We start from the raw sequence: 57,671 nt of genomic DNA, 5'->3' as shown, positions 1-57,671 counted from the left end.
CTTCTTCTATTCTTTTACATTCCTCTTTAATTTCAGATGTAATAAAAATTTCTTCAAATAAATCAGTAAAATTCAATCTACTAATCTCATGTAAATGAATGTATGGCCCAGCATCAAGAATTGCTTGTTTAATCTTCTCCATATAAGCCCCATTTAATATCTTCCTTGATGGCTGATTCTAATCGCTGTGCCTTCATCTTTTTTACTATTTCTCTAATCGCATCTCTAATTAATTCAGAACGATTTGCATACCATCCTTCATCAATAATTTCATCCATTTCTTGTAATAATCGAGGCGTTATTTTTGTAGGTATAGCTTCCATGTTCTCACCAATAGTTATACTATGGTAATACTATTTAAAGTTTTTCCTATTATTCCTCATCTAAATAATAACTTTTATATACTAGTAATTACTTGTAATTATAGGTTAACCAATGGAACTTCAAATAAGTATTCATGCTCAAGAAAAAATGGAGATTGGGGGAATAACTGAAGAACAAATTAAACTGGCTATCAAACAAGGTTCAGTTTCACGGCAAACAGATGGGTTTTTAGTATCATACACTTATTTTAGTGTTGCTTATAAAAAAAAAGCTGATATATATCGTATTAAAACAGTATTTTTGAATAAATAAGGTGCTGATTATGGATAATAAAAAAAATGATGAGAAAAATAAATGCTGGGAATGCGATAATAAGATGGTTGAAAAACAAGTAGATTATATCCTCTACGGTGTTGCTATTGGAACATTTCCAGCTCTTGTTTGCGATCATTGCAATGAAACTTATTTTAGTGAAGAAACATCGAGAAAAATAACTGAAATAACTAAACAAAAGGGTTTATGGGGATTGCAGGCAAGAACAAAAGTAGGTCAAGCTGGCAATACCCTTGATATTCGATTGCCTAAGAAAATTATTGAATTTACTCATCTTTCTAAAGGGGCAGAAGTAACTATCACTCCAGAAAATAAAAATAAAATAGTAATTACTCTCTAAACTTTTATAAAGTAAGTAATATTAAAGCTGTTTATGTGGTGGCTTTATACTGTATTAGGGATAATAGCAGGAATTGTCTTATTATTACTCTTCTATTATTATCTCTGGTTTCTACGTAATCCAGTAAGAGAGATTCCTGCAGATCCGAAGGTTATTGTTAGTCCCACTGATGGAAAGATTATCAACATATTTGAATTTCATAATGAAAAGGTTAAGCTCAAAAAAGGTGTTGGCACCATAAAGACTTCCACTAAAGAAGTAGGCAAAGAAGGTTATATCATTCAGATCATGATGACACCTTTGGATGTTCATTATCAGCGATCACCTATTGAAGGAATTGTAAAAAATATCTCCTATCAAAAAGGCAAGTTTATGAATGCTGTTTCTACCCAAAGCCTTGATGTTTTGGAAAATGAAAAAAATGAAGTTCTTATTACTAACACAAAACAAAAAATAACCGTGAAAATGATTCAAGTGGCAGGATTTTTGGCAAGACGAATTCATTGTTTTGTTAAAAAAGACGAAAAAGTTCTTAAAGGCGAGCAGATTGGTGTCATTAAATTAGGCAGCCAAGTTATACTTATTGTGTCAAACATAAAGCTTGCTATAAAACTTGGAGATTATGTTTATGGTGGTTCAACTATTATAGGGAGATTTTAAATGAATATTATCAAAACCTTAAAACTTGCGGATTATGTTACTTTAGGTAATCTTATTTCAGGAAGTTTAAGTATTCTTTTCACGTTGAGCCATTATTTTACTTTAGCAGCATTGTTGCTTATAGCTTCAGCTTTATTTGATTTTCTAGATGGAAGAATTGCACGTCTTACTAAAACAGAGAATCTGTTAGGCAAATACTTAGATTCGCTATCTGATCTTGTTTCATTTGGTCTGGCGCCTGCAGTGTTAGGGTATGGCTTAGGATTGCAAACATGGTATGCGGTAGTGGTCCTTGTGGTGTTTGTGTCCTGCGGAGCATTGCGATTAGCAAGATTTATGATAACAGAATCAAAAGATTTTGAAGGTTTGCCTATTACGCATACTTTTTTATATGGTGTTTTGTATTTTTTAGTTCCTTTCAATAATTATATGGTTTTAGTTTACTTGTTTTCATCACTCTTAATGATAGCGACATTTAGATTTAAAAAACTATAAGGTGCAGTTATGGTTCAAGATATTTTTACCAATCAAATTATATGGGGGTTGTTGATTAGTTTTTCTCTCAGCCAATTTATTAAAATGATGTTGCAAAAAGATTTTTCTCTTGCAGCTTTTTTTAAGCCAGGGGGAATGCCAAGTTCGCATACAGCGCCAGCAGTTTCACTATGCTTATCTATATATCTCACTGAAGGTGTAACGACAGCGTTTGCCATTGCTCTTGCGTTTGCCGTCGTTATTATCCGTGATTCATTAGGAATTAGGTATGAAATTGGTGAACAGGGAAAACAGATAAATAAGCTCACTAAAGCAGTTTTGAAGAGAGATACTGTTAGGTTTAATGAAATTCAAGGTCATAAGCCACTGCAGATTTTTGCAGGCGCGCTTGTAGGTATTATCGTTTCAATTGTTTTGTACTTTATTTGGTAAATTCATGGATGAATGACAATGCAAGAAAAAATTATTAAAAGTTTTGATAGCACTAACATTTATTATAAATTAAAACAAGGAAAAACCGGGAAACCAGTATTATTATTTATCCATGGATTAAGCGGCAATCATACTGTTTGGAAAAGATCTTTAACTTATTTCAGCAAAAAGAATTATACTGTTCTTGCTGTTGATTTACATGGCCATGGTTATTCGTACAAATGCAGAAAGGCTCATCGTTATTCAATAAAGCATTTTGCTCGTGATCTTAAAGCGATTATTGACCACGAACACCTCAAGAATGTAGTACTTGTTGGGATTTCTTTAGGGGGCATGGTTATTTTAACGTATGAACAAATGTTTGGAAAAGGCACAGAAAAATTAGTGCTGATGGGAACTACTCCGCGCAATCCTTTGCGGTACAGTCCCTTTCCCTTTCTTCATTTCTTAACACCACTCTATGTTTTTTTTGCGTATATTGTTGCATATATCTCCAGTAAAATTCCTTCCAGAAAATGGCCTTATTTAGATTACTCTTTTTTCAAACATCACAATGCACTTACTATTGTGTATTATGATCTTAAAGTCAGCCCTCTTTATTCTTATTTTTGGAGCGTTATGAGTATGTTTTTTTATGATATGAAGGAGCATCTGCATAAGATTAAAAAACCAACTTTATTGCTTGTTGGCGGAAAGGATTTTGTTGTCACTAAAAAAGCAAGTTATGAATTAGCAACCTATTTACTTCACAGCAAAGTTCATGTTATACCGGAAGCTGATCATCTAATACCTTTACGCTATCCCGATGAAATGAATAAGATTATTGAAGTTTTTGTCAATGATAAAAAAAGGAAATTTCCTATTACTAAGGAATCATGTGAGTTTGATCAGCAAAGACATTGTTCACGGTAAAGTTTTTCTAGCTTTTCTAAGGTTTTATCAATGCTATGTTCTTTTGCGATTTTAATTGAATTTTTACCGAGTTCTTGAAGATTATCTTTTTGCAAGCATTTTATTATTGTCTCTGCACAGGCTTCAACATTATGTGGTTCAAATACATAACCATTATTTTTAATAAGTTCAGGAATGGCATATTTTTCTGCTCCAATAATAGGCAACCCGACAGACATTGCTTCAAGGATTGCAATGCCCTGTGTTTCCATAATTGAAGCAGTAACAAAAATATCGTAGTGCATAAGTTCATCATTCAGTTTATCGTTATCCATCCAGCTTTTAAAGAAAATATGTTTTCTCAAGTTTAATTCTTTAGTCATTTTTTCTAATCTTTTTATATCAGGTCCATCACCAATAATCGTCAATGTGATATTTGGGATTTTCTTTTTTATTAAAGCTACTGCTTTAATAAGAACATCAATATTTTTCTCATATGAAACTCTTCCTACATAGACAAGTTTGTTCTTGTTCGTGTACTCTTTTTTTGTTTTAAACCTTACTATTCCATTAGAAATAACGGTTATTGGTTTTATGATTCCTTTTTCTACAATAACTTTTTTAATGGTTTCTGTTGGTGTGATGATTATATCTGCTTTATTGTAGAGTTTTATGAGCAATTTCCATATCAATGATTCAAAAAATCGTTTGCTGAGTAAAACATACTGCAATTGTTCTGTAACTAAGGTATGAAAAGTTGCTATTTTTTTAATAGGTAATTTTTTAAAAAACATATAACTTCCAAGAGCTCCTGGAGTGTGGATATGTATAACTTCAGCGTTAAATTTATTCATCATTTTTTTTATTTTTCTTGGTTGTGGAATAACTATTCTCACTTCAGGGTAAGACGGCAAGCTCCATGAAGGCAACCTCATAACGGTTATATTTTCATGGAGCTTCATTTTTTTTGTTAATGAATTGTTATGGTGAGGGTATGAAGGGCAGATGATGAGGATATGATGTTTTTCAGCAAGCTCATTGTATTGCCGGTAGAGGGCTATAGTTGCACCATTTATTTCAGGGAGAAATGTGTCAGTAACAACAACGATGTTCATATTCCTACTTTTTTTAATAATGTTAATATATTTTGTGGTATGTAATAAGTCGTCTGGGGTTTTAGCGCCTACTTTTGTGAAGCTCTTCTTAAATACATTTTGGGGATTTTTCGGAGTTCCAGAGAGAAAAATCCAATTGAAACACACTTCAAAAGCTGAACTGGCGCTAAAACCATACAAGACTTATTACATACTTTTTGTGGAAATCTTTATAAAGTATTATTCCTTAAGTAAATTTATGCTTCAACTTGTACTTCAGTCATTGTTTATTTTTTTTCCAGCTGCTGTAGCTAATATGGTTCCAGTATTTGTTAAAGATATTCGATTCTTGCGAAAACCTATTGATTTTGGCTTAACTATTAAGGGGAAACCAATTTTTGGCGAAAACAAAACTTGGCGCGGAATATTTTTTGGTATTTTGGGTGCAATTGCAGCTATTTATATTGAATATTATCTTGTTTCTCCAGAGAGCTTAGGCATTACTGTTAATTTCAATCAGGATCACTTAGCTCTTGTTGGAGCACTGCTAGGAGCTGGTGCTTTAGGAGGAGATCTTATTAAGAGTTTTTTTAAACGAAGACAGAATATTCCCCCTGGAAAATCATGGTGGGTATTTGATCAAATTGATTGGATTTTGGGTGCAAGCATTGTGTTTTCTGTAATGGTACAAAGCATAGATTATGTGTTTATAGGATTTTCCATAGTTTTTTTTGGAATATTGCATCTTATAACCAATTATATTGGTTATAGTCTGAAAATAAAAGAAAACATGTTTTAATTAAAAATTATTTATTTCACTTTTTTATCTATTTCGTCAATATCTTCTTTTAAGCTTTGAAGTTTTTTATGAATATTCTCCATGCTTTTATCATGCTCTTTCTTTGGAACAAGTGCAAGAATTATTTTATCAACATTTGAACGGAGTTTTTTTACTTCAGTATCTGAGAATTGAACTGTATTCAGCATTTCTTTCACTGCATCAATCTTTTCATGCACTTTGTTATGTTCTTCAATATTTACAAAGCCCCTACTTATTTTTAACAGCTCTTCTTGATCTATTGTTTTTTCCATCTTTTCTTGAACTTTTGTTACTTTTTCATGCACACTATCAAGTTCTTTTCTTAGATTATTAACTTTATCATGAATATCATTAGCTGTTTTTTCCATTTGTCGTTTGAACAATTCATCTTTTTCTTTTGTTGTTGTTTCTTCAGGTTTTTCATAGAATTCTTTCTTCAATGTTTCTATATTATCAAGAATTTTATTAAATTCGTCAATTTCAATGAAGTTTTCACTTGCCTTTGCTAACTCTTCTTTATGAACAAGAACTTCTGCTCTTTTTGAAAGTGTTGTTACTTTATCATGCACGTCATCAAGTTCTTTCTGCATACCATTCACTTTATCGTGAAAATCACTGGTGGCTTTATCAACCTGTTTTTTTACATTATTTATTTCTTTTTCTCTATCCTGCATTAAGCTTTCTTTAAGGCTTTCTAATTGTTTTTCCACTGTTTCTTTGGTTAAAAATGCAGCCTTTACTTCATCGAGTTCGATTGTATTGCTCTCCACTTCTTTGAATTTATCTGCAGCTTTAATAAAATTCTTCTTCACTTTAATGGCATATTCTTCTAATTCATTTTCTAATGATGCAATATCATTTTTTGTAGCGCTCTCATTTTTTACTTTGTTAGTGATCTCTTTGAAATTTTCCTTTAATTCTTTTTTCAAGTTTTTTAATTGTTCTTTTAATTTTTTTAATTCATTATCTACGATCGTATGAACTTTATTTATTTCAGTTTTCACTTCATCATATCTTGTTGAGTCTACCTTTTTATCTAAACGAGAAATATCCTGTTTTACTGCTTTAAATGCATTTTTCAACTGCGCATCAAGAAGCACAATAGTTTGTTGCGATTTCATAACTCTTTAAACACCCCAACTCATTCTATTTTTTCTATGATTGTGGGGTAGTAATTTACTTTAAATACTTTATTATTCATTAAATAATTTCTATCGAGAATTAGTCACTGAGTGGTTTCAAACCTGGCAATATTTTTCCTGAAAATAATGCTAATGAAGCTCCGCCGCCTGTTGCTACAAAGGTCATCTTATCTTCAAGTTTCAGATCATGAATTATATCTCCTGTGTCTCCGCCTCCAATAATTTTTGTTGCCTTTAGTTGTGCAAGATAATTTGCTAGGTCTTCAGTTCCTTGCCTGAATTTTTTAATTTCATATATTCCCAATGGTCCGTTCCATAAAATTGTTTTTGCCTGTTTTATATACTGTTTGTAATGAGAAATAGTTACATGGCCAATATCAACTCCAATCATCGAACTTGGCATTTTATTATAGTGTACTTCCATAGTTTTAGCATATTTGTCAATCTTAGTTGCAGCTATAATATCAACTGGGAGCACTAATTTACCTTTTGCTTTTTTCATTATTTTTGTTGCTTCCTCAATTTCATCATATTCAACTAATGATTTTCCTGTGTTGATTTCTTTTGCAGCATAAAAGGTAAATATCATTGCTCCTCCCAGTAATATCTTTGATACTTTTGGCAAGAGATGTTCGATCAACGGTATTTTTGTTTTAAGTTTGGCGCCGCCAAGAATGAGAACAAATGGTTTCTGTGCTTTTTTCAATATTTTTTGAATAGTTTCTACTTCATGCTTTAGGCTAAATCCTGGATACGCAGGAAGGAATTTAGGAAGGCTTGTTATTGAAGCATGGCTGCGGTGGCAATCAGAAAATGCTTCATTAATATAGAGTTGCCCATAATGGCCAAGCAATTTTGCTAATCTATCCCTTTTTACTTCATCGTTGTCTTCCTCTTCAGGTAAAAAGCGGATGTTTTCAAGCATCAGTATTTCTTTTTGCTGCAATTTTCTTATCTCGGTTTCAGCGCCTACAATATAATTAAGTTTTTTCACTTTTGTTTTTGTCAACTCTTCAAGCCTTTTAGCTATAGGATCAAGGCGCAATGCTTCAACTACTTTTCCTTCAGGGCGATGAAGATGGGTTAAAATTATTATTTTACAATTGTTTTCAAGAAGAAAATTAATTGTCGGGAGCGCATCTTTAATTCGGCTATCATCCAGGATTTTTTTATGTTCTAAAGGCACATCAAATCCTGTTCTTAGAATAACTGTTTTATTTTTTACAACTTCAGGTGTTAATTGTTTGAGTTTCATGCTGCTTTTTTTGCTAAATCAATTATTCTATTTGAATATCCCCATTCATTATCATACCATGCAACTACTTTGACTAAATCACCATCTACTTCAGTGAGCAAAGAATCAAAAACACACGAATGAGGATTGTGGACAATATCAGATGAAACCAAGGGTTCTTCTGCATACTGTAAAATACCTTTTAATCTCTTCGCTTCTTTTTTGAACAATGCATTTATTTGGTTGACTGTTTTTTTCTTTTTAACTTCACAGGTAAAATAGGTTAACGAACCGTCTGGAACAGGAACTCTTATTGCTGAAGCATGAAGTTTTCCTTTCATTTCAGGCAATACTTCAGCAACTGCTTTAGCTGAGCCAGTGCTTGTCGGCACCATATTCAAAGCTGCTGCTCTTCCTCTTCGATAGTCATCATGGGTTCCATCATGGATGCGCTGGTCAGAGGTATAAGCATGAACCGTTACCATATAACCATGTTTAATTCCTAAATGTTTATTCAGCAGCATAACCATCGGCGCAAAACAATTTGTTGTGCAGGATGCATTGCTAATTATATTTTCTTTTTTATTGATAAGATGATCATTGACTCCTATTACATAGGTTTTGATATCAGAAGATTTTGGCGGGGCGCTTAAAATTACTTTTTTTGCTCCTGCTTTAATATGTTTTTCAACAGTTTCTTTGGTCAGGAATTTGCCGGTGCATTCAATCACTGAATCAATCTTTAGTTTACTCCATGGTAATTTTTCAGGATCGTTTTCATTTATTACTTTTATTTTCTTTTTTCCTACTTGTATGAAATCTTTCCCGTAATCTACCGGCAATTCGAATTTACCGTGAATTGAATCATATTTTAATAATAACGCGAGATCTTTAGTTTCTGCTCCAGGATTGTTGATCGCAACAAGATCGAGTTTTTTATCTGAAAGAGCAATTCTTGCAACCAACCTGCCAATCCTGCCAAATCCATTAATAGCTATTCTCATAGGTTTATGAATAAGATACACCTCTTTAGATTGCTTTTGTGTTTAGAAATATATAAAGGTTATGTTTATAAATTTCAATAGTTTTCTTCATCTATGATTAAACTGATTATTTTTGATTGTTCCTGCGCTGTATAACAGCGTGCTTATATTTGAAAAAGATCTTTCTGTACGAACATTTGTGAAAGATGTCAATCATCATGCTGGAAAGAAGAAGAGGATATTGGTTGAACTAAGAGCAACAGAGGAAGAGTTAGAAATTCTGCGGGAGACAACTTCAGTTACTGAACTTGTTTCTCGATTGGGAGCAGGATTGGTAGCAGAGATAACGAAAGCGATAGCAGAACTAGAGGGAGTAGAGTTAAGGAAACAATATACTATTAATGGCCAGGATTATCCAATTGCAGCAATTGTTGGAAGACAAGGAGGGCTGAGTGCTACTAATAGAAGTATTTTAGGGTCTGCTGGTAATCTATTAACTGAACAAGTTCCAGAAGAAACTATACAAAAAGCAGGCTATCCTATGGATGAAGTATATAGAGATTGGAATGCTCGCGTACGAGACACACAAATATATGGTAAACATCGTCAGCATGTTCTTGTCGTATTAAATGCACCACACTATGTATCACGATTACCAGCATATCACAGAAAAGTTCAATCATTTCAAGAAGAAAGATTACCAGAAATTCTTGGTGATTGTGGAGGAGAAGTTGGAGAATTTCGCAGCAATGCTGGTGTTGTAGGTTATCACTTACTGCTTTCTCAAGAAGGATTGGCAGCACTCAAAGCAGCAGCAGATCCACTTGTTAGACGTGTCTATGATGGTGAAGTACCACAAAGGGTAATTAATAGATGCAAAGATGATGGTTTAAAAATGGGTATGGAAATATTTAACGAAATGGCAAGCGAGGATAGATTATATCAAGTCCCAACTCTTCAAGAACGTGCAAAATTGGTGAAACAAGGGAAAGAGCTATCAGCTGCAATGAGAAGCGGTGGTTGTTTAGTAGATGTTTAGATTTTTTTTCTAAATTTTCTCTTAACAGAAGAGAATTTTCCTTCTGTAGCCCATCTCATCCCATATTCTTTTTCTTTAGCCCATTCTTCATAACCCATTTGCTTAAACTTTCTTACTTCTCTTGCCCTGCTAATTGAACCTCTTCTTGTTGAGAAGGCATCTGAAGCGTATGAAAAACATTTGTTTGGTGAAACTTTTCTTTCTCATTTACAATTAGTATCTGGAAGCAAGCCAGTTCGCATTGAGATCTTTGTTAAACAAAGCAATTTTCTCTCTATAAATATAATCTCGACTAAAGATCGGGATTATAAGACTTGCCTGTCGGCAAGGAACCTCGAAAATTGCCCGATAAATATTTCGAAAATGCTCACGAAATTGGCAGTAACCATAATTTTGCAAAGTTCTCTAAATATTATCTATGCAATACCTTTAACAATTCTTCTCCATATCTCATAATTTTGTTTGGACCAAGACCATAAATATCATACATCTCTTGCGTTGTTAAAGGCATTTTTTGGGCAAGTTCGATAATGGTTTTATTGCTGACTACCATGTATGCAGGAATGCTGTGTTGTTGCGCAATTTCCCAACGCCATTGTTTTAATCGTTCTTCTATTTGACTGGCATTTGTTTTTCTTATCCTGTTCTTAGCAGTATTTATTGAAATTGAAGGCATTTCACTATCTAATTTTAGGTTGGAAACTATTGTTTTATCAAGTTGTACTATCTTGAGCATTTCAGGAGTAATATAATAGGTTGGGTTTTTGCCGGTGTAGGTTAAAAACAAGTTTTGTTTTGCTCTGCTCATGGCAACATAAAATAATCTTCTTTCTTCTTCCTCTTTATCATATTCATCAACTTTGATCATGTCAATGACTGGATGGTCTGATGCTCTGCAGGGAAAATTTGCTGCTGTGCAACCTATAATCAATACCATCTCCGCTTCAAGTCCTTTTATTGCGTGGATTGTGGCAAGTGTTATTTGATGAGGTTCAGTATACACTCTTTTTCTTGTTTCATCAGTGCGGACAACATGAGCAATATCTTGTAATTTTAATAGATCAGAGAGATCTTTTAATTGCCTGTTTGTTCTTGCTAACACAAAAATTTCATTTCTTGGAAGAGTGGTATTTTTTATGTTATTGATTACAAACGAAAATTCAGCGTTTTCATCCTGGCATTTTAACATTTTTATTTCAGGATTTCTAGTATTTCCAGCTTGCGCAGATTCAAGATCTGCTAATCCCATCGGCGCAATAGCTTTATTGATAAGATCAACAATTGCTGGTGATGAACGATAGTTTTTAGTTAAAGTAATTATCTCTGCATTTGGATAAGCATCTTCAAAATTAAGAATAAATTTGATATCAGATCCTCGCCATCCATAAATAGATTGTCGCGGATCGCCAACAGAGAACAGATTAGGTGGATTAAGGTCATTGATCAGTTCAATTTGTGTTGTGTTGATATCTTGATATTCATCAATCATGATGTGATCAAATTTGGGGATTAATTCTTTGTGAAGGGTGAATAGTTTTAATGTGTCAAGCAACTGGTCAGTAAAATCCCGCAATCCGTATTTTTGCATGTAAGTGTCAATATAATTGCAGACGCCATACATCATGGCTGCAGCTTGTTCATGCTTTGCTTCATCTGTTTCAAATTCTTCATGTTTTAACTGCTTGTTTTTTGATTTAAAATAATCTCTCACAAAAAAACAGTCATGCATGAAAATATTTGCCAATTGCTCGCTTGATTTTCCACGTTGTTGGTTGCTAGTAAAATAAATTGCAATTGCTTTGTTTATATCTAAATGCAAATTATTAAGCGCTTGCATGATAATTTTTATTTTATCCCTGTACATAATAACTTCCATTGGTTTGTCATACAAATAATTATTATGTGTTCTTAACATTCGTTCACAAAATGAATTAAATGTTTCTATCTGCACATTGTTGCATTGCGGATTTTGGCTCAGTCTTTTTACCATTTCATCACGCGTTTTTCTCGTAAAAGTAATTGCGAGAATTTTCTGCGGTTGAACAGATTTATATTGTACTAGAAATTCAATTCTTTTTGTTAAAACTGATGTTTTTCCTGTTCCTGCTCCAGCAAGGCAGAGGATATGTTCTTTGTTAGAAATTATTGCTTTTTTTTGTTCGTCGTTATATTTACTTATGAAATCTCCCAGCGCAAGAAATAGTTCACGTTCTTTTTCTGTAATCACTGTTTTTATGTTTTTGAAATTATTTGAAAGCTTCTTTTTGTGCAGAGTAGGGTTTTGCAGTTCTTTTCTTCCTTTTTCAGTTAATCCTATTATTTTCCAGAATTTATTTGCTTGAAGCGATTGTATCTCCAGTAAGTTATTAAGAAGCAGTTTATCAATCATTAAACTAAGCTCATTATCCTCGTAGGCTAATGAGCCGAAGGTTTGTTTTTTGTTTAATTTGTTTCTTATAATGGATTCAGTCTTTGCTTTTCCCTGCAAGAATTCGATTAATAGTTTCTTTCCTACACCAAACGGAATCTCATCTACTGCCCTTAACACTTGGAGATAATCAAACTCTTTATCCTGCATAGAGAATTTCAAAAAGAGGGGTTTTAATAAATGTTACTAAATTGCGAACATTATTTCAAATTGCCATATTAAATATGGCTTCAGTATGTATGGCTGGGATTTTATTACTATAACAATATGCAAAAAATGGTCCATCACTTGTTAAAATTATCCTATTTTTATTTGAACTTAATGCTATTGCTGTATCAGTTATACCGAAATCCATTAGTAACTTTAGATTTTTTTCCTGTAGTATAGCGTTTTTTTGAATGATCTCTTCATCTGTTTTATTCAAAAATATTATTGAACATTTTATTAGTTCTTTAGCGTTTTTTTTTAATCTGATTTTTACTAAGTTTGAAACTTCTGCTAAAATATGTGGTGTTACCAGTTTTTTCCTGAATTGTTGGATATAAGTAATAAGGAGTCCAAATTGATCCTGGTTTATTTCTATTTTACTTAATTTTTCAGGATCATATAGCCCAACTAATATCTGAAGTAAAGGACCTGTATCTAATAGAATTTCTTCTTGTTTTTTAAGTTTGTCCATTTTCTTTTACAACTTCTATAATTTTTCCCATTTTATTAACAATAATATTATATTTTTCTTTTTTAGAAGAGTAGAAGTTTTCCAATAATTCACAATTAATCACAAATTGGTCGTTTTCTTCTTTAGCCTTTATAACATCAAAACCTAACCAATCGATAAGTTTTCTTGAGCCGACTTGTATGTTTGCTCCCTTTAGCTTTACGAAATATTCCTTAACAATTTCAATTGCTTTCTCAGTATCTATTTTTATTTCTTCCATAAAAATATGGATTGTTTACTTATATATAAAAGTATTTATGACGACGTATGAAAGTCGGAAGAATTGCGATTTTCTCGGAAGAATTTTGCTGTTTTAAACAAGTATAATGCAGAACATAAATAATTAATGAATTTGGATTGTTTTACTTATTAACTGCTTCCTTCATATATCGTTCTACCAATATATTCGGTGCCATCCCTTTTTTAGTGCAATAGCGCACAAAATTATCATAGGCTTCTTTTTCTACGATAAATTCTGCCTTTAACTTTGAAATACCTTTTGGTGTTGCTGCCATGATTATTTCCTCCGTAATTTCTTCTCTAATTTAGCAATATCAATAATAGTCTTAACAACAGAATCAGGGTTTAAAGAAATACTGTCAATCCCTTCTTTGACTAAGAATTCTGCAAATTCAGGATAGTTTGAAGGAGCTTGCCCGCAGATCCCAATGTATTTCTTTTTCTTTCTTGCAATCTGAATGACATTCTTAATTAATGTTTTAACGGCATCATTGCGTTCGTCATAGATATGGCTGACTAATTCTGAATCTCGATCTATTCCGAGAGTAAGCTGCGTTAAATCATTGCTGCCAATGGAAAAACCGTCAAATACTTTAAGAAATTCTTCGGCAAGTATGACATTTGAAGGTATTTCACACATTGCATAAATTTCTAGTTTGTTTTTGCCTTGGACTAAATCGTTTTTATGCATCTCGGCAAGCACTTTCTTGCCTTCATCTACAGTTCTGCAAAAAGGAATCATTACTTTGATGTTGCTTAATCCAAATTCCTCTCTTGCTTTTTTAATTGCTTTGCATTCTAAAGCAAAACCCTCTTTATAATTAGGATCATAATAACGCGAAGCTCCACGCCAACCTAGCATCGGATTTTCTTCTTTTGGCTCATAGGCTTTTCCGCCAATTAAATTAGCATATTCATTAGTTTTAAAATCACTCATTCGCACAATGACAGGATAGGGATGAAATGCTGCAGCAATAGTGGCAACACCTTCTGCGAGCCTGTCAACAAAATATTGCGCTTTATTTTTATAACCAGGCGTTAATTGATAAATTAACGCCTTTACTTTTTTATCTTTTAATTGATTGTACTGTAAAAGGGCGTTTGGATGAATTTTAATGGATTCATTAATAATAAATTCCATTCTTGCTAATCCAATCCCTTTATTGGGTAAAAAGCTGTACATAAATGCTTCTTCAGGATTGCCTAAATTCATCATAATATGTGTTTTTGTCTGAGGTATTTTTTTTAAATCAGTTCTTTTGATGCTAAACTTAAGAAGCCCTTTGTACACAATACCTTCTTCTCCCTGCGAACAATCAATCGTAATTGGTTTATTTTGTTTAATTACTCTAGTTGCTTCTTTTGTTCCAACAATGCAAGGAATCCCTAATTCTCGCGCAACAATAGCAGCGTGGCATGTTGCGCCGCCTTTATTTGTAACAATCGCAGAAGCAATCTTCATAATTGGCTGCCAATCTGGATCAGTCATTTCAGTAACTAAAACTTCGCCTTTGTTGAATTTATTAATATCTTTGACGTTGAGAATTACTCTTGCTAATCCTTTTCCAATCTTGCTCCCTATAGCTCTTCCTGAACAAAGAATTCCATTCTTTTCTTCAAGCTTATACTCTTCAAGAACGGTCATGTTTTTATTCGTATGGACGGTTTCAGGTCTTGCCTGCACAATAAATAGTTTATTGGTTATTCCATCTTTTGCCCACTCAATATCCATGGGCTTGTATTTCTTTGCTTTTTTTGAGTAATGCTCTTCAATAATCATTCCCCAATTTGCCAAAGTCATCACTTCTTCATCTTTCAGACAAAATTTTCTTCTTTCTTGTTCAGGTGTCGGGATATTTTTTGTAGTTTTGCCTTTTTCTCTCGTATAAATCATCTTTCTTGCTTTTTCACCTAAACTTCTCGAGATGATTTTCATCGTTGGCTTGAATACATACCACTCATCAGGGTTTACTGCGCCCTGTACAATATTTTCTCCCAGTCCGTAACTTGCTGTTACATAGACTACCTTATTAAAACCAGAATCAGTATCAATGGTGAACATAACTCCAGAAGCAGCTTTATCTGAACGCACCATTTTTTGAATGCCAATGCTTAAACCAATAGAAAAATGGTCAAAACCTTTGTCTATTCTGTAGGAAATTGCTCTGTTCGTAAACAAACTTGCAAAGCATTTTTTGCATGCTTCAAGAAGTTTATCATGAGCTTTAATGTTTAAGAATGTTTCCTGCTGACCTGCAAAGCTTGCATCAGGCAAGTCTTCAGCAGTTGCAGAACTTCGCACTGCAACATCAGTATCTGGACCATATTCTTTGCAAAGCTTATCATATCCTTTAGTGATTGCTTTTTTCAAATCAGCAGGCAGTTCAGCATTGATAATAGTGTCTCTTACTGCTTTGCCTCGTTTTTGCAGTTCAACAAGATTATTTTTGTTATTTTTATTTAACCCTCTTAAAATCCTTTTAATTTCGTTCTTAATCTTTGCTTTTTTTAGGAAATAATGATATCCATATGCAGTAATAGCAAATCCATTAGGAATATTGACTTTCTTTTTGGTCAATTTTCGATACATCTCACCTAATGAAGCGTTTTTACCGCCAACTAAGGGAACGTCTTCTATACCTAACTGTTTAAACCATAGAATAAAACTGGTTTTCTTTGCCATAATGAGTTTTCTGAGAATAGAGATTTATATGTGTTTTGCTTATCTGTGGTTCTGTAGAAAATGTGGAAAATATAATCAAACCTTATACTTCAACCATTAATCTTCGTACTTCAGGAGTGACTTGCCAGAGTTTGCAATTGCTTTTATTCCCAACAGTCATGAGGTGATGCTGTTTTTGGAGCAGTTTCAAACATCGTTTTGCATAGGCGTCTGAAACATCTAATTTCTTTGCTACCTCTTTCTCTGTTCGCGGCTTGTCTTTTAGATAACTTAAAATCTGCTGTTCGAAATCACTGAAATTCTTAGCAAATGCATCGGTTGTTTTCTTGTTTTTATTTATTTTTTGGTTATTTGAAGGTATATGAATATGATATGTTTTTAAGATTTCTTCAACAAGAATGTTATTAATCTTATACTCTGGATCTTTGGCAATAGGATTTTCTTTTCTAAACTTCTTATGATGATAGTCAAAAACTAAATCTGTATATTCTAGCACTCTTCGCGGGTTTTTTCCTGATGCGTCTATTATGACTTGGAATCCTTCATCAGAAAGGTGCTTCATGTAATTCCGTTTTGTTTTTTTATTGCTTAGTCTTTTAATTAACATTTCCTTTAATCCTTGCTCGTCAAGCTCTTCTAAATAGATCTTTCGATTGCCAACTCTTTCTTTAAACGAGTCAGCGCAATTCTTTAAGTGCTTGTTAATTTGCGCAATTACAATGCTTTTTATAGCTCCTCTTGGCTGATGCTCCCATTTTGTTTTAGCATTCATAATTAATTCAGGATCAGCTGCCTGAAATTCATCAATAATCAACACTTGCTTTTCTTTTGGATATTTTCTGAGAACTAATTTGTCTAAAAATGATCGCTTACTGGTTAATTCTTTTTCAAGATTAAAATTTTGCGGCAATTCATGCGCGTCTAGGTACATGAATGAATGATCTTTCAATTTTTTTTGTATTCGAAGAAGCAGGGATGTTTTTCCAGAGCCTGTTAATCCATTAATAAAACAGATTTCCCCCTTTCTAATATGATTAATCACTTGTTTTTCCTGATCCTGCAGTCCTATTAACTGAGGATTTGGCCGTATATCTAAAGGGTTTTTGCTGAAATCAAGCGCTTTGTACCATGTCATACTCTGTTTACATAGGAAGGTGTTTTTAAAGTTTATTATAATTTTTTGTTTTACAAAAAATTATGTGCTAAAGAAGTAATCCCGCAATCCCTTTTGCTTTCCTTTTTTGTCGTTGTCTTGTGGTAAAAGTGGCTGTACATTATCTTTTGTGTGTTCACCAAGTATAGGCACTCCGTACACGCCATCATACCCTGGAAGCACTTTAATTTCTCCCTTTCTATTCCTTAGTATAGCGTCTGCAATTTCTTTTGAGGTTGCTTCTAATAATGTTTCATGCGGAACATTAAAGAGAATGTCATTTTCAGAAGTTCCCATCTTCATTATTTTCCAATATTCACTCCAGACGGTCTTTGTCGTCATAGCTTTTTTCAAGATATTTCCTAAAATCTCGGATAATGGCAGAATAGTCTTAAACGGAAGAGCATTTTTCTTCACAAAACCTTGGGGGCGATCAGCTAATTCTTCAACACGAAAATCAACGCCAATAGTCAATGGTTCTTTGCATACAGGGCATATACGGTTATGCTTTTTACTCTGCTCAGGAGAAAATTTAATCCCGCATTTTCTATGACCATCCCAATGATATTTGCCGTAATTAGGATCAACTTCAATAGTTTCAACGATTCCTTGTTTGCCCTCAGGTTCCCGATTTCGCAGAGCATTGATAATTTCATTATAAGATAATTTATTTTCTTGAATATCAAAAACTGTGCATTCTCTTCCATAACGCCATGGCCAATAAGAATGAGAATCTGAAAATGAAACTAAATTAAATTTATCAAGTTGCGAAAGCCTCCAGTTCATTGCAGGGCTTGAAGATAAACCAGTTTCTAAAGCATGAATATGATTAACTTGATCTTTAAAACAATCTTTAATATTGTCCCATCCTGAATTGGAACCAAATAAGGAAAACCATGGTGTCCAGATATGAGCAGGGATAATTTCAATGTCATGCGAAATACTTCTCATATCTTCAACGAGTTGCGGGCAGGGAATTTTGAAAATTGGCCTGCCGTCATAATCAACTCTGCCTTTTGAAAGAAAATATGCTGTAATCTGATCCATCACTTCAAAATTAGGGCAGAGAATAAGGTTGTGGGTTTTTCTTCCTTGTCCTAAATCAGTGTAAATCAAGGAAACTTCTGTTTGGAGCAAAAACTTTTGACCTGTTTTAGTTTTGAAAATACCTGCTCCTTCAGTGTCTGAGAGTTTTTCCTTTAATTCTTTCGACCAGAGAGGGTGCGTAAAATCTCCTGTCCCAAGAATATCAGTGCCTTTAATTTTTGCCCATTTTTCCATGGTATCTATACTTAGATCACTCGAACAAGCTTGCGCATGGCGTGAATGATTGTGTAAATCAACAAATAATTTCATAATTTCAACTCATATTTTTTCAACCTAAAAATCCTCGTATTTGCGCAGCAGCTGAAATATTACTGAATAATTCATTCTGTTTATTATGCGCATAATCATTCATTACTTTTGCTGAAAGAGCAAGATGTTCCTCATTCGTTTTTACGTCAAAAACTGGCAATGCCTTCTCAATTTCTTTAGCGATGCTCGGATTAAGTTTTTGTATGTTGTCTCTATTTAAAAATTGCAATGCATCTTCGATGTCAGCTTTAAAATGAGGATAAAATGTTTCAATGTATTGATGTTCTTTTTCTGTTAGTGCTGATAATCCTAAAACTTCAGGAGGCAATCCCACTGAATACAGTGCTGCACAAAATTTTATTGCACGAGGTAGGGTAATCTCTCCTTCAGATCTTGAATAGCCAAATAATCCTATATGTAATTTTCTCTTTCTTCGATTTGGAACATGTTCGGCAATTCCGTTAATCAACGGCGCAAGTTCTCTAATATGTTGTTTATATTTTGCAGCGACTTTTGCTAAGATTGCTAATGCTTTATCTTCTTCAACATACATAGGAGGTTTTTTCTTTCCATTGTTTAATAGTTCAATAGCGTCTTTTACCTTGTTTGTTGGGTTATCATATTTGAATGATGATTGGATCGTAAACGTTTGTACTGAAGGATATCCTTTCATCAGCTGCAGAACCGTATCAGGTTTTAAATTTCCTCTAAACGGTGCAGAACCGCATCCAATAATAGGATAAATCTCTGTTGAAATTTTTTGCTCTAATGCAAAAAGCTTTTGGAATGCAATCTTGTTTAAAATTACTGCTCCCAAAGAACTATAATTAATTGCAGGATCGCTGCGCGCCAGCCAAACTCTTTTGTATTCTTCCTTTGTCGCCGCAAGGTGTTCTTCGACAATTTTGTCAACCATAAGCATACTGTTCATATCTTCGACTAATGGCGTTACTTTAACTGTTTCAGGTTTAAAGTTTCCAATCCAATCAGCAAGTTTAATTCCTTTTGCAATTGTTTGATTTTGCAAGCCTGCAACAAATTTTTTATAATATTCGTGAACCAAAATAGTATCTTTAGCATTTGTTACCATCGGCACATACACTTCAGAAACTGGAATAGTTCCATCATGATAAAATTCCTGCGCAGTATCGAAATAACGAGGAATAGATTGCAGAATCTCAACCACTAATTTTGCTTCTGCTTTTTCAATTCCAGCGTTAGGGATTCTAAATGATATAATTTTCTCTTTTCCAATCTTGTTTTGCTTGAAATAATCTCCATACTCACTTACTAATCGCTTAATAATAAAATTATCCGCTTCTTTGCCTTCGTAATCAAACAGTTGTTCATGGCAATCCAAATGGGAGAACACCTGGTATGCTTCTTTAATCTCATCATTGTAATCAAGAACATGATTTGCGGCAAAAGAAGGAATAAGTATGTTGTCTGGATGCTGTGTAGACATTGTTCTTGGAATCCACATAATTCTTGACAAAAGCTCTGTGTTTATATTTTTTTGTGTCCTATTTCTTATCATCAGATCGGTTGTGTAGAAAATCTCGGCTAATGCCTCAGTTTTGGTGCCGTGATTATCCCGTTTGTGTGCAACAAGGAAAAAATTCCCACTGGAACTTCCTTTTTTCCCACGTACTAATTTGAAAGATAATCACCAGCATGGCACCAAAAACTACATTTTCTACACAGCAATGAGATCGCAAGCTTTATAAATAGCATATTTATTCTCAATATCATGGTTAAACAACATTTTAAAGTCTTGAAAAAATGCAGTTTTGTAACTGGAAGAAATAGAAAATCCAGACCAAAAACATTTGCAACTGAAGAAGGAGCAAAAAAATGGGCAGAAACTCAAGGTATTAAGCAATATACTTTAGAGAATCTTCGCAGCCCTGATTCTTCTGCAAAAAAAATTCGAGTTAATTTGTCTCAATAAATAATAATTATCTTTCTTGTCTCATTAAAAGTACGTAATAAGTCCTCTTTTGGTTTTATTAAAAATCACTATTTTTAATCCCTGAGATCCTTCGGATTCAGGTACCTCAATAATATAAATCAAGGAGTCATAATTTGGCTTGCGTCTGGGATTATAAGACTTGCCTATCGGCAAGGAACCCCGAAAAATCCCCAATAAATATATCGAGGAGCTTCACAAAAGTAGGCGCTAAAACCCCAGACTTATTACATACCATTAAAAGTAACATTTATATAATCGTCTATGTTTGCGATTGAGTAGAGGTGATATCTTGGTTGCCTGCAATTGCGGCATTGAGCCTAAAAAGGGTGATCATTTTTGCAGATCTTGCGGAGATGAGCTTGAAGCTTCTGATTGTTTCTTATGCGAATGCGGCGCAGAAGTGATGCTTCAAGATAGTTTTTGTCACGCTTGTGGATCTGGGTTCGATGGCATCGAAGATATAACTCAGGATCAAGAAGATGATTCTCAACAAAGCTGTAATACTTGCGGTAACAAACCTGATCAAGATGATCATGGTTTACAAAATGAAAACCAAACCAATCATACCTTACGATGAACACACTTACGGTAAAAGATTTTAATCTTCAACACACTCTTGAATCAGGGCAAATATTTCGTTTTCATCAAGAAAACGGTTTTTATTATGTTAATGCTAAACATAAACTCTTTAAAATAAAACAAGAAGGAAACAAATTATACTATGATGGCACCAGCCAAAAATTTATTTCTCAATTTTTTAACCTTGATCTTGACTTGCATCCTATTTTTAAAAAATTTGCTCCCGATAAACATCTTCATCGCGCAGTTACCAATTATAATGGCTTGAAGCTTATTCAGCAAGATCCTTGGGAGTGCTTAATCTCTTTTTTATGCTCCTCAAATGCAAATATTCCTAAGATTAAGCTCAATCTTGATCTTCTCTCACGATATTTTGGAGAAAAAATATTTCTTGACCATATTAGATCACATACTTTTCCAACGTGCGGGAGCATGACTAACCTTGATAAAATAAAGTCTTCAAAAACAGGATACCGCGCAGAATTTATTCATCAAGCAAATCTTATTGTAACTGAATCATTTTTAGAGCAGCTTAAAACAATGCCCTACGACCAGGCAAAAGTCCAGCTTCTTAAGCTTAATGGTGTTGGGCCGAAAGTTGCCGACTGTGTGTTACTTTTTTCCCTTGGATTTACCCAGGCATTTCCTGTAGATACCTGGATAACTAAAGCTATGAAAGAGCTTTATTTTTCAGATCAAAAACAGGTTTCCCCGCAGGAAATTGCTGATTTTGCCCAGGAAAAGTGGGGCAATCATGCTGGTTATGCGCAGCAATATCTTTTCCATTATTGGAGAATGAAGGGAAAGAATGGCGTATAATCAGAGAAAAAATGATTCAAGAAAAAACGATTAAGCTTGTCCTTTCAAGTATGCGTAAAGAATATCCTTTACACATGAAACCAGTTGTTACTGAAATTTCACTTGCAGGAAACCCCTTTAAAGTTCTTATTTCTACGATTCTTAGTTTGCGTACAAAAGATTCTGTTACCTTGCAAGCTTCTTTGTGTCTTTTCAAAGCAGCAGATACTCCTCAAAAGATGCTTGGCTTATCATCCAAGGAAATTGAAAAACTTATTTATCCTGTTGGTTTTTATCCCACTAAAGCAAAACATATTTTGGAAATCTGCAGAATCCTCATTGAAACTTACCATGGCAAGGTTCCTGAAGATTTTGAAAAAGTATTGGCGTTGCCAGGCGTTGGAAGAAAAACTGCGACCTTAACTATGCTTCTTGGTTTTGGTCATGACCACTATATTTGTGTTGATAGCCATGTTCATATTATTAGCAATCGTTTAGGGTGGGTAAAAACTAAAACTCCTGAAGAAACTGAACAAGCCTTATATAAAGTTCTTCCCCAGAAATACTGGAAAGAAATCAATGAAATGATGGTCAGCTATGGACAAAATGTCTGTTTAAGTGTTTCTCCACTCTGCAGCAAATGCGGCATTAATGATTATTGCCCTAAAATTGGTGTGAAATATTCACGATAGGTTTAAAAAGTGATAATTATTCTTTAGAGGCATGATGAAATTTGATCCTGTAGGTTACTTTTTAATTAGAGTAGAGAAAGAAACCAATATGATAGGGGTAGCTTTTTGTAAGTATCAGAATAAAAAGTCATGGTATCCAAATATTATTGAAGATGAAATCCATACTAATAATGTAGAAGATGTTTTAACATGGGTTAAAAAACATCATTATGTTTCTCAAGAAGATCATCTTGAATACATAAAGCGTGAATTTGCACGCGCATTACATTGTTTGAAAAATGATGAAGAATTTATTCAAGACTAATTTATTCATCTGGTTGTGATTATTCCTTCAGTGTTTCTAGATATCGTTCAGCATCTAATGCTGCCATACAACCAGTGCCAGCCGCAGTTACTGCTTGTTTATATACATGATCCTGCACATCACCGCAAGCAAAAACACCCTTAATATTTGTTTGTGTTGATTTTCCTTTGGTTAGAATGAAGCCTTTTTCATCTACCTCAATAATACCTTTAAACAAATCAGTGTTTGGTTTATGGCCAATAGCAACAAATAAGCCATCACATTGGTATTCCGTAATTTTCCTTGTTTTAAGGTTCTGAATTTTTACTCCGGTTACTTTTCCTTTTTTGACGTCAAGCACATCAACAACAGTGCTGTCCCAGATAACTGTTATTTTTTTATTGTTTAAAACACGATCCTGCATGATCTTAGAAGCCCTGAACTCATCTCTTCGGTGAACAATAGCAATAGATGATGCGAATTTTGCCAACGTTAATGATTCTTCCATAGCAGAATCTCCACCGCCAACAACCACTACTTTTTTATCTTTAAAAAAATATGCGTCACACGTTGCGCAGCCAGAAACCCCTCTGCCCTGTAATAGTTTTTCATTTTCTAATCTAAGCCATAACGCAGACGCACCTGTTGCAATAATAACTGCTTTTGCCTCATAAACATTTGTATCAACCCATACTTTTTTTGTTGTTCCGGACAGGTCTACTTTGGTTACATTCTTTGTCAGATATTTCGTTCCAAAGCGCTCTGCTTGATCTCGAAATAATTTCATCATTTCTGGGCCGAGAATCCCTTTCGGAAATCCAGGATAGTTTTCTACATCAGAGGTTAGCATTAATTGCCCGCCTGCTTGACTGGCTTTGCCTTCAATACAAAGAACACTTAAATTTGCTCTGCTAGCGTATAATCCTGCAGTTAATCCAGCTGGTCCTGAACCAATGATAATAATATCATATCTATTCTCATTATTTCCCCTGCTTTTTTCAATGTTTTTTTGTGTTTTCATAGTTGTTGTTATCTGAAGTTTTCAATAATTTATAAAGATTACCTTTAAATCTGAGTGTTGTTTTCTTTAAATTATGTATGTTATCAAAGAGAAACCTGAAGACTTCATAGTAACTGAAATCATGGAACTTTCTTTTCATGAACAAGGAATATATACTTATTATTCCCTTAAAAAAAGAGATTATACAACTCTTGACGCTGTTCGAAAAATTGCCGAGCATTTTCAGATTAATCCTAAATTTATCAACGTTGCTGGAAATAAAGATAAACAAGGGATTACTACACAGCACTTATCTATTAAACATGGTCCTCATAAAGATCTTCATCTCCCAGATATTGAGGTGACCTATCTTGGTAAAGGCAATGAACGTCTTAATCTTGGTACTTCACAAGGAAATAAATTTGAAATTATGGTGAGAAATGCTGCTCAAGTTCCTCGTCAGCTTTGCTCCGTTATTAATTACTTTGATAATCAGCGTTTTGGCAAACAAAAAGATAATCACCTTATTGGTCAGCTTCTTGTTGAACGGAAGTTTGCAGAAGTATGCGGGCGTTTAGGATTACCTGTCACTCAAAATAATTATATTAGCGCCTTGCGTATGCTTCCTAAACAACAGCTTCGTCTATATCTTCATGCTTATCAAGGATATCTTTGGAATGAAGAAGTGCGTGAATATATCAGTTTAACTCCGCATTATGATGTGGCGTATGTTCTTGGCCAGTTTTCTTTTCCTCTCGAGAAAATTCCCCCAAGAAGTTTTTCCCTCTATGGGTTTGCCAATGGCCATAGGGAATTTCTTTTTAGGGAATTTCCAGAACTAAGCCAAGAAGGAGATGAACGACAACTTATTATTGATGTCAAAGATTTTTCCTCCCAACAACTGGATCCTTCAACATATAAACTTATGTTTACTTTGCCTAAAGGATGTTATGCTACGGTTGTCATCAAGAGTTTGTTTGGATAAAACAGATACATTTAAATATCTTTTTTTAATACTCTGTTTATACTCAATCTTGTACTTTCAAAGGGGTGAAATAGTGGAATGCGAAATGTGTGGAAAACAAGGAAAACTCTTTGTTACTTCTCTTGAAGGAACGTACATGAATCTTTGCGCAACGTGCACTAAGTTTGGCAAGACATTAAAGCCGTTTCAAAAACTATCTGAACAAACCAAAAATCAATCTCCTCTTGTTTCTCGACCTCAATTTCCTCAAGAAGAACATGTTGAGGTTATTGTTGAGAATTATGCGCAGCTTATTAAAGAAAAGCGGGAAAAACTCGGTTTAAAGCAGGAAGATTTAGCTAAGAAACTGGCAGAACGTGTTTCTCTTATACAAAAACTTGAGTCTGGAACATTTGAGCCGTCATTGGCATTATCTCGAAAATTAGAAAAATATCTGGAAATGAAGCTTGTCGAACAACATACTGAAAGCCATGGCATTCAAAAAAGATCTTCGTCATCGGTGTTAACTATTGGCGATATGCTTAATCTCAAGAAGAAATAGTTCTTAATAATACCTTTTCACCGGAGCTTTTTATCAACGCCTTGTTTTAATTTCATGCTCGAAATTAACCATACAAAGCATCATAATGGCTACTAACCATACTACCCATAAATAAATCTGAAATAACACTCTATTCCCACTTTGTTTTACTGTTGCTAAAGCACTTGATGAAGAAGTAACTGTCTTTGACACTGTTTCTCCGCTTGCAACAACGAACCCCGTTAATGAAGGCAGCATTTTTACCATAATCACTAAACCACTTACTACTAGAATTATCATGGTCATATGTTTTGTTAATTGCCTATGAAAATGTTTGTGTTTCGCATGTTTTTCTACTAAATGCTCCAGTGATACCTCTTTTCTCATATGCTTTCTTTTTGATTTAAACTATATAAATCTATCGGCGGATAGGGCTTCGGTGAAAATGTATTGCGTAGCAATATACCATCAAAGAAAGTCAAATGTTATTCAACACTTTCTTTGATTAGTATAGTTTTTGGTGCCATGCTGGTGATTATCCTTCAAATTAATACATGGGAAAAAAGGGAATTCCAATAGGAATTTTTTCCTTCTTATAAATAAGTGAGATAATCACGGCACCAAAACCGAGGCTATGCCGAGATTTTCACCGAAGCCAGCGGATAGTACGTATTAAGTCTTCTTCGGGTTTAGCGCCAGTTCAGCTTCAAAAGGTATTTAACCTTGGATTTTTCTCTCTGGCACTCAGAAAAATCCCCAATGTAAGCATGGAAGAGCTTCACAAAATAGGCGCTAAACCACCAGACTTAATAGGTACGGCGGATAGCTTTATTCTATTTTTCTTTACAGATCAGTTACAAAAAATATATAAATGGGTATTGCCCTAAAAAAACTGTGTTTAGGGTTATTGCTATGAAGGAAAAAAAAAGGTTAATCATTGTTCTGTTATTATTAGTTTTCTTCTTGCTTCCTTATGTGAATGCTAAAATTAATTACGTTATTCCTCAATCAGGAACTCATAAAAATGTTAAAAGTTGGCTTACTTTCGAGGATGCTCAAAAACCACCTCCTGATGCTACAGGCACTCCTGTTTATACCCTCACGAATGATAAAATAAAAAAGATCCCAACCATGGTCACATTTGTTGGGAAAGAAGCTTTTTCTACTCAACTAACTCCTTTAGACTTTGAAGGCTTGTCAAGAGCATCTGAAGTTTCTCATCAATACTATACTTCTCATGATATTGCATTTTTACCAGAAAAAAATCAGCGTCTTGTAGTTCTTAATCCAGATATTCAAGATGAATTCTACTTAAAATATACACCTCACTCAGGAAAAAATGCTCTTGCAGCTTTGCCAAAATGGCCGTATACGAGTAAATATGTTCCTCTAGTTATGGGTTTTAAAACTCCTAAAAAAAGAGTCGGTTTTTATATAGGAAATGGGAATGAATATGGCACTGATAATGTTGCCTATATTCGGGCTTATGACCAAGACGGTAAGCAAATAGGAGTTACTCTGTTTAGGGAGCATTTTCCTAATGCCATTCAGACTTTTATTGGTATAGAATCACGCGGTGTTGGTATTTCACGATTATCTCTTGATTATGGCAGAACAAATCTTCCTGAACTTATTGATGATATTATAACTGAAGATTATGTTCCTGAAGTAGTTCCTCGCTCAGATCTCTATATTAAAAGTGTTAGGTATTCTTCTAATACTATTGTTGCTGTTGTTTGTAATGGAGGTGATATAAAAACATCTAATTTTCTTGTCGCTTTTTCAGTTTATGATGTAACCTCATTATCGCGATTTGAAGGAGTACTTCATCCTACACAATGTATCGAAATACCTTCCAAATCATATAGTCAAACATTTCAATTTGCTCATGAATTATATCCTGTTTACGCATATGTTGATCCAAAGGATTTGATCATAGAAACAAATGAAAAGAATAATCAATTTATTCGTAATAAAGGCAAAGAATTAGCGCCTGTAATTAATAAATCAACAAAAACATCAACTACGGGGCAGTCTACAATACCATCTGTTCCTGAAGAGTTACCAGGACCTCAAAATCCTTCTTCAACAGACCTGGAAATAGAATCAGTTATTGAAGATTCATTACCTTCACTGCCGGTAAAAAAAGAACTTTATGGTTATTGTGCTGAAGATGCTGAATGTATTACTGAAAAATGCGTTAAAAATAAATGTGTTCAACAAGGAGCTTTGTTTAAGCTTCTTAAAAGACTGCAATTCTTGTTTAAATAATTTATTCGTACGTATTAAGTCTTCTTATGGGTTTAGCGCCGTGAGTATTTAGCATAGTTATGAGAAAGAAAAAATTCATATTGGAATTTTCTTTTTTCTCGATGTGATTATCCTTAGAATACTCACTAGCATGGCGCTAAACCCCCAGACTTAATACGTACATTTATTCAACACATGCTTTTATTAATCCATAAAACAATGGCTGGGGAGAGAATTGGCGCGAAGTGAATTCTGGATGATATTGTGTTCCAATAAAGAATTTATGCGATGGCAATTCAAATATTTGCATAATATTCGTATGCGGAGCTTTGCCGCTAAATACAATTCCTTGTTTCTCAAACATTTCTATATAATCAGGATTGCATTCAAAACGATGCCTAAACCTTTCTCTAATTGTTGTTTGATTATTATATAATCTAGAAGCCATGGTATGTGGTTTAACTTCAATATCTCTCCCACCCAACCGCATATTTCCCCCAAGTCCTTCTATTTTGTATTGTTCAGGCAATAAACAAATAACAGGGTTTTTTGCATCTGGCTTGAGTTCAGTGGTATGAACATCTTCCAGTTTCAAAACATTTCTTGCAAATTCAATTAATGCCATTTGAAGTCCATAACAAATTCCTAAAAAAGGAATATTATTTTTTCTTGCATATTCAATGCATTTAATTTTTCCTTCTACTCCTCGCTTTCCAAATCCGCCTGGCACAATAATACCGTTAATATCTTTTAATGCTTTTTCTACTCCTAATTTTCCTGTTTCAATATCAGTTGCTTCAATCCATTCAATATTTATTTTGGTGTTTAAACTTGCCCCTGCATGCTCTAATGCTTTTACAATTGAAGCATACGCATCTCTCATATTAGTATACTTCCCTGTGATGCCGATTGCTATCTCTTTTTTCGGATTTTGAATCCCATCAACATATCTTTGGATTTTTTCTAACTCTTCAAGCTCTTTTTTTGGATCAATATCTACATCTATTTGTAAAATACGCATAACTTCCTTGTCGATATTTGTTTCTCTTAACATCAATGGTATTTGGTAGACCGTAGGAACATCATGCAAGCTTACTACTCTGCTTACAGGGACATTTGAATAAATACTAATCTTCTCCTTTATTTTTTCGGATATTTTCTTATGAGCGCGGCATCCTATAATATCTGGCTGAATGCCCATAGAAAGCAATGCACGCAGTCCAAGCTGAGCTGCTTTTGATTTTTGTTCGCCAAGAAATACCGGCTCAATAATGTAGGTTAATGCAGCAAAACAAACATTTTCTTTGCCTTCTTCGTATGCCAGCTCCCGCATCGCTTCAATATAAACCATGTTTTCAATATCACCGGCAGTTCCTCCAATCTCTACTACCACTACATCAGCGTTATTTGATACTGCGAGGTTTCTTAACAAGTTTTTTATCTCGCCAGTTACATGAGGGAGGAATTGGACATCCCTTCCAAGATATTTTCCTTTTCTTTCCCGCTCAAGAATCTTTCCTAAAATCTGGCCGTTTGTTGCAAAATTATCTTTAGTTAAATTTAAGTTTAATATTCGTTCATACGTACCAAGATCCATGTCTGTTTCCATACCATCATCAAGCACATATACTTCACCATGTCTAAATGGATTTAAGGTTCCTGAATCAACATTCAAATATCCTTCTAATTTAATTGGTGCAACTTTTAATCCTTTAATCTGCAATAATCTTGCAAGCGATGATGAGAAAATACCTTTTCCCAAACCTGACATAACGGTGCCGAAAACAATAAGATATTTTGTTGTTCCTACTTTGTATTTCGGCGGAATTGGTGTATAAAACTCATGCTCATCAGAAAGATTTGAGATGCTATCGAGCAAGTCTTGCGAAGAATATTTTTTACTTGTTTTATTCTCTTGCGGCATACCTTAAAGTACTATAAGTAATATTTAAAGATGATTATTTATTGTACGTAATAAGTCTGGGGTTTTAGCGCCTCCTTTTGTGAAGCTCTTCTTAAATACATTTTGGGGATTTTTCGGAGTTCCAGAGAGAAAAATCCAATGTTAAATTACAGGTGAAGCTGAACCGGCGCTAAAACCATAGAAGACTTATTACGTACTATTTATTAGGCTTTGTCCCGAATCTCGGCTTACGCCTCGGTTTTGGTGCCGTGATTATCTCACATATTTATAACAAGGAAAAAATTCCTATTGTAATTTCCTTTTTTCCCACTTATTACTTGGAAAGATAATCACAAGCATGGCACCAAAAACTGCATTCGGGACAGAGAGCCTATTTATTATCTACTCACTATTTTCCTAACCCTTGAATAATATATTTTACTCCCCATGATAAGGTAATCAAGCCAAGAATAGTTGATGTTACTTGAATCATAGTTTTACCAAGAATACGCTGCATTCTTTGCGCTCATGATCTTTCATATTCTTTGTTGCAACAGTAAATAATATGAAACTAGCAAAAGGATCAAAAATGACAAAAAAGAGAATTATTAATTGGTAAAGTGGATCAATCATTTATTTCGGCCTCATTATCCCCCAAAATATTGTAGTATTCCTTCCACTACATTTGCACCATCAAAGAATCCTATTGGAATCATGTTGAAAAAAAATAAAAACATATTGATTTTCTTTGTCAGTGTTAGTATCATAAATGTTTTTGTAGAATATTTTTCTTTTCTTTTTAATAATATCCATGCTCCAATCCATAATACTAAATTTAAACCAGGGCCTGCAAAGGCAATCATGGCATTTTGCAGTGGCATTGAAGCTGCAGTATGACTTACATAACCAGGAACAAAGAAAATAAGTCCTGTATTTAATAACTTCAATAAAATACCTATTCCTAACCATCCATATGCAGCATGGAATGTAGCTTGCAATCCATAACCTAACGCAACAAATTTGTGCGCGAGCTCGTGGAAAATAATTGCTGGCGCAGTAACTAAAATTGCTAATTTTAGATTTTCAATTCTACTCGGGCGATGAATTAAAGGATCATAAGGTTGATCTTTATGGGGCAATGGTTGGATAACAAAAATGTCTTTGAAAATAAATCCAACACCCAGGGTCATTATGACTAAATCAAGTATCTCTCTTCCCGTTAAAATTGCCATGATCTCTTCTTCGGGTTTAGCGCCGGTTCAGCTTCAAAAGTAATTTAACATTGGATTTTTCTCTCTGGAACTCCGAAAAATCCCCAATGCACTGAATCTTAGAGCTTCACAAAAGTAGGCGCTAAACCACCAGACTTAATACGTACGTTTTTTGGTTGCATAAAATTTAAATAGATGATCTATAATTAAACTCATCATTCACATACTTGTAGTAAATGATATTACCATAAAAAATATTACCATAAAAAAATAAAAAGGGTGGATTTGATGGCTAAACATAGTAGATATTTCTTAGTATATGGTTTATTATTTTCATTGTTAATGATTCTTATGAGTGGAGTTGTTTTTGCTCAACCAAAATCATGCAAAGATACTGATGCCGGAGCTTTTGACTTTGATCATAAAGGTACAGTAACAGGAATGAATGGGCAGTCTTTTACTGATTATTGTGGTGATGGGAATACAAGAACTAAATTATTTCAAGGTGCTTATGTCGTTGAACATTATTGCAATAATATAGGGAAAGTAGTTAGTTCTATGAAAAGATGTGATCATATGTGTAAAGGAGGTGCATGCATCACTCCACCTGGCAAGAAAAGTTCTCAAAAAACTGGTTCCATGATAACAGGGTATGTTGTTGGGGATAATCCTATGACCAATCCTACTACCTTAGTTTGTATTGATTCTGACAATGGAGCAGATCCCTATGTTTATGGGACTCTTACTTATAAAAATCCTAAAACAGGCCAAGTTTTAACTAAATCAGATTCTTGTGCGATCCAAAGTCTAGGTATAATATCAAAGAAAGAGAGTTGTTCTGGTGAAAAATGTATTGTCGAAGACTCAACCTGTTCTGTTATATCTCCAGATAACATTGTTATAGATAATAAAGAAATACCTTGTCCGCAAGGCTGTTCAAAGGGGGTGTGTGCTAAACCAGAACAAGGTCCTGCTAGTGAAAAATCAGATTATGGTGAACCACAAGGAGAAGTTAGTTGTACAGATTCTGATGGAGGGATTTTTTTAACTAAAAAAGGGAAGGGAAAAGGATTTAATTATAACAAAGTTGTTGAATTGGAAGATTCTTGTGAAGGTAATGAAGTTAAGGAAGTTTATTGTGATAAACTTCCTCAACCAAAGAATATTATTGTTGATGGTGTTTATACAACAGTTACTACTCAACTTACTACTAGTATAAAAAAATGTGCAGGTGCAGAGAACGGGAAACTCATCGATGGCATGGTTTGTTATCAAGGTGCTTGTGTTGATCCTGCAAGTATTTCGAATAAACCAGCAGTTCAACCAGCAAAACAAGGGGATAATGGAAAAGCAATTGGCAAAACTGCAAAGAAACAATGCGCTGAAAATCGAGATTGTCCTCAAGGTCAAGTTTGCAGTGAAAACAAGGTGTGTGTAGGTAAAGGAACAACTAAAGCTCCTGGGCAGGAAGATAAATCAAAATCAAGTTCAACAACAGAAGCAGAACCTGAAACATCAACTACAACTGTCGTAGGAAGTGGAGCTAGTGGTCAAGCAGGAAAATCTTCTCCAGGTAGTTCATCTAAAACTCCTCCCAAAGCATCTTCAGGAGCTTCTACAACTCTTAAATTAGATCCTCAACTTATTAAGCAATATAAATATAATTCTAAAAACCTTGATATCACTAAACTTGTTTTGCCTAAATTAGTGGCAAATCAGCAAAAAGATACCTATGTTACTGAATGTGTTGCTAAAAACAAAAAACAGCAATTACCAGTAACAGAGTCTTATCTTACGTTATTTTGCAGTTGCTTGTATGATCATCAAACTGATGTATCAGCTTGTTTGCCTTATCTTTTTGGCATGAATCCTCAGGGAGAATCTGCTGTTGAAGAAAAGCCTTTGGATAAAGAGAAATCTTCAGATAATTACGTTGTCTGTGTTGACAGCGATGGAGGTAAAAATACCTTGGTTGAAGGAACAACAAAAGGTATGGATTTATGGAATAAAGATAAATTTATCATAGGAGTAGATTCTTGTAATCCTGCTGAAGATCAAATCGTTGAATATGTTTGTGAGAAAGATAAGATAGATGGAAAAGAATATGCCGCTCATTATTGGGTGGAATGTCCGGAAGGAACAACTTTAAATTGTAACAAACATGTTTGTGTAAAACCATCATCAACACCAACAACACCAGAAAAGACTCCCGACACTACTGGTAAAAAAAGTCCTGTTGGTAAAACCTCAAAGAAACAATGTACTGAAGATCGAGATTGTCCTCAAGGTCAAGTTTGCAGTCAAAACAAGGTGTGTGTAGGTAAAGGAACAACTAAAGCTCCTGGTAAACAAGATCTACCAAGCACTGAGAAGACAGGTGATAAAACAGGGGATAAAGCAGGGACAGGAGATAAAGAATCTTCAACTTCTTTAACAAGTTGTCAAGATTCAGATAATTCACAACCACAAACTTATGGCACTGATCCAAGCTTCTTTGTCAAAGGTACTGTTACCTCTAATCAAGGAACTAAAGAAGATTATTGTCAAACACTTTCTTCAGGAAAAACCTATCTTTTTGAAGGATGGTGTAAAAACAATAAATATGATTATTCACAAGTAAATTGTGCAAACTTTGGTAATGATTATATATGTGATACTAAAGCTGGTGCTTGTGTAAAAGCGCCAACCTGTACAGATTCTGATGTAGCAGCAAAGAATGACGATAATCAACCATTATTTGCTCATACTTATTTTAATATAAAACAAAAAGGAACAGCTTATGGTTTATATACTGATCCTAAAACCAAAGTTCAAAGTATAACATCTAAAGAAGATTATTGTGAAGGTACATCACTCGTAGAGTTTGCCTGTAATGTTAAAGAAAATAAGATTGAATGGGATGGATCGAAATGCCCAGAAGAAACTGTTTGTGATAATGGAGCATGTGTAAGTGTAGTGTCTTCTACAACAGAAGATACTAGTGGTGATACAGAAACAACACAACCACAGGGAGTTCCAACACCAGAAGATCAGTTAGAAAAAGATTTAGAAAAGTTCAATGAACCAAAAACTAAGCCATTACCTGAAGATACTTCTTTGGGAACAGTTGGAAAAGATGGTACAAGAAAAACGCCTGAATCAACACCAGGTAAAAAAGAATATATCAAAGAATGTATGGCTAAAAATAGTCTCAAAGTTCCTGCTGGCTTATTAAGGAACTTCTGTTCTTGTATGTTTGATAACAATGGAAATATTGAGTTATGCAAACGAGAATTGGGGTTGAAGGGTGATAAAGAAACTACAAAAAAAGATCAACCTTCAAAAATGAAGCCAGCCTATGATGAAACTAAGAAGGAACCAGCATCACCAGCAGTTCCCCCAACAGCTAGTCGAGATCTAACCGTTAAGAAGCCAATCGCACCAAATATTCCCGTTGCACCAGTACCTAGTGTTGGAGAAACAGAGTCAAAAACAGCAAAAAAGCCAACCATGAGATTAGGTTCAGAAGATGGCAAGAAAAAACCACAGCCAGGAAAGCCAACTGGTAAACCTTGTAGTAATGATGCTGATTGTGGTGTTGGACAAACTTGTAATGCAGCAGTGGGACAGTGTGTAACAGCTTCGCCTGCTATAGGTGGTGGAGAAGAAACAACAGAAAAAGATACAGGGGCAACAGATCACGGTAAACAACCAAAACTATTGCCTGCATTTGATGTAAACAAACTTCCTCCAGCAGTTCGAAAGAATTTGGAGAATCACCGTAATAAATGGTTTAAACAAGGGACTACCTCCAGAAATAAATCTGATCAGAATGCTGAAAATGCGTGTGTCGATCGATTAAAGAAAAATAAAAAGCTTGTCATGCAATTTAATGACAAGCAAATTCAGCGCGCCTGTGATTGCTTGGCAAAAGGCAAATCTGTATCAGATTGCCTTGGAAAATTAACTGATAAAAAAATACAGCCTCCTCAAGTCAAGGAAGAAGCAGAAAAAGAGCTTGCTGAAGCAGAAAAACAAATTGATCAGCAGGAGCAGCAAGCTGAAAATAGTTTTGTCAATGGTTGCGTAGCAGGTGTTAAAGGCATTAAAGAATTTGCTGATTTCACTGAAGCAAGCATCGATAAGTATTGTGCTTGTCTCTTTCATCAAGGCAAAGAGTGTTTGAGTATGCTTGAAAAATATGCAACTGAATAAATTATTATTCTCTTTTTTTATTTTATATTAATTATTCCGTGCTTGAAAAGAGGTGTTTTGCATGCAGGAGAAAATAGTTAGTTATGCTGTTCTTGGATTATTTGTTATTAGTGTTGTTGCGTTGCTTCGGACTACTGATTTTGGTCATAGTATTATAGGTATTACTGGTAATAGTGTTGATACGGGAAGTCAATCAGGGAGTGGTTCTGATTCAACTAATGAAATAAAAGTAATCGAAGAAAAATACAAATCTTTAATAGCACAAGCAAAAGAACTTAAGCAAAAAGTTCTTGATGCTCAACAGGGAAAAAATAGAAAAGCCTATGTAAACGCAAAAAAACAATTAGATATCATAGAAAAAGAACTTCTTGCTACTAAAAAAGCCTATGAAAAAGCAAAGCAAAAACAGACTGTTAATACAACAGTTGTTCCAAGTGATCAATTTACTAATCAATGCACTGAAGGCGGAGACCATGGATGCGTCTTTGTTTTTAACAAAGATGGTAACGCAGAAACATGGCAAATACCTTTTTTACATAATGGTGTGTTTTATTTAGCAAATGGCTATTTGAAAGTATTAGTTCTTAAACCAGCACCAAACTCCTGTGAGGTTGCTATTTGCCAAAAAGAAGATTGTTCAGATGCTTATACGGGCGGGCAGCCGGGAGTTGGTGAATTAAAAAAGCAGAAACTTAATCTTGGGAGTTCATTAGCTATTGCTGACGGAAGCTTATCATTAAAAAATATTAAACAATGTATTTATGGAAGCCATACTTGCACTGATGGCACTGTTTTTAAATGGGGAGATCAAGGTTATAGCAATCACGTATGCCCTTCTTTTAATCCAGTCGTTGCTTGTCTTCAGAAGAAAAGTTGTTCTGATCCAAGTGAGGATATTTTAAAATTAGGCACTGATGTTGTTTCTCAACTTATCACTCAGGACCATCTTTGTTATGCTTCCTGTGGTGTTGAACTTAATTGCCACGTTAAAATAATGGATGCTTGTTTTAAGGAATATCAGCAACATGCTCAAAAAATCACTGAACAAGAATACAAAGCTTGTACTAAAAAAGCAGCAGCTCAGTGTCCTGTATCTACTGATTTAGTCAATGATCCAACGGTCTTTAAAGGCAGTAAAGGTTATTGTAAAGATGCCGATGGCCCAATTGATGAAAGTAAATATCCCACACCAACAGTCATGGGTGATTATAATAATTATAAACAGTGGTATGGATATTTTAATCCTTATGTTAACAATCCTGTTTATGAATTTGATTTTAAAACTGGATTATGGGTTCAAAATATTGAAAAATGTGTTGATGAAGATACTGTTAGTGAACGATGGTGTGTAAAATCAAGTGGAATGTCAACATATGATGCAATTAATTGTCCTGAAGGAATGATGTGCAATAATGGAGCATGCATCTTCAAACAGCAATTACCTGTTCCTGCTCCCACGAAAGAAGACTCCTGCACTACCACTTATGAATGTAAGTTGGTCAATCCAGAAGGTTATTCTTTTATAAAACTAAGTGCTTCAAACCCAAAAGGTGAAATGACCTGGATGGGTGGTTATAACAGCATGGACTTTGAATTTGTTAGCGCAACTCAAAAATCTTGTGTTATTAGATATAAATATTGTAAAAATCCTTTAAATCAACCATCAACATGTGATGCATGGGCGCAAGCAACAGTAAAACCAGGGGCATCTTTACCAAAGTCTGTAAAACTAACTTTCATTACAGAAAGCGGTAAAGTGTGTGAACAGCCAAAAACAGACAAAGGAACTACAAGTCAAGGTGAACAACTTGTCGATGATTATAAATTTAGCGACCTGAAGGAACCTGTTAATGGCTTTTGTCCAAGCTTTACTGTACCAGCATGTATGTTTAAATCAGATGCTTATGGCTTATTTTTCGTAGAAGAAGGTGAACTTTACAAACGAGTAGATCCTGAAGGCGATGTCAACTATGAATTTAAAGTAGTTGTGGATGATATCAAGAATCTTGGTCAGGTTAACAAAGAAGTTTGTCAAGTAAAACTCTCCTTGCTTACAGAATACAATAAAGAAAAAGTCTATGAAGATGTCATCAGTGAAGATATGATGCAATCAGGGCCAACATTCTTGAAGCATTTAGTGTACTTGACTCCTTCACAATACAAAAAAGAACCTCATGTTGTCAAGAAAGCAGATGTTGAATTGGAAGGTATAACATGCAAACCAGCTAAGCCAAATGTTTGCAAAGCTGTATTATACGGCTGCAGTGATGATCAAGTCTCTGTCAAACTTGAACAAGATATTGTTAATGGAGAATGCAAAACAGTAAATACCAAGCAGGTTAAAAAGTGCACTAATGGCTGCAATGCAGATGGAACTTGCTTGTAAACGGCTCTGGTGAAAATCTTTCAGGTTTTAGCGCCGGTTCAGCTTAAACGTATTACTTCGATTGGATTTTTCTCTCTGGCACTCCGAAAAATCCCCAAAGTGAACTTAAGAAGAGCTTCACAATATAGGCGCTAAAACTACATTTTCACCAGATCCCTTGTAAAAGTAAACCATATAAACTCTTCTTTTTTCTTTATTTATTATGATTGAAAAAATACCAGGAACAGATGCTATTGTTTTCAAAGATGGTTTTATCAAACGTTATCAGCAGTTAACAGACTTTACTACCTTTAAAAAATATTCACTTTCGTTTTTACGCCGCTCTATTCGTGTTAATACTCTTAAAATTTCTGTCAATGACTTGAAGAAAAGATTACAGAATACGTGGGAACTTGAACCAATACCGTGGTGTAAGGAAGGTTTCTGGATAGATCATAAAGGAGAAGATGAAGCGTATAGGCGTGATGTTGGAAATCTTCTCGAACATCAATTTGGCATGGTTTATATTCAAGAAGCAGCTTCAATGATACCGCCTCTTGTTCTTGATCCACAGCCAGGTGAATTGGTCTTAGATATGTGCGCAGCTCCTGGAAGCAAAGCAACGCAAATTGCGCAATATATGCGCAATCAAGGTGTTCTTATTGCCAATGATTTTAAAGGTGATCGCCTTAGGCCGTTAGGACTGAATATGCAGCGATGCGGAATAAGCAATGCTGTTGTCACTATGATGCGCGGGCATTTTTTTAAAGATTTTCAATTTGATAAAATTCTTGTTGATGCTCCTTGCTCAGGCACTGGCACTATACGGAAGTCATTGAAAACATTATTGATGTGGAATCCTCATATGGTTAAACGGTTAGCAAGCCAGCAAAAGCAATTACTTGAAACTGCTTTCCAAAATTTAAAAGTTGGTGGAACTCTTGTTTATAGCACCTGCACTCTTGAACCTGAAGAAGATGAAGGTGTTGTTTCCTATCTTCTTGAAAAGTATCCTTCTGCTCATCTTGAAGAAATAAAACTTCCTTTACAAAGAAGCAAACCAATTATCGAATTTGAAGGAAAGAAATTTCATCCCCCTGTTGAACATTGTTTGCGTCTTTGGCCACAAGATAATGATACTGAAGGTTTTTTTGTGGCGCCAGTTCGCATTGAGATCTTTGTTAAACAAAGCAATTTTCTCTCTATAAATATAATCTCGACTAAAGATCGGGATTATAAGACTTGCCTGTCGGCAAGGAACCTCGAAAATTGCCCGATAAATATTTCGAAAATGCTCACCTAGTAGGCAGTAACCATAATTTTGCAAAGTTCTCTAAAGAAAGAGGCAGTTGTAATAAATTAATAACTAATGATAAAATGTTAAATCTGAATTATAATCATCATCGATCCTGTCCATTAAATCGCGCATTATAATGTCCTCTTTTATCAAATAATCTATCTCTTGGAATTGGAGTCTTCTCTGGTAAACATAAATACTCGCCTGCTTTTATTCTATTCTCATCTGGAATATGTGGATTTAATGCTATAATGTTTTTACGTGGAATTCCATATTGTTTCATAATACGCCATAATGTATCCCTGGGTTGAATCTCATACTTAACTCCATCGCAAGCTTGAGTGTATATTATCCTTTCAGTAGCTCTTGTTTCAGTATAATGCCGATGTGCTAGCCACACTCCTCCAGCTAAAATTACACCGCTAACCATTAGTTCAATAGGTCTTACCATATTTTTCACCGTTACTTCATTTATATAATCACTATTTCATGTACCTTCTTTTCAGTATATGGATCATCATGGCTACTATCACTGACTGTTACTTTGTATTCATCGCATTCTTTGTTGGGGTCATATTCATCCCATGTTAATTTATTTGGCTTAAAATCTTTGTCTTCACATTGAATATCAACTTTATTACAGCCATCTTCATCGCAGGTTTCTGTTACTTTTTTACAACGTAAATATCCTACTTCTTTGCAGTATGATTCTATTCTAAATTGTTCCTCATATTGATTTCCTTCTTCTCTTCTTAGGTTTTCCTTATCCCACACTTTACTCAGTGTTTTATACTTATCTTCTTCTTCCTGATTCTTCTTTTTCTGCTGTGCTATTTTGTATTGATCAGGAATATTATTTTTAATCACTACTTGCTCCATTGCATAACCTTGATTGTTATGTTGAATCGTAACCGTTTGCATTTCAGCTCCTTGGTACATTTGATATTGAATATTGTTTTCATCTTCCTCATTATTATTATTATTAAGATTACAGCTAACTAACAATAACATTCCAACGGTCATTATTAATGCTAAAAATAGTTTTGATTGTTTCATTTTACTTGTCCTCTTGTTTCGTACTCCCTTTGTGCATCATTAATCTTATTATTAACATTTGCACGACAAGTCTCTTCTGATAGTGCGCTACCTAAATCTACTCTATCAAAGTAAAACTGCCAGCTAGCCTTTGGAACTTGCATTTTTCCACTGGTATATTTGTGTCCTGTAATAACTCTTCTATATTTTCCATCCTCACCTTTTACTCTTTCTGTTTCAGATGCTTTTGTAAATTTAACACGGCTAAACTTCCCATTAAAATTGAATTCATAACTATCTGGCTCATCTCTTTGACCTTTTTCAACGAGATAGAGTCGTGTGTTACTATAACATAATTCATCTTCTGCATCAGCAAGTCGTTGTCCTGCATAATGATTGTGGGCAATAATTCCAGCTATCAGAGCGGCGACTGCACCAGCTCCTAGATAAAGCGCAATTCTTGTTTCTTTTTTTGGTTTTTTTGCAACGGTAGAATGTTCTTTAGTGTCTTGCTCTCGTGAAACTTGGCCTACAATTCCAAGCACAGGGTTTACAAATGGCATTCTTCCATGTATTTCAAGCTCTGATTCTTTTGCAGCAGTACTTGCTTCTCTACAAATTTCATCAAGAATTTCTGGAGTATCTGTTACATCTCCTAATACTTCGATTCTATAATTCTGAGGACCATATCTTATGGTAACTGTTTTTTTCTTTTCAGTATTATCACATATGCCTGCTGTTAGTTGACCAGACCCATAGATGAAATCTAATTCTTTATCACTAAACATTTGACAGTCATTTCCATCTTTTCTTTTTAGATTGTTTAAATGATTTATAAGCGTGCTTCCATATCTTTTCTGTTCTTCTCGGTAACTGTCAAATCCTGCTAAAATCATATTGCTAACAAGTGCATCTAATTGAGTTTTTACAGCTGCTTTTTCTTTTTTATATTTAACATCTAATCTCTCTTGAATTGCATCTATTCTTTGTTGTAAATTATTGTTTACTGAATATCCTCGTTCGACTAATACATTTTTCATAGCTCTTAATCGATCAGCAGCAATACTGACATCAGTTACTCTTGCAGCAATACTGACATCAGTTACTCTTTTGGTTGCATTGTAGTCAATCGTTGCTCCAGTTTCGTCTCTTTGTATACAATTTCCACTGTATTCTTGTGCTTGAACAAAGCCAAGCACTTTTTCTAAGCTTCTTTCTATTACTGGATCATGAGCGTTATGAAATTCAAATACTAATTCTCCGCCTAATAATAATGATGCAGTTATTAAACCGGTTCTAATTTGTTGTAAGCTCATATCTTCAGTAACTACGTTAAGAAGATATTGTCTTGTAGCTTCTGCACAGGCCTCTTTGATATTATCAAAAGAAACAAGTTGAAGTTTTTGTTCATCTTTATTTGCCTCTGTGTTTGCAGCTCTCGTAGCTGTATTAAATTGATGTGCTAAGTGCAAATATGTTGGATCAGAACGTCTTATATCTACAAGAAAGCTTCTTAAATGAGCAGTTATATCTAAATCATCAGTGCGGTTTATAATCCTAGTTCTAAATTCTGCATTGTGCTTACCCCTAATATCATTAATGTATGCAGTTGCAATAGAGTCAGTAATATCTTTACTTGCAGTAGCTAAACCTTCTTCATTAACAGTATGGTGTTCAGGATCGTATTTGCTCGCAAAATCAGCATAAAATGCTATTTTTTCCCTAATATCAGAAGAATTTCTGGCGCGCATTAATAATCCTATTAAATCACCTAATTCTATATGACTATCATCACTCATTATGATATAACCCCCAACATAGAACTATGATAAATACCTTATATATAAACTTTTCTTTATTTAATCACTTGTTAGTGGTTAAATATATTATTTTCTATAACGAAAATATATTGGGTGATAGAAACATTTTTATATAACAATACACATACATGCATGCATGAGCACGAAAACTATTACATTATCGCAAGATGCCTATGATTTACTGGCACGGAGAAAAGAAGGAAAAGAAAGTTTTAGTGATGTGGTGAGAAAGCTTGCTAAACCGAAATCGTTGCTCGAATTTGCTGGGATTCTTAATCATCAAGAAGCAGAAAAAATGCGAAGTATTATTAATGAAGGTAGAAAACAATCCCAAGAACGCGCTGAACGTTTACAAGAGAGATTTCAACAATGATTTTAGATACTGATTTTGTGATTGATCTGCTTGAAAATAAAGTAGAAGCAGAGAAAAAAATGAGTGAATTAGAACAGAGATCAATACCTATTTCAATCACTTCTATAGCAGTCTTTGAACTTGTGCGTGGTCTTAGTTCTTTTAATGCTGAAATAATGCAAAAGGGATATTTATTTATTGATGCTGTTAATGTTTATATTCTTGATTCAACAGCTGCAAAAATAGCAGGAAAAATTGCACAGCAACTTGACCAAAAAGGTGTGCCTATTAATCCACAAGATTCTATGATTGCAGGTATTGCTCTTAAATATAATGAAGCTGTTTTAACAGGAAACATAAAACACTTTTCAAGAATAGAAAATCTTGTTGTTGAGACTTATTAATTATATCAACATATCTTCTACACGGCCCTGCTTCTTTGGGTATTATATAATTGTTCCACTAAACTTAAAGAACTTGCATTCTTTTCATTTCTATCTTCTCTTAATCTTACAAACCTTGGAAAACGTAACGCATAACCACTGGCATAATTGGTTGATTTTTGAATTTCTTCAAAACTGACTTCCATGATGATTCTTGGTTTTAAGATAACTTCTTTTCCCTGTTCTTCTTTGATTAAAGGCTTTAATAATTCAGTCATATAATTATATGATGTTCCTTCTTCATCCAATTCTTTTAATCCAGTGCTTATTTTTCCTATTTCGAACAAATCACCATTGTCATCCCTGCATGCCAAGGTAAATGATGTCAGCCATCCTGCGCGTTTTCCTTCACCATATTCAGCTTTAACAATAACAAGGTCAAGACTTTCCATTACTGGCTTTACTTTAACTCCAAAGCCAACTCGCGAGCCAGGCTTGTAATGCGCAACAAGGTTTTTTGCCATCACTCCTTCATTGCCTGCTTCAAGCGCTTCTTTGTAAAAGTCTGTTGCTTTCTGCAAGTTATCAGTGACCATAGCTTCGGAAAGCTTAATTTTTCCTTTTTTTGGTGTTATTATTTTTTCCAATGCTTTTCTTCGCTCCTCAAATGGTTTTTCGATCATTGAATTTCCATTGAGATATATTATATCAAATATGTTTACTTCGACGGGAAATTTTTTTGCAATTTCTTCAATATCATATTTTCTTTTTATTCTTTGAGAAACATTTTGAAACGGCAAATATCGTTTGGTTTTTGCATCAAAACCAACACATTCAGCTTCTAAAATTGCTGTTTTTACGCTGATATGTTGCTTAACTGCCCCAATAACATCAGGAAACTGTGCTGTAACATCTTCAAAATTCCGCGTGTAAAGAATAATGTTGTTTTTTTCAAGGATTTCTATCTGGAGTCTAAAACCATCATATTTGTATTCTAAAATTGCAGGCTTGCCGACCATCTCGAACGCTTCTTCTAGGTCTTTAGCTTTTTGGTATAGCATTACTTTTATTGGCTTGCCCAATTCAATGTCAGTTTCCTCCAATCCCTTTAATCCTTTTTTTCGGATAATAATTATCGTTTTTGCCCAATCGTTGTTGACGTTATAAGCTTCTTCAACCGTTTTAACAAAGTAATTATAGATTTCTCGTGCTAATTCTTTGGTTTGTGCTTCTATTGCTTTTACGTTATGAATGTTTAATGTTTGCACATCTTCGAGGGCTGTTATTATTTTTTCTGCTTTCAAAGTTTTATTAAAATAATACTTGTTTCCTTCACCGGTTAATTCTAAATTATTAATCTGCGGCATTTCACTCCACACAATTGCATCCCTGATACTGCCTGCGCCAACGCCAACTCTCAAATCTTCGAGTATTGTTCTTACAATGTATTTAGCTTCTAAAGGAGCAGCGCTCGTCAATAATTCTGCAATCATCTGCACTTTTTTTTCAACCGTCTCTGGTCCTTCAAGTTCTGCTAATTTTTGCAGGTTAGCAAATACTTTTTCAACACTTAAATGATGGGAAACTAATGTAGCTTGTTTTTTCTTTGTGGTGAAATTCTCTGCAACTTTGCCTAAATCTCCTGTTTTTTTCCATTCCTGCTCTATGTTATGAGCTTCAATTCCTGTTGCAACATTAATTGCCTTGATAACCAATCGTCCAGCAACGCCAATCTTTTTTTCAGCTTCGTATTTGGGATATAATCTGCCTTCCAATAATAGCATAATCATCGGAAGATCTTCGTTGGCTGTTTTTTCAATTAATTCGGCAACATAGCTTGTTTTTTCCAGACGTTTTGAGGTTGCTTCGAGTTTATTGTAGATTTCACCGAGTTGTTTGTACTGCATACTAGTTGCACAAGTTTTATCAAATATAAATATTGTTATGAAAAGTATGTGGAAAGCTTAGAGGAACACTCTAAGCTTTCCACATACTTTGCATCGTAAAGTATATAAGGTAGTTTCTTCAGGATTGTAATCATGGAAACTACTGACTGTATTTATACACGGCGTTCTATTCGAAAATATTTAGATGTTCCTGTTGAATGGGAGTTAGTCGGAAGAGTGGTTGAAGCAGGGACTAAAGCGCCGACTTCGGGGAATATTCAAGAATTTCGATTTATTGTAATGACTGACCCGACCAAGCGCAAACAGTTGGCACAAGCATGTTTACAACAGTATTGGATGGAAAAAGCGCCAGTGCATATTATTGCCTGCGCTGAACTCAAACGTCCAAAGCAGTTTTATGGCATCAGGGGAGAACGATTGTATACTATTCAAAATGTTGCAGCAGCCTGCCAAAATATGCTTTTAGCTAGTCATCATTATGGTTTAGGAGCTTGCTGGGTTGGAGCTTTCGATGAAGCTGCAGTGAAGCGTATAGCTAATATTCCTGACTATGCAAGGCCGCATGCTATTCTTACGTTAGGATATCCTGATGAAGTTGTTCCTGAACCGCAAAAGTATAAATTAGAACATATGCTTTATCTTCAACGATATGGTAATAGAATTAAGAATATTAATGTTGTATTATTACAGTTTTCACCGGTTCTAGCATCTGGAGTTAAAGGAGTAAAGGATTATATTGATAAATCTGCAACTTCTGTATTTGATAAGATCAAACACCATGCTGAGAAATTACATAAGAAACTGAAAGGAGAGAAATAAATATTTCTATTTAAATAGATACTTTTCCTCTTTTTGTTAATTTACTACAAAGGTATACAAATATGTATACTGTAATATATATATCCAATTTTAGAATTATTTATAAATAAGTTTAAACATGAAGAAGAACATAAAAATTGAGTTTTCTTTGGCGAGAAACTCAAACACGATTAAAACGAAAATGTTTAATGATATGTTTTTGGCGAAACAAATCATTTATCGTATTTTGGCAATAACGATTTCTGAATGAGATTACTGTATGAACTACTATATAAAGTTTTTGGTAGTGTAAACTATACTTAGGAGTTCTGCAAAATGCTCATAATAAACATACATAAAAAACTAAAAAGACTAAAGGGGTGTGCAGTATGGATTTTTTTGTAAAAAACGCATTGGACAACGGTAGTAAACTTACCAACAGTGCAGGATTTGAAGTTGGGCAAGCAAATATTAAAGTTATTGGCTGCGGTGGAGCGGGTAATAACATGGTTAACTGGCTTTATCAAAAAGGCATTAAGGGCGCGGAAATTTTTGCTTGCAATACTGATAAACAACATTTGGATATTACTAATGCTGATAAAAAATTCTTAATTGGAAAAGATGTAACGCGAGGCTTAGGCTGTGGAGGATATCCACAAAAAGGTGCTGAAGCTGCGCAGGAATCTATTCAGGATATTAAAGAAGCTGTTAAAGGAGCAGACATGGTATTTGTTTGCGCAGGTATGGGTGGAGGAACAGGAACAGGTTCAGCTCCTATTGTTGCGCAAGCAGCTCGTGATGTAGGCTCCATTGTCATCGGAACAGTAACTATGCCTTTTAAAATTGAAAGAGCTCGTGTTGATAAAGCAGAATTTGGTTTACAGCAATTACGGCAAGTAGCTGATACTGTTATTGTCATTGACAACAACAGGCTGGTTCAAATTGCAGGTAATTTACCTATTCAACAAGCATTTGCTGTTGCTAATGAATTAATCTCAACGATGATTAAAGGCATTGTAGAAACTATTGCAATTCCTTCATTAGTTAACTTAGACTATGCAGACGTTAAAACTATTATGACTAATGGCGGTGTAGCAGCAATTGGCGTAGGCGCATCAGATACTAATAACCGTGTGGAAGAAGCTGTTAAAGGAGCTTTGAGCAACCCGTTATTAGATATTAGTTATGAAGGAGCAACAGGAGCTTTAATCCACGTTCATGGCGGACCTGACTTAACCTTAGAAGAGATCAATCGCGTAGGTGAGTTAGTTACTGAGAGTATGGATGACGATGCAAACTGTATATGGGGAGCACGTGTCAGCGACGACATGAAAGGCAAGCTAACTGTTATGACCATTATTACTGGTGTTCAAAGCCCATGGATCCTAGGCAAAGTGGATTCCAAACGCAAAGAACATAGCAGGGAAATGAAGGAATTAAATGATGAATTAGGCATTGAAATTATTAGATAATTTCAATTTTTTTATTTTTTATGCTCATACCCTATTTAGTCTTTGTGTGGTAGAGAAAGGTTCTTGCCTTCATCTTTTCACCCCCAACGCAATCGATGAAGGCATTTTTTCTTTTTATTTTATTCTATATGTTTTACTTATTTCATTGAGTATGTTATCATGGCATACGTTGTTCGAAGCAATAATTCCTCTGAATAATGGTGTTTCATTGTTGAAAATTAATGGCTTTCCTTCTATATCTGTTACTAAACCCCCTGCTTCCTGAACAATAATGGTGCCAGCACAGACATCCCATTCATTAATTTGCAAATGGTCGCGGATATATGCATCATATTCACCTTTTGCAACAAGACACATCTTATAACACGTGCTTCCTCGAAATTCAAATGTTCTAAAGGGAGAATGTTTCACTACCTCCTTAATAAATTGCTGAGCTGTTGCTTTTGAAGCAGTTACCCGTAAATTTTTAATCTCTGTTTCTTTTGTCACTGATAATTTTCTTGTTTTACCATTCTCTTCAAGATATGCTCCTTGTTTTTTTTCAGCAAAATATAATTCATCACCTATGGGTTTATAGATTACTCCGAGTACAGGAAAGACATTTTCTACTAAACCAATACTAATACTGAATTCTGTTCTATTTTTAAGAAAATGATGGGTACCGTCTAATGGGTCAATAATCCAGACACGGCTTTTTTGAAGCCGTTTTTTATTATCAATTGTTTCTTCAGTAAGAATCCCATCTTCTGGAAAATGTTTTTTTATTTGTTCGGTAATATAATTATTTGCTTCGATGTCTGCTTGTGTTAAAAAGGTATTATTTTCTTTTACTTGTGTATTCATTTCTTTACTGCTTTTGCCATAATACTTCATAACTATGTTGCCAGCATCTTTAGCGAGCTTTTTTGCGAATTCAAGTTCGTTCATTTGATCAATGTTTCTTGTGTTTATTATAAATATAGCCTCGGTTTTGGCATCAGTTCGGCTTTTGATGTATTTATTTTATTGGATTTTTCTCTCTGGCACTCCGAAAAATCCTCACTTATGAAATTAAAGAGCCTCACAAAAAGATGCCAAAAACTACATTTTCACCAGAGCCGCAATTAGTCTTAATGTTTATAAACAGTAGTTTCTTAACTATGTCCATGGAACGCGGAATTTCAGATACTAATATTCTTAAATGTTTTTGAAGATTTAATCTATTAAAGAGCCAAGCTTTATAAAAAGACAGCTGTTCTTTCACTACTATGGCATTACATCTTATTGGCATTGGTTTAGGAACTGAGAAAGATATCACGGTAAAAGGTCTTGAGCTTGTTAAAAAAGCAGATATAGTTTACTTAGAGTGTTATACTTCTCTTTTGCCGTGCAGTGTTGATGATTTAGAAGCCTTTTATGGTAAACAGATTATACTTGTAACCAGAGATGATGTTGAAGCTGATCAGAATAAGATTATTGAACAAGCAAAAACTAAGAATGTTGCCCTGCTTGTTATTGGTGATGCATTAAGCGCAACAACTCATATAGATCTTTTGCTTCGCATTCAAGAACAGCAGATTCCTTTTTCTGTTGTTCATAATGTTTCTATAATGACTGCTGTCGGTGTTGTTGGATTGCAATTGTATAAATATGGCAAAACTACTTCCATTACTTTTCCTGAGAAAAATTTTATGCCTGAAACTTGTTATGATGTGGTGAAGATGAACAAGAATATTGGATTGCATACCTTATTATTGCTTGATCTGCATCCTTCAGAAAACAAGTTTATGACTGTTAACCAAGGATTGCAGTATTTGTTGGCTATTGAACAAAAACGAAAAGAAGATGTTATTTCTGAAGAGAGTTTAGTTATTGGCTGTGCAAGAATTGGCAGTGATAATTTAATTAAAGTTGGTACAATAAAAGAATTGTTAGTGTTTGATTTTGACAAAGCACCGCATTGTATTATTATTCCTAGTAATTTGCATTTTATGGAAGAGGAAGCATTGAAGAAATTATGGAGATGGAAGGGATGATCAATGGGTTTGGATGATATTCTTGTTCCACAAGTTACTGATATTTCTGCAGAACAAGGCAGCCCTGATTATATCACTGGTCTAGATCAACAGTTAGTGCGATTGTTTGAATTAAAAAGAGCGATTGGTTTTAAAATTGAACATGTTTTTCAAGATGGGTTTCAAGCTGCATTGGCGTTAATACGTGATTCACCAGGCATTACTTGTGTTGGAACTGTTAGTGGGCATATTGTTGATTCAGTTACTGGAGCAACTTATCAAGTATCTCAATATCCTGTTGTTCACGTTGATTCGAGTTCTGCAAAAAGAAGATTGCAAGTTCAACTTGGTTGGATAACTGCACCTCGTCGTGTTGAAGCGCAGCGTTTACAAGAAAAAATCAATGAAATAGATCGTTCAGGAGAATTCCATGTTCAAACACTTCAAAGTTATACAACTATTGAGCGTGTACATGGAACACCTCGTCATAGGCATTGTTTTATTTATTATGTTGGTGGTGATGGTGAAATCTATCTTGGATCTTTGGATTTATTATGTGGTTTAACAAGAACTCCTGCTAAAACAGATTTCACCCTAGAAACTTTAGAATTAAAACTTAAAGAACCAGCTCCGAAAAATATTTCAGTTATCGTTGTAAAAAATCCTTCTAAATTTTTATTGCCTGAATTATATCTTGCTTATGAGCATTTACGAGCTTTTGAAGAAGCGTATTTTGGGAAGAATTTATTTAAGAGAGTTCTTAGTGGAGTTCTTAAGGGTGTCAAATATGATCCAGATGTTAGAACCTTGAGGACTTTAAACTATGGTTTTGTTCATGGTCTTATATCAGGTTTCGATTTACCTGGGACAGTTATTGGAAATGATTTATACAGACGTGGAAAACCAAGCCTTTATTTTGGTTCACTTGCAGATCGAAGAGTACTGCCAGGTTTAACTCCTGATGAATATGCTTCTGTACGTTACTTACTAGCAAAATCTGCGGGAGATGCTCTAGGTCTTGTTTTTTATGTCGGTTCTATGGTAGGTATTAGTCCACTGATCCCTTTAATACCATTAAGTTTAGGATATTTAAATACGAGGCGTTTGCAGAGAAAATTAACTGAAGATGAAGGAATCAAGGGTGAAAGTTAATATTCACTATTCTTTGTTCCGAGATCATTATCCCCCTTATGGCAGCTTGAATGCATTAAATTTAAAAATAGGTAGTTTCGACTAGTTTATGGCCAGCGGATTCGATACATAGCCCCATAGAGAAATTAGCTTGAGAAAGCGTTTCATGGAGTGTAGTGGCCAATCATTCTACCCTTTGGAGGTGGAGACCGCGGTTCGAATCCGCGTGGGGCTATAAGCATTTTTGTGTAAATCAAGGGACTTTCTCTTGGTTTACGCAATTTTTTTATATAAAAAAGTAGACTTAATGAATGAAATTCTAAGTAGTTATAGTTCAATAAAATCATACCAAAAAATAACACATTTATTATGCAGTAGAACAACTTACTTCAGAATTCTTAATTGTTGAGTCTGTAGCTTCCCTAATAAAATCTTGACCTTGTATAACTGTTTTTTTGTTTCTTAAAATATATTGAAACCGTAATTGAAAATTAATGATATTATTCTCAACCTCTGTATGAAACTCGAATGATTTTATACAATTCAGAGCCTGTTTTGATAACTTAAATACTTTAGAAGCATCAAATATTCTTAGTCCTGTAATAAAACCTTCTGTATCAATATCCATTACTAAGTTATTAAATTCTTCTGAAAGAGAGTAATTTCTATCTTTAATCTTAAATGTTAAAATATCATTCTCAAAATCATATGAGTGTTCTCCCATACCTAATGCATCAAGGTGTTTCTTTATCATTTTTGATTCTCCCAATATAAGGTATTTTTCTGGAATTTATAAACGTGATTATATGCAATTCATTATTTCTAATCTTAAATACTATTCTTAAATAATAATCTTTTCTCTTGAAAAAAACTGCATAATTTTCATTTTCTTGATAACCAATAAAATATGGTTTCTCACTAACTAATATCTTCTTTAGTTCTTCTTGATTATAAATATTTCGGTCGTAATTACTTATGTGGCTTGCAGCATGTGGACATATAGACACCTTTGAGTTGTATTTCTCTTTCAAGAGGTTATATTCTGAGAAGCTAATCTCTTTTGTGATTCTTGTGGTGTGCATTTTGAATGAACCTCTTTTGTAAAAATAATAATAATAAAATTAAAATTCTAATTATATAAATTTTTCCTCTTAATAATTTTATTTGAGAAATATCTCCTGCAAATCTCCGCGTGGGGCTATTTATATTTTTGTAACCCAAATGGGAACACATAAAAACTTCTTATGATTTTATCTGCAATACAAAAAGCTAATGAGATAAATCAAGACAAAGCAGGCTGTCGATTTATCACGTTAGATGCTAAAAGGAATGAAAACAGAGATTTAGATTCAATTCATTTTTATAAAAAACTTGGTTTCAAAATGTTAAAAGAAAGAATTAAGGGAACAACGCCAATGTATTTAGATCTAAAATTACCTACTGATAATTAAATTTAGTTTTTGATGCTTCTTTTATCAGATTAACTCTTGCTTTATTTGGTCTTTGTTCTTCTGCAAGGACATCTTTAATAAAATTGATTGCTTCAATACCTTTTAAGGTAGGTGTTGCTCTGATTGGTTTTGCCATTTTTTCGCTCCGAAAACTTCTTTATTCTTAATGTATTTAAGTTTATTGGTTTAAATGTTTTTCTATTTTTAAGTTAAACATTTAAACCAATAAACTTTTATATTGCTTATGAAGAAATTTTATCAAGGCATAAATATGATGAAAATTACTTTGACCAGTATTATGATAATGGTGTTTACAAGCTTATTTTTATTGGGATGCAGCCAGCAGGAACAAGTTTTTAAAATGGGTTTTATTCCTGCTGAAAATGCAGCAGAATTAACCCCAAAAGCAGAAGTATTGGGGAAATTTCTTGAGCAGGAAATGGGAATGAAGGTGGAAATTCTTGTTCCTACTGCGTATGAACCATTAATGGAAGGACTGCGTTTTGGTCATTTGGATGCGGCTTACATGGATGGAGGGCCAGCATGGTTGGCGTATAAAACAAGCGGCGCAGAAGTTGTTTTAACAGAAATTAAGGACGGTTCTCCTTTTTATTATGCTGAAGTTTTTGCACAAGCTGATAGTGATATTGCTTCTTTAAATGATGCAATTGGCAAAAAAATTGCATTTACCAGCTGGACAGGTTCCAGTGGTTTTGTTATGCCTATCGGCACGTTAATTGAACGAGGCTTGATCACTGTTGAAGGAAATGATTTTCCAGCTTTAGAGAGAGCATTGCAGCAATCATTTACCAGCACTGTTGTTTCAGGTGGCTATAAGCAATCAATGCAGCTTCTCCTTGATGGAACCGTTGATGTTGTTGGCGGCAGTCATGATGCTTTAGAAAAATATGTTGATGAAGGGGATCGTAAAAAATTGAAATCTGTTGAAAGATTGGGCAAAGTTCCTTCTCATCCTGTTGTCGTACGAAAAGATCTTTCACCTGAAATAAGAGCGAAATTTGTCGCTGCAATGCTGAAATTGAATCAACCAGAACATCTTCAGGTTTTAAAAGATCTTTATGGTGTAGATGGTTTGGTTACTGCAACTACTCAAGAACATCTTGGTGATTTCGGGCCAAAATTAGATGCTTTAGTAGGATTGCATGATAAAGTATTGAAGAAATAAATTTTTTTTCATCTTTTTTCATCCGTAACCTTTATTAAGTAATTTAGTTTAAATTAATCATGCATAAAGAACGACAGGTACTTATTTTTAGTATTCTTATGTTATTACTCTTTTTAGGGTTAGGATATGGTTATTACTACCAATACCAGCAGAATCTTCGTTTAGATACAGCGTTAGGGAACTTACAAGATCAACTTGTTACTACAAAATCTGATCTTGAAAATCAAGTGCAAGGGGTTAATCAACAGCTGCAAGCAGCTTTAGATGAAAAAACTGCTGCGTTGTATACAGCATTAGAGAAATCTGAATCTCTGCAATCTAAAAAAATCAGTGGTTTAACAACCAATTTAGTGCAATTAGAAGAAGAAAGCAAATCAAAATTAGGAGAACTAGAGTCAAAAATACTTGATATTAATATTAAAAGTGAAAGTTTTACTGCCATTATTGAAACGGTTATTAAAGGCGTTGTTGGTGTCAGAACTAATAAGGGAGTAGGCAGCGGTGTCATTGTTACTGAAGATGGCTATGTTGTAACTAATTATCATGTTATTGAAGGTATAAGTAAATTAAGTGTTGTTACTTCTTCAGGCAAACACTATGCTGCAAAAATTATGTCATACAGCGATACTGCTGACATTGCTGTGCTTAAAATAGTAAGTAATGACACTTTTTTTGACCTTAAATTTGATGATTTAGAAGATCTTAAAGTCGGGCAAAAAGTAATTGCTTTAGGGAGTCCTTTTGGGCTCGACTTTACCGTCACTGAAGGTATTGTTAGTTCGCTTAAGCGGAAAAATGCTTATGGTTATTCTGTTGTTCAAACTGACGTTCCTATTAATCCTGGGAATTCAGGAGGGCCATTAATCAGCGCAAATGGAAGAATAGTGGGTATTAACTCGTTTAAAACACAAGAATCAGAAGGCATTGGATTTGCCATGAATCCAGACACTGTTGAAAAATTAGTTGAAGAAACAATTGCTCATTATGCTGAAAGTAAAGATACGTAATAAGTCTTCTTTAGGTTTTAGCACCAGTTCAGCTTTGAGATGTGATTAAACATTGGATTTTTCTCTCTGGAACTCCGAAAAATCCTCACAGCAAATATAAGAACAGCTTCACAAAAGTAGGTGCTAAAACCCCAACTTATTACGTACAACTAAAGAATAACTTTATAAATACTTCTCGGTTTTTTATTCATGATGGGTGGATCGGCACATGCTTGTCTACACCGGAGATAAGATTAAATAAATACTTATTCTCCACATCTTTATGCGATTTGAGGTAAGACTATGGCAAGAATGTACTCAAGAAAAAGGGGTAAATCAGGGTCAACAAAACCTGTAATCAAGAAAGTTCCTGGCTGGATGCGCTATAAAGCTCCAGAAGTTGAATTATTAGTGGCAAAATTAGCTAAAGATAAACATCCTGTTTCAGAAATCGGCATGATTTTACGCGATGTTTATGGAGTGCCAAGTGTTAAGGTTGTTACAGGAAAATCTGTTACCGATATATTACATGACAAAAAATTGTCTCCTGAAATTCCCGAAGAATTAATGAGTTTATTGAAGAAAAATGTTGCTTTGTTAAAGCATATGGGCGCTCATAAACAGGATATGACTGCTAAACGCGGATTGCAATTAACTATTTCTAAAATCAACCGGGTTGTTAAGTATTATAAATCTTCAGGAGCATTGCCAGCTGATTGGAAATATGATCTTGATAAAGTTAAATTGTTAGCAGAATAAAAAAATAATTTTTTTAATTATTTATAATATATTTCTTACTTTATCAATATGCTCAACAATTTCATTGCCTTTTTTTGTTAAGGTTAAAAGTTTTAATCTTCCTTGTTTATTGAATACAATTAAACCAGCCTTTTCCATCTGCTGCAGAATTTTAACGACATGGGAATACGTGCAATCAATATTTTTTGCTAACGATGAAGCATAAACTGCATTCTTTGTGTTGTATAGACCAAGCAACATCATTGTTGGTTTTTCTCTAAAAACAACATTAAATATTTCCTTATTCTTAAGACCTGTTTGCACCCAACTCACCCTTTATCTTGTAGATACTGCTATTATATAAATGTTTCCTATATATTAAGATATATATGTTACAAAGATTTTTGTAACATATATATCTTAACAATTACAAAACTTTATAAAAATTACTCTTAAGGTTCAAGTATGGAGCAGATTTACTTTCCTTTCGATGTTGTTCGTGACGAACAAAAGCGTCTTATGCAGGATATTTCTGCTTCTTTGCAGCAGCAAAAGAATATCATTGCTCATGCTCCTACTGGTTTGGGAAAAACAGCTGCAGCTTTAGCGCCAGCTTTAACGTATGCTCTTCAACAAGATAAAACAGTATTCTTCTTAACTTCTCGGCATACGCAGCATTTGATTGCGTTAAAGACTTTGCAAGAAATACAGGAAAAATATCACCTTGATTTTTCAGTAGGAGATATTATTGGCAAAAAATGGATGTGCGCATTGCCTGAAGTCACTACCTTATACAGCAATGAATTTGCTGAATTTTGCAAAAAACTGCGCGAAGACACTAAATGCGGGTTTTATGCAAAAACCCGCAAGCAAACTATGGGATTAACCGTAGAAGCAAAAGATACTTTGCATCAAATAAAAACGAGCATACATGACACTGAGAAAATTATTACTCTTTCGAAAGCAGCTAATCTTTGTCCTTATGAAATTGCTCTTGAGGTGTGCAAAACAGCCAAAGTAATTATTTGTGATTATTATTATCTTTTTAATCCCTCAATTAGCGAAAATTTTCTTAAGAAGATAGATAAAGAATTAGAACAATGTATTGTTATTGTTGATGAAGCTCATAATCTTCCAGGACGTTTGCGGGAGTTTGCTTCTGAAAAATTATCTGGGATTGTTATGAAGAATGCCATTAAAGAGGCAAAAAAATTTAATTATACTGAAACTATGGGATATCTTGCAGGTATTAATGAAGTTATTGTTTCTTTAATGCAGAAATTAGGCGAGAGAAAAGAGATGCTTTTGCCAAAGCAAACTTTTGTTGATGAAATTAATAAAGTCCGGGACTATTTGCTTCTTATCAATGATCTTGAGTTTGTTGGCGATGCAATAAAAGAAACGCAAAAAAGAAGCTTTATTGCAAGCATTGCTCGATTTCTTAAATCGTGGTTAGGCACTGATGATGGCTTTACTCGCATATTATCTTCAGAATATGGACGAGAAGGAAATTATTACTTATTATCTTATCGGTGCTTAGATCCAGCAGTTGTTTCTTCTGTTGTTGTTAATAACGCCTACAGCACTATTTTGATGTCAGGAACCTTAACCCCAACAGAAATGTATCGTGATTTGTTAGGTGTTGAGAGATGTCTTGAAAAAGAGTACAAAAGTGGTTTTTCTTTATTGAACAGGCTAGACATGGTTGTGCCATTGACTACAACGAAGTTTACTGAACGAAGCGAGCAGCAATTTATGGAAATAGCACAACATTGCGCAAGATTAAGCAATGTTATCAAAGGAAATGTCTTGATTTTTTTCCCGAGCTATGCGATTATGGGAAATGTTAAACGTTATTTTTCTTCAAAAGTCACTAAAACAATATTTGAAGAAAGTCCTCGTCTCACTAAAGATGATAAAACTAAGCTATTGGATAAATTTAAGTCTTATAAAAATACTGGTGCTGTATTGTTATGCGCTGCTTCAGGAAGTTTTGGTGAAGGGATTGATCTTCCTGGTGATCTTTTGCAAGGTGTTATTGTTGTTGGTTTGCCCTTACAACAACCAGATCTTGAAACGCAGGAGCTTATCAAATATTTCGATTTGAAATATGCGCAAGGATGGAATTATGGCTATGTCTATCCCGCATTTCAAAAATGTTTACAAAATGCTGGAAGATGCATACGCACAGAAACAGATAAAGGTGTTATTGTTTTTCTTGATAAACGGTATATATTGCCTATGTATTATCGTTGTTTTCCTGAATATTTGGAGATGGAAGTAACTCGTGATTATGAACCATTGATCGATGAATTTTTCAGGAGAACATAGCTGGAAGAAATGTACGTAATAAGTCTTCTTAGGTTTTAGCGCCGGTTCAGCTTTTCATGTGATTATTAATTGGATTTTTCTCTCTGGAACTCCGAAAAATCCCCAATAAAGATATTGAGGAGCTTCACAAAAGCAGGCGCTAAAACCCCAGACTTATTACGTACGAAGAAATAGACTATTTATCTCTTAATTATCTTCGCAATTCCTTTATGAGTATTAACTTCCACCACTTCACAAGTTTTTATTATCTTGGTGCAATTTCCTGTGCCAATAATAGCTGGAATCTTCATTTCCCTGCTTATGACTGCAGCATGGCTTAAGATGCCGCCTTCTTCGGTGATAATAGCTTTGATGTTGGTTAAGTAAGGAATAATATCAGGAGATGTTGCATGAATAACAAGGATTTCTCCTTTTTTGATATATTTGTAATCTTCGTTATGGTGAATCACTATGGCAGTTCCTGTTACTTTGCCAGGATATGCGGAAACTCCCTTAATCTCATTACCTTCGTTTTTATTGATCTTTATTTTCTTGAAAAAATCAAATGCTTCTTTTCCTTGGAGAATAATATCATCATTGTTTTCTTGGGTAAGGTAGACAAATGCTTGCTTTCGTTGTTTAATTAATTCTTTATCTCCTTTTTGTTTTGAGGTTAGTAAGATTGTTATTTCATCAGGTAATAACCATACAATTTCTTTATTGCTATCTAACTCTAATCTCTTTGCTATTTCTTCAAACATATCTTTCACATAATATGATGTTTGTTCCACATGTTCAACACGCCAGCTTCTAAAATAAATACATTCATTTACTGTTTTTAACCTTAGTTGATCATTATGGTCTAACTTATTAATCAATTTTTCAAATGTTTTTTTCCTTTTTTGTTCTTCATCTTCTAGAAGTTTGAGTTCTTGTTCTGGATTTTTTATTTTTTTTGCTTGTTGCAGATAATACTCTTCATCATAAAAATTCATGAACATACCTTTTTCTTTCATGAAGGAAAATAATGTAACATGCTCATTTATTTCTTTGTCAATGTTTTTACTTTCTTTTAGTTTAATGGCTATTTTTAATAATGACTTTCGTTCTTCTAATTGAACTCCAAATTTGACTGGTGTCAATACGACATTAAAATATTCATCAAGATTGTTTGAAAAATACTTTTTTAGAATGTTTTTTGTTTCTTGTTCGAGCAATGGTTCGATACATAAAGGGAAATAGATAAATGGACCATAAAGCTTGGCAATCATTTGAAGATTTGCATCTAAATAACAGTTTGTTTTGGTTTGGATTTTGATGTACATACAATATCACTTTTATGAAGTTTTAAACAATTCGAATTCCACTAATCTATTGATTGGTGGTGGAATTCGTAAGCGTCAAGAACCACCCGATGGAAGTCCGTCGTGAACTTCGTTCATGCCATCCGGTCTTTGACCGGTGGTTCTTGACAAAAGCAAGGACAGGAAGCTATTGTTCATCTTTATGGTAAAGTGCCAATACGTAAACAATATTCCTTCAATTATGTAAGACAGACGAGATGAACCCATATATAATTCTCTTGTTCCTTTTCTACTGTATCGCATAGGTTTTCCAATCTCTGGATTATTTTTTATTTTACTTACTTGCTTAATAATCTTCTCTTTCAAGTCTTTATTCTTAATCTTTTCAAA

The 57,671-nt window shown here is 34.2% G+C and carries 60 protein-coding genes and 1 tRNA gene (2 of these 61 running past the window's edge); 31 read left to right on the top strand and 30 right to left on the bottom strand.

Annotation, left to right across the window (positions count from 1 at the left end; translation table 11 throughout):
• Nucleotides 1–142, bottom strand: partial view of a hypothetical protein gene (locus HYY69_02260; protein ID MBI3032273.1) — the 5' end (the start) only. Its footprint begins 362 nt before the window's first position; only the first 142 of its 504 coding nucleotides appear in the window; it begins with the start codon at nt 140–142; its stop codon lies beyond the left edge, outside the window.
• Entirely contained in the window at nt 129–323 is a 195-nt protein-coding gene (locus tag HYY69_02255; protein MBI3032272.1) for a hypothetical protein, read from the bottom strand. The genes HYY69_02260 and HYY69_02255 overlap by 14 nt, the downstream gene beginning before the upstream one ends.
• 112 nt (nt 324–435) lie before the next feature.
• On the opposite strand from HYY69_02255, the gene HYY69_02250 reads away from it, so the two are divergent.
• The 6 genes from HYY69_02250 to HYY69_02225 are packed head-to-tail and all read left to right on the top strand — an operon-like array spanning nt 436 to nt 3,496.
• Nucleotides 436–636 (top strand): hypothetical protein, encoded by a 201-nt coding sequence (locus HYY69_02250; protein ID MBI3032271.1) that lies wholly within the window; start codon nt 436–438, stop codon nt 634–636.
• 10 nt (nt 637–646) lie between these two features.
• Nucleotides 647–997, top strand: coding sequence for a YgiT-type zinc finger protein (locus HYY69_02245; GenBank protein MBI3032270.1), 351 nt, complete (start codon nt 647–649; stop codon nt 995–997).
• A 33-nt stretch (nt 998–1,030) separates the two neighbouring features.
• Nucleotides 1,031–1,657, top strand: a complete 627-nt coding sequence (locus HYY69_02240; protein MBI3032269.1) for a phosphatidylserine decarboxylase family protein — start codon at nt 1,031–1,033, stop codon at nt 1,655–1,657.
• Nucleotides 1,658–2,152 carry a CDP-diacylglycerol--serine O-phosphatidyltransferase gene (gene pssA, locus HYY69_02235; protein MBI3032268.1) on the top strand — a complete coding sequence of 165 codons (495 nt, stop codon included), beginning with the start codon at nt 1,658–1,660 and terminating at the stop codon, nt 2,150–2,152.
• Nucleotides 2,153–2,161: 9 nt separating this feature from the next.
• The gene (locus HYY69_02230; GenBank protein ID MBI3032267.1) at nt 2,162–2,584 is read left to right on the top strand and encodes a divergent PAP2 family protein; all 423 of its coding nucleotides are present in this window, start codon (nt 2,162–2,164) and stop codon (nt 2,582–2,584) included.
• An 18-nt stretch (nt 2,585–2,602) separates the two neighbouring features.
• A complete protein-coding gene (locus HYY69_02225; protein ID MBI3032266.1) occupies nt 2,603–3,496 on the top strand; it encodes an alpha/beta hydrolase in 894 nt (297 codons plus the stop codon).
• On the opposite strand, the gene HYY69_02220 is transcribed toward HYY69_02225, so the two are convergent.
• Complete coding sequence (locus tag HYY69_02220; protein MBI3032265.1) at nt 3,472–4,590, bottom strand: glycosyltransferase; 1,119 nt, start codon at nt 4,588–4,590, stop codon at nt 3,472–3,474. The genes HYY69_02225 and HYY69_02220 overlap by 25 nt on opposite strands.
• A 19-nt stretch (nt 4,591–4,609) precedes the next feature.
• On the opposite strand from HYY69_02220, the gene HYY69_02215 reads away from it, so the two are divergent.
• Nucleotides 4,610–5,368 carry a CDP-archaeol synthase gene (locus HYY69_02215; protein ID MBI3032264.1) on the top strand — a complete coding sequence of 253 codons (759 nt, stop codon included), beginning with the start codon at nt 4,610–4,612 and terminating at the stop codon, nt 5,366–5,368.
• Nucleotides 5,369–5,379: 11 nt separating this feature from the next.
• On the opposite strand, the gene HYY69_02210 is transcribed toward HYY69_02215, so the two are convergent.
• The 3 genes from HYY69_02210 to gap form a co-directional block, all read right to left on the bottom strand.
• A complete protein-coding gene (locus HYY69_02210) occupies nt 5,380–6,510 on the bottom strand; it encodes a hypothetical protein (protein MBI3032263.1) in 1,131 nt (376 codons plus the stop codon).
• 100 nt (nt 6,511–6,610) lie between these two features.
• Complete coding sequence (locus HYY69_02205; GenBank protein MBI3032262.1) at nt 6,611–7,786, bottom strand: phosphoglycerate kinase; 1,176 nt, start codon at nt 7,784–7,786, stop codon at nt 6,611–6,613.
• A complete protein-coding gene (gene gap, locus HYY69_02200; protein ID MBI3032261.1) occupies nt 7,783–8,769 on the bottom strand; it encodes a type I glyceraldehyde-3-phosphate dehydrogenase in 987 nt (328 codons plus the stop codon). Before gap ends, HYY69_02205 begins: the two co-directional genes overlap by 4 nt.
• Nucleotides 8,770–8,947: 178 nt before the next feature.
• Between gap and HYY69_02195 the strand changes: the two genes are divergently transcribed.
• Entirely contained in the window at nt 8,948–9,787 is an 840-nt protein-coding gene (locus tag HYY69_02195; GenBank protein MBI3032260.1) for a hypothetical protein, read from the top strand.
• Nucleotides 9,788–10,199: 412 nt separating this feature from the next.
• Here HYY69_02195 and HYY69_02190 read toward each other — a convergent pair whose 3' ends face one another.
• From HYY69_02190 to ppcA, 8 genes are all read right to left on the bottom strand, one after another.
• Nucleotides 10,200–12,365 carry a UvrD-helicase domain-containing protein gene (locus tag HYY69_02190; protein ID MBI3032259.1) on the bottom strand — a complete coding sequence of 722 codons (2,166 nt, stop codon included), beginning with the start codon at nt 12,363–12,365 and terminating at the stop codon, nt 10,200–10,202.
• A 55-nt stretch (nt 12,366–12,420) separates the two neighbouring features.
• Nucleotides 12,421–12,894, bottom strand: coding sequence for a hypothetical protein (locus HYY69_02185; protein ID MBI3032258.1), 474 nt, complete (start codon nt 12,892–12,894; stop codon nt 12,421–12,423).
• Nucleotides 12,881–13,153 (bottom strand): hypothetical protein, encoded by a 273-nt coding sequence (locus HYY69_02180; GenBank protein MBI3032257.1) that lies wholly within the window; start codon nt 13,151–13,153, stop codon nt 12,881–12,883. Before HYY69_02180 ends, HYY69_02185 begins: the two co-directional genes overlap by 14 nt.
• A gap of 142 nt (nt 13,154–13,295) precedes the next feature.
• A complete protein-coding gene (locus tag HYY69_02175; GenBank protein ID MBI3032256.1) occupies nt 13,296–13,448 on the bottom strand; it encodes a hypothetical protein in 153 nt (50 codons plus the stop codon).
• 2 nt (nt 13,449–13,450) lie between these two features.
• On the bottom strand, nt 13,451–15,856 hold the full coding sequence (gene ppsA, locus HYY69_02170) for a phosphoenolpyruvate synthase (protein MBI3032255.1): 2,406 nt from the start codon (nt 15,854–15,856) through the stop codon (nt 13,451–13,453).
• An 82-nt stretch (nt 15,857–15,938) separates the two neighbouring features.
• Entirely contained in the window at nt 15,939–16,991 is a 1,053-nt protein-coding gene (locus HYY69_02165; GenBank protein MBI3032254.1) for an ATP-binding protein, read from the bottom strand.
• 60 nt (nt 16,992–17,051) lie between these two features.
• Nucleotides 17,052–18,365, bottom strand: coding sequence for a DNA helicase UvrD (locus tag HYY69_02160; GenBank protein MBI3032253.1), 1,314 nt, complete (start codon nt 18,363–18,365; stop codon nt 17,052–17,054).
• 19 nt (nt 18,366–18,384) lie between these two features.
• On the bottom strand, nt 18,385–19,851 hold the full coding sequence (gene ppcA, locus HYY69_02155) for a phosphoenolpyruvate carboxylase (GenBank protein MBI3032252.1): 1,467 nt from the start codon (nt 19,849–19,851) through the stop codon (nt 18,385–18,387).
• Nucleotides 19,852–20,115: 264 nt separating this feature from the next.
• On the opposite strand from ppcA, the gene HYY69_02150 reads away from it, so the two are divergent.
• From HYY69_02150 to HYY69_02130, 5 genes are all read left to right on the top strand, one after another.
• Nucleotides 20,116–20,316: a hypothetical protein gene (locus HYY69_02150; GenBank protein MBI3032251.1), complete on the top strand. Its 201-nt coding sequence runs from the start codon at nt 20,116–20,118 to the stop codon at nt 20,314–20,316.
• 286 nt (nt 20,317–20,602) lie between these two features.
• The gene (locus tag HYY69_02145; protein MBI3032250.1) at nt 20,603–20,914 is read left to right on the top strand and encodes a hypothetical protein; all 312 of its coding nucleotides are present in this window, start codon (nt 20,603–20,605) and stop codon (nt 20,912–20,914) included.
• On the top strand, nt 20,911–21,735 hold the full coding sequence (locus HYY69_02140; protein ID MBI3032249.1) for a hypothetical protein: 825 nt from the start codon (nt 20,911–20,913) through the stop codon (nt 21,733–21,735). Before HYY69_02145 ends, HYY69_02140 begins: the two co-directional genes overlap by 4 nt.
• Nucleotides 21,736–21,746: 11 nt before the next feature.
• Nucleotides 21,747–22,406 carry an endonuclease III gene (locus HYY69_02135; protein MBI3032248.1) on the top strand — a complete coding sequence of 220 codons (660 nt, stop codon included), beginning with the start codon at nt 21,747–21,749 and terminating at the stop codon, nt 22,404–22,406.
• Between the two features lie 31 nt (nt 22,407–22,437).
• Nucleotides 22,438–22,710, top strand: coding sequence for a hypothetical protein (locus HYY69_02130; protein ID MBI3032247.1), 273 nt, complete (start codon nt 22,438–22,440; stop codon nt 22,708–22,710).
• Nucleotides 22,711–22,729: 19 nt separating this feature from the next.
• Here HYY69_02130 and trxB read toward each other — a convergent pair whose 3' ends face one another.
• Entirely contained in the window at nt 22,730–23,710 is a 981-nt protein-coding gene (trxB, locus tag HYY69_02125; GenBank protein ID MBI3032246.1) for a thioredoxin-disulfide reductase, read from the bottom strand.
• 73 nt (nt 23,711–23,783) lie between these two features.
• On the opposite strand from trxB, the gene truD reads away from it, so the two are divergent.
• Entirely contained in the window at nt 23,784–24,674 is an 891-nt protein-coding gene (gene truD, locus HYY69_02120) for a tRNA pseudouridine(13) synthase TruD (protein ID MBI3032245.1), read from the top strand.
• Nucleotides 24,675–24,747: 73 nt separating this feature from the next.
• The gene (locus tag HYY69_02115) at nt 24,748–25,215 is read left to right on the top strand and encodes a TIGR00270 family protein (protein ID MBI3032244.1); all 468 of its coding nucleotides are present in this window, start codon (nt 24,748–24,750) and stop codon (nt 25,213–25,215) included.
• A 33-nt stretch (nt 25,216–25,248) separates the two neighbouring features.
• On the opposite strand, the gene HYY69_02110 is transcribed toward HYY69_02115, so the two are convergent.
• A complete protein-coding gene (locus HYY69_02110) occupies nt 25,249–25,581 on the bottom strand; it encodes a hypothetical protein (protein ID MBI3032243.1) in 333 nt (110 codons plus the stop codon).
• Nucleotides 25,582–26,106: 525 nt separating this feature from the next.
• Here HYY69_02110 and HYY69_02105 point away from each other — a divergent pair.
• Nucleotides 26,107–27,465: a hypothetical protein gene (locus tag HYY69_02105; GenBank protein MBI3032242.1), complete on the top strand. Its 1,359-nt coding sequence runs from the start codon at nt 26,107–26,109 to the stop codon at nt 27,463–27,465.
• Between the two features lie 163 nt (nt 27,466–27,628).
• On the opposite strand, the gene pyrG is transcribed toward HYY69_02105, so the two are convergent.
• The 3 genes from pyrG to HYY69_02090 all read right to left on the bottom strand — a co-directional run bounded on the left by pyrG (nt 27,629) and on the right by HYY69_02090 (nt 30,579).
• Entirely contained in the window at nt 27,629–29,368 is a 1,740-nt protein-coding gene (pyrG, locus tag HYY69_02100) for a CTP synthase (glutamine hydrolyzing) (protein ID MBI3032241.1), read from the bottom strand.
• 468 nt (nt 29,369–29,836) lie between these two features.
• On the bottom strand, nt 29,837–29,980 hold the full coding sequence (locus HYY69_02095; GenBank protein ID MBI3032240.1) for a hypothetical protein: 144 nt from the start codon (nt 29,978–29,980) through the stop codon (nt 29,837–29,839).
• Between the two features lie 14 nt (nt 29,981–29,994).
• Complete coding sequence (locus tag HYY69_02090) at nt 29,995–30,579, bottom strand: M50 family metallopeptidase (protein MBI3032239.1); 585 nt, start codon at nt 30,577–30,579, stop codon at nt 29,995–29,997.
• 267 nt (nt 30,580–30,846) lie between these two features.
• On the opposite strand from HYY69_02090, the gene HYY69_02085 reads away from it, so the two are divergent.
• From HYY69_02085 to HYY69_02075, 3 genes are all read left to right on the top strand, one after another.
• Entirely contained in the window at nt 30,847–34,752 is a 3,906-nt protein-coding gene (locus HYY69_02085; GenBank protein MBI3032238.1) for a hypothetical protein, read from the top strand.
• Nucleotides 34,753–34,813: 61 nt separating this feature from the next.
• Complete coding sequence (locus tag HYY69_02080) at nt 34,814–37,138, top strand: hypothetical protein (GenBank protein ID MBI3032237.1); 2,325 nt, start codon at nt 34,814–34,816, stop codon at nt 37,136–37,138.
• A 202-nt stretch (nt 37,139–37,340) separates the two neighbouring features.
• Entirely contained in the window at nt 37,341–38,420 is a 1,080-nt protein-coding gene (locus HYY69_02075; GenBank protein MBI3032236.1) for an RsmB/NOP family class I SAM-dependent RNA methyltransferase, read from the top strand.
• A gap of 97 nt (nt 38,421–38,517) precedes the next feature.
• Here HYY69_02075 and HYY69_02070 read toward each other — a convergent pair whose 3' ends face one another.
• From HYY69_02070 to HYY69_02060, 3 genes are read right to left on the bottom strand one after another with little or no spacing between them, the layout of a single operon-like run.
• On the bottom strand, nt 38,518–38,865 hold the full coding sequence (locus HYY69_02070) for a LysM peptidoglycan-binding domain-containing protein (GenBank protein ID MBI3032235.1): 348 nt from the start codon (nt 38,863–38,865) through the stop codon (nt 38,518–38,520).
• 20 nt (nt 38,866–38,885) lie between these two features.
• Entirely contained in the window at nt 38,886–39,470 is a 585-nt protein-coding gene (locus HYY69_02065) for a hypothetical protein (protein ID MBI3032234.1), read from the bottom strand.
• A complete protein-coding gene (locus HYY69_02060; protein MBI3032233.1) occupies nt 39,467–41,248 on the bottom strand; it encodes a hypothetical protein in 1,782 nt (593 codons plus the stop codon). Before HYY69_02060 ends, HYY69_02065 begins: the two co-directional genes overlap by 4 nt.
• A gap of 157 nt (nt 41,249–41,405) precedes the next feature.
• Here HYY69_02060 and HYY69_02055 point away from each other — a divergent pair, with 157 nt between their 5' ends.
• Both HYY69_02055 and HYY69_02050 read left to right on the top strand, forming a co-directional pair.
• A complete protein-coding gene (locus HYY69_02055; protein MBI3032232.1) occupies nt 41,406–41,642 on the top strand; it encodes an antitoxin VapB family protein in 237 nt (78 codons plus the stop codon).
• On the top strand, nt 41,639–42,025 hold the full coding sequence (locus HYY69_02050; protein MBI3032231.1) for a PIN domain-containing protein: 387 nt from the start codon (nt 41,639–41,641) through the stop codon (nt 42,023–42,025). Before HYY69_02055 ends, HYY69_02050 begins: the two co-directional genes overlap by 4 nt.
• 17 nt (nt 42,026–42,042) lie before the next feature.
• On the opposite strand, the gene HYY69_02045 is transcribed toward HYY69_02050, so the two are convergent.
• Nucleotides 42,043–43,911: an ATP-dependent DNA ligase gene (locus tag HYY69_02045; GenBank protein ID MBI3032230.1), complete on the bottom strand. Its 1,869-nt coding sequence runs from the start codon at nt 43,909–43,911 to the stop codon at nt 42,043–42,045.
• Nucleotides 43,912–44,043: 132 nt separating this feature from the next.
• Here HYY69_02045 and HYY69_02040 point away from each other — a divergent pair, with 132 nt between their 5' ends.
• Nucleotides 44,044–44,730, top strand: a complete 687-nt coding sequence (locus HYY69_02040; protein MBI3032229.1) for a nitroreductase family protein — start codon at nt 44,044–44,046, stop codon at nt 44,728–44,730.
• Between the two features lie 368 nt (nt 44,731–45,098).
• Entirely contained in the window at nt 45,099–46,181 is a 1,083-nt protein-coding gene (gene ftsZ / locus HYY69_02035; protein MBI3032228.1) for a cell division protein FtsZ, read from the top strand.
• Between the two features lie 114 nt (nt 46,182–46,295).
• On the opposite strand, the gene HYY69_02030 is transcribed toward ftsZ, so the two are convergent.
• Nucleotides 46,296–47,108, bottom strand: coding sequence for a 3'(2'),5'-bisphosphate nucleotidase CysQ (locus tag HYY69_02030; GenBank protein ID MBI3032227.1), 813 nt, complete (start codon nt 47,106–47,108; stop codon nt 46,296–46,298).
• Between the two features lie 320 nt (nt 47,109–47,428).
• Between HYY69_02030 and dph5 the strand changes: the two genes are divergently transcribed.
• The 3 genes from dph5 to HYY69_02015 all read left to right on the top strand — a co-directional run bounded on the left by dph5 (nt 47,429) and on the right by HYY69_02015 (nt 49,541).
• Nucleotides 47,429–48,196 (top strand): diphthine synthase, encoded by a 768-nt coding sequence (dph5, locus tag HYY69_02025; protein MBI3032226.1) that lies wholly within the window; start codon nt 47,429–47,431, stop codon nt 48,194–48,196.
• 3 nt (nt 48,197–48,199) lie between these two features.
• A complete protein-coding gene (locus HYY69_02020; GenBank protein MBI3032225.1) occupies nt 48,200–49,327 on the top strand; it encodes a hypothetical protein in 1,128 nt (375 codons plus the stop codon).
• Nucleotides 49,328–49,464: 137 nt separating this feature from the next.
• Nucleotides 49,465–49,541 (top strand) — tRNA-Gln (locus HYY69_02015).
• A gap of 132 nt (nt 49,542–49,673) precedes the next feature.
• On the opposite strand, the gene HYY69_02010 is transcribed toward HYY69_02015, so the two are convergent.
• Together HYY69_02010 and HYY69_02005 are read right to left on the bottom strand one after the other, a co-directional pair.
• A complete protein-coding gene (locus tag HYY69_02010) occupies nt 49,674–50,030 on the bottom strand; it encodes a DUF2283 domain-containing protein (protein ID MBI3032224.1) in 357 nt (118 codons plus the stop codon).
• 10 nt (nt 50,031–50,040) lie between these two features.
• Entirely contained in the window at nt 50,041–50,388 is a 348-nt protein-coding gene (locus HYY69_02005) for a hypothetical protein (protein MBI3032223.1), read from the bottom strand.
• A 162-nt stretch (nt 50,389–50,550) separates the two neighbouring features.
• On the opposite strand from HYY69_02005, the gene HYY69_02000 reads away from it, so the two are divergent.
• Nucleotides 50,551–50,757, top strand: coding sequence for a hypothetical protein (locus HYY69_02000; protein MBI3032222.1), 207 nt, complete (start codon nt 50,551–50,553; stop codon nt 50,755–50,757).
• On the opposite strand, the gene HYY69_01995 is transcribed toward HYY69_02000, so the two are convergent.
• Entirely contained in the window at nt 50,744–50,893 is a 150-nt protein-coding gene (locus HYY69_01995) for a hypothetical protein (GenBank protein ID MBI3032221.1), read from the bottom strand. The genes HYY69_02000 and HYY69_01995 overlap by 14 nt on opposite strands.
• Before the next feature lie 108 nt (nt 50,894–51,001).
• On the opposite strand from HYY69_01995, the gene HYY69_01990 reads away from it, so the two are divergent.
• The 3 genes from HYY69_01990 to HYY69_01980 all read left to right on the top strand — a co-directional run bounded on the left by HYY69_01990 (nt 51,002) and on the right by HYY69_01980 (nt 53,688).
• Nucleotides 51,002–51,943 carry a phosphate/phosphite/phosphonate ABC transporter substrate-binding protein gene (locus tag HYY69_01990; GenBank protein MBI3032220.1) on the top strand — a complete coding sequence of 314 codons (942 nt, stop codon included), beginning with the start codon at nt 51,002–51,004 and terminating at the stop codon, nt 51,941–51,943.
• Between the two features lie 59 nt (nt 51,944–52,002).
• A complete protein-coding gene (locus HYY69_01985) occupies nt 52,003–52,950 on the top strand; it encodes a trypsin-like peptidase domain-containing protein (GenBank protein ID MBI3032219.1) in 948 nt (315 codons plus the stop codon).
• A 282-nt stretch (nt 52,951–53,232) separates the two neighbouring features.
• Nucleotides 53,233–53,688 (top strand): 30S ribosomal protein S15, encoded by a 456-nt coding sequence (locus HYY69_01980; GenBank protein MBI3032218.1) that lies wholly within the window; start codon nt 53,233–53,235, stop codon nt 53,686–53,688.
• A 21-nt stretch (nt 53,689–53,709) separates the two neighbouring features.
• On the opposite strand, the gene HYY69_01975 is transcribed toward HYY69_01980, so the two are convergent.
• Entirely contained in the window at nt 53,710–54,000 is a 291-nt protein-coding gene (locus HYY69_01975; GenBank protein ID MBI3032217.1) for a winged helix DNA-binding protein, read from the bottom strand.
• 132 nt (nt 54,001–54,132) lie between these two features.
• On the opposite strand from HYY69_01975, the gene HYY69_01970 reads away from it, so the two are divergent.
• Nucleotides 54,133–55,998: an ATP-dependent DNA helicase gene (locus HYY69_01970; GenBank protein ID MBI3032216.1), complete on the top strand. Its 1,866-nt coding sequence runs from the start codon at nt 54,133–54,135 to the stop codon at nt 55,996–55,998.
• A gap of 179 nt (nt 55,999–56,177) precedes the next feature.
• On the opposite strand, the gene HYY69_01965 is transcribed toward HYY69_01970, so the two are convergent.
• Nucleotides 56,178–57,302 (bottom strand): hypothetical protein, encoded by a 1,125-nt coding sequence (locus tag HYY69_01965; GenBank protein MBI3032215.1) that lies wholly within the window; start codon nt 57,300–57,302, stop codon nt 56,178–56,180.
• 75 nt (nt 57,303–57,377) lie between these two features.
• Nucleotides 57,378–57,671 carry the 3' portion of a type II toxin-antitoxin system RelE/ParE family toxin gene (locus HYY69_01960; GenBank protein ID MBI3032214.1) on the bottom strand. 39 nt of this gene lie beyond the right edge of the window, so the window shows 294 of its 333 coding nt (coding positions 40–333); its start codon lies beyond the right edge, outside the window; its stop codon occupies nt 57,378–57,380.

This window comes from Candidatus Woesearchaeota archaeon (assembly GCA_016192995.1).
Lineage (GTDB): Archaea > Nanobdellota > Nanobdellia > Woesearchaeales > DSVV01 > JACPTB01.
This window is presented reverse-complemented; position numbering and strand designations above follow the sequence as displayed.

Excerpts from the sequence above, each read along its gene's own strand:
- HYY69_02250 (MBI3032271.1), top strand. The coding sequence starts at position 436 with ATGGAACTTCAAATAAGTATTCATGCTCAAGAAAAAATGGAGATTGGG.
- HYY69_02175 (MBI3032256.1), bottom strand. The coding sequence starts at position 13,448 with ATGGCAGCAACACCAAAAGGTATTTCAAAGTTAAAGGCAGAATTTATC.
- HYY69_01970 (MBI3032216.1), top strand. The coding sequence starts at position 54,133 with ATGGAGCAGATTTACTTTCCTTTCGATGTTGTTCGTGACGAACAAAAG.
- HYY69_02185 (MBI3032258.1), bottom strand. The coding sequence starts at position 12,894 with ATGGACAAACTTAAAAAACAAGAAGAAATTCTATTAGATACAGGTCCT.
- HYY69_02215 (MBI3032264.1), top strand. The coding sequence starts at position 4,610 with ATGTTAATATATTTTGTGGTATGTAATAAGTCGTCTGGGGTTTTAGCG.
- ftsZ (MBI3032228.1), top strand. The coding sequence starts at position 45,099 with ATGGATTTTTTTGTAAAAAACGCATTGGACAACGGTAGTAAACTTACC.
- HYY69_02040 (MBI3032229.1), top strand. The coding sequence starts at position 44,044 with ATGGAAACTACTGACTGTATTTATACACGGCGTTCTATTCGAAAATAT.
- HYY69_02150 (MBI3032251.1), top strand. The coding sequence starts at position 20,116 with ATGGTTAAACAACATTTTAAAGTCTTGAAAAAATGCAGTTTTGTAACT.
- HYY69_02130 (MBI3032247.1), top strand. The coding sequence starts at position 22,438 with ATGATGAAATTTGATCCTGTAGGTTACTTTTTAATTAGAGTAGAGAAA.
- HYY69_01990 (MBI3032220.1), top strand. The coding sequence starts at position 51,002 with ATGAAGAAATTTTATCAAGGCATAAATATGATGAAAATTACTTTGACC.
- HYY69_02220 (MBI3032265.1), bottom strand. The coding sequence starts at position 4,590 with ATGAACATCGTTGTTGTTACTGACACATTTCTCCCTGAAATAAATGGT.
- ppsA (MBI3032255.1), bottom strand. The coding sequence starts at position 15,856 with ATGGCAAAGAAAACCAGTTTTATTCTATGGTTTAAACAGTTAGGTATA.
- truD (MBI3032245.1), top strand. The coding sequence starts at position 23,784 with ATGTATGTTATCAAAGAGAAACCTGAAGACTTCATAGTAACTGAAATC.
- HYY69_02110 (MBI3032243.1), bottom strand. The coding sequence starts at position 25,581 with ATGAGAAAAGAGGTATCACTGGAGCATTTAGTAGAAAAACATGCGAAA.
- HYY69_02245 (MBI3032270.1), top strand. The coding sequence starts at position 647 with ATGGATAATAAAAAAAATGATGAGAAAAATAAATGCTGGGAATGCGAT.
- HYY69_02045 (MBI3032230.1), bottom strand. The coding sequence starts at position 43,911 with ATGCAGTACAAACAACTCGGTGAAATCTACAATAAACTCGAAGCAACC.
- HYY69_02140 (MBI3032249.1), top strand. The coding sequence starts at position 20,911 with ATGAACACACTTACGGTAAAAGATTTTAATCTTCAACACACTCTTGAA.
- HYY69_02090 (MBI3032239.1), bottom strand. The coding sequence starts at position 30,579 with ATGGCAATTTTAACGGGAAGAGAGATACTTGATTTAGTCATAATGACC.
- dph5 (MBI3032226.1), top strand. The coding sequence starts at position 47,429 with ATGGCATTACATCTTATTGGCATTGGTTTAGGAACTGAGAAAGATATC.
- HYY69_02085 (MBI3032238.1), top strand. The coding sequence starts at position 30,847 with ATGGCTAAACATAGTAGATATTTCTTAGTATATGGTTTATTATTTTCA.
- HYY69_01995 (MBI3032221.1), bottom strand. The coding sequence starts at position 50,893 with ATGGCAAAACCAATCAGAGCAACACCTACCTTAAAAGGTATTGAAGCA.
- HYY69_02000 (MBI3032222.1), top strand. The coding sequence starts at position 50,551 with ATGATTTTATCTGCAATACAAAAAGCTAATGAGATAAATCAAGACAAA.
- HYY69_02065 (MBI3032234.1), bottom strand. The coding sequence starts at position 39,470 with ATGAAACAATCAAAACTATTTTTAGCATTAATAATGACCGTTGGAATG.
- HYY69_02135 (MBI3032248.1), top strand. The coding sequence starts at position 21,747 with ATGATTCAAGAAAAAACGATTAAGCTTGTCCTTTCAAGTATGCGTAAA.
- trxB (MBI3032246.1), bottom strand. The coding sequence starts at position 23,710 with ATGAAAACACAAAAAAACATTGAAAAAAGCAGGGGAAATAATGAGAAT.
- pssA (MBI3032268.1), top strand. The coding sequence starts at position 1,658 with ATGAATATTATCAAAACCTTAAAACTTGCGGATTATGTTACTTTAGGT.
- HYY69_02095 (MBI3032240.1), bottom strand. The coding sequence starts at position 29,980 with ATGATTGATCCACTTTACCAATTAATAATTCTCTTTTTTGTCATTTTT.
- HYY69_02230 (MBI3032267.1), top strand. The coding sequence starts at position 2,162 with ATGGTTCAAGATATTTTTACCAATCAAATTATATGGGGGTTGTTGATT.
- HYY69_02050 (MBI3032231.1), top strand. The coding sequence starts at position 41,639 with ATGATTTTAGATACTGATTTTGTGATTGATCTGCTTGAAAATAAAGTA.
- HYY69_02070 (MBI3032235.1), bottom strand. The coding sequence starts at position 38,865 with ATGGTAAGACCTATTGAACTAATGGTTAGCGGTGTAATTTTAGCTGGA.
- HYY69_01965 (MBI3032215.1), bottom strand. The coding sequence starts at position 57,302 with ATGTACATCAAAATCCAAACCAAAACAAACTGTTATTTAGATGCAAAT.
- HYY69_02105 (MBI3032242.1), top strand. The coding sequence starts at position 26,107 with ATGAAGGAAAAAAAAAGGTTAATCATTGTTCTGTTATTATTAGTTTTC.
- gap (MBI3032261.1), bottom strand. The coding sequence starts at position 8,769 with ATGAGAATAGCTATTAATGGATTTGGCAGGATTGGCAGGTTGGTTGCA.
- HYY69_02205 (MBI3032262.1), bottom strand. The coding sequence starts at position 7,786 with ATGAAACTCAAACAATTAACACCTGAAGTTGTAAAAAATAAAACAGTT.
- HYY69_02030 (MBI3032227.1), bottom strand. The coding sequence starts at position 47,108 with ATGAACGAACTTGAATTCGCAAAAAAGCTCGCTAAAGATGCTGGCAAC.
- HYY69_02060 (MBI3032233.1), bottom strand. The coding sequence starts at position 41,248 with ATGAGTGATGATAGTCATATAGAATTAGGTGATTTAATAGGATTATTA.
- HYY69_02080 (MBI3032237.1), top strand. The coding sequence starts at position 34,814 with ATGCAGGAGAAAATAGTTAGTTATGCTGTTCTTGGATTATTTGTTATT.
- HYY69_02190 (MBI3032259.1), bottom strand. The coding sequence starts at position 12,365 with ATGCAGGATAAAGAGTTTGATTATCTCCAAGTGTTAAGGGCAGTAGAT.
- HYY69_02005 (MBI3032223.1), bottom strand. The coding sequence starts at position 50,388 with ATGCACACCACAAGAATCACAAAAGAGATTAGCTTCTCAGAATATAAC.
- HYY69_02255 (MBI3032272.1), bottom strand. The coding sequence starts at position 323 with ATGGAAGCTATACCTACAAAAATAACGCCTCGATTATTACAAGAAATG.
- HYY69_02240 (MBI3032269.1), top strand. The coding sequence starts at position 1,031 with ATGTGGTGGCTTTATACTGTATTAGGGATAATAGCAGGAATTGTCTTA.
- HYY69_02165 (MBI3032254.1), bottom strand. The coding sequence starts at position 16,991 with ATGACATGGTACAAAGCGCTTGATTTCAGCAAAAACCCTTTAGATATA.
- HYY69_02225 (MBI3032266.1), top strand. The coding sequence starts at position 2,603 with ATGCAAGAAAAAATTATTAAAAGTTTTGATAGCACTAACATTTATTAT.
- HYY69_02055 (MBI3032232.1), top strand. The coding sequence starts at position 41,406 with ATGAGCACGAAAACTATTACATTATCGCAAGATGCCTATGATTTACTG.
- pyrG (MBI3032241.1), bottom strand. The coding sequence starts at position 29,368 with ATGCCGCAAGAGAATAAAACAAGTAAAAAATATTCTTCGCAAGACTTG.
- HYY69_02160 (MBI3032253.1), bottom strand. The coding sequence starts at position 18,365 with ATGAAATTATTTGTTGATTTACACAATCATTCACGCCATGCGCAAGCT.
- HYY69_02210 (MBI3032263.1), bottom strand. The coding sequence starts at position 6,510 with ATGAAATCGCAACAAACTATTGTGCTTCTTGATGCGCAGTTGAAAAAT.
- HYY69_01980 (MBI3032218.1), top strand. The coding sequence starts at position 53,233 with ATGGCAAGAATGTACTCAAGAAAAAGGGGTAAATCAGGGTCAACAAAA.
- HYY69_02020 (MBI3032225.1), top strand. The coding sequence starts at position 48,200 with ATGGGTTTGGATGATATTCTTGTTCCACAAGTTACTGATATTTCTGCA.
- HYY69_02010 (MBI3032224.1), bottom strand. The coding sequence starts at position 50,030 with ATGGGAGAACACTCATATGATTTTGAGAATGATATTTTAACATTTAAG.
- HYY69_02075 (MBI3032236.1), top strand. The coding sequence starts at position 37,341 with ATGATTGAAAAAATACCAGGAACAGATGCTATTGTTTTCAAAGATGGT.
- HYY69_01985 (MBI3032219.1), top strand. The coding sequence starts at position 52,003 with ATGCATAAAGAACGACAGGTACTTATTTTTAGTATTCTTATGTTATTA.
- HYY69_02180 (MBI3032257.1), bottom strand. The coding sequence starts at position 13,153 with ATGGAAGAAATAAAAATAGATACTGAGAAAGCAATTGAAATTGTTAAG.